The organism is Agrobacterium sp. 22-3639C2 (assembly GCF_053522105.1).
This window is the reverse complement of record NZ_JBNWDB010000008.1, coordinates 1-57,671: the sequence shown is the minus strand read 5'-3', so window position 1 is coordinate 57,671 and position 57,671 is coordinate 1. Positions and strand designations below refer to the sequence as shown.

The window sequence follows — 57,671 nt, the reverse complement described above, 5'->3', positions numbered from 1 at the left end:
TCGAAAAGTCGTCGTCGTTGACGAACAGGGCAGTGCCATCAAGCACGTGCAGCATGATGCCCGTAAAGATGGAACTGGACGCAAGAGTTGCAATGAACGACGGCAGCCGCAGGACTGTCGAAAGAACGGAATTGAGCAGGCCGGCAGCGATGCCGAAACCGAGCACGGCGAGGAGGGCCGTTGTGTAACCCGTGCCAAATTTCTGCAGGAGAACGGCGCTGATCGCGGAGGCGAGCGCTGCGACAGCAGCAACGGAGAGGTCGATGCTGCCCATTAGCACGATGAAGGTCGCGCCGAGCGAGATCAAGAGCAGTGGCCCGGCCTGGGCTCCCATGACCGTCAGGTTGAGCGGCGACAAGAATGCGGGCTGCTGGAAAGCGAAGTAGCCAATAAGAATGAGAAGCGCCGATGCTGGCAGCCAGGTCGCCCGGTGTTCGCGCGAAACGATGGCCGTTGCAACACGCGCCTTCCAGGTTTCTATTTTGCCGGTTGCCTGCGGAACTTCAATTTCACTAATCTGCTTCGGGATCATAGGAATCTCTTCAAGGCGCAACAATCGGCGTCTTCTCGTTCGAGGCGGGACCAATCATATCGGCGACAAGGGCGTGCTCGGTCGTGAGCGTTTGGCGGTTGTCGATATCGCTGACGATCCGACCATCTCGCATGATCAGTATCCGGTCGCTGAGCGAGATCAGCTCCGGGAGATCATCTGTAACGTAAAGGATCGAGGTGCCATGAGCGGTAAGATCTCGCAAAAGCGCGTAGATTTCACGCTTGGCTCCCACATCCACGCCAGCGGTTGGATTCTCTATCAGAAGCAGCACCGGCTCGCGATGGATCCAGCGCGCCAATGATACCTTCTGCTGATTGCCACCGCTCAGTGTACGCAGGGGTTGACCTGAAACGGCCTTGATCCGCAGGGACACGATCATCTGTCTGGCGACATTTTGCTCACGAGCAGAACGCCAGATGCCGAATGCGTTGGAAAAACCGCGAGCGCCGGCATGACCGCTCGGCAGAGAAATGTTCGATGCGACATCCGCGGTCACGACTACCGCTTCGTTCGACCGATCACCGGGAATGAATGCGATGCCCCTTTGTTTCCGCTGGGCGATAGATCCTGCAAGCGGCATGCCCCCAAGCTCGACCGTGCCGTCCCGATGGGAGGTTACGCCCGCCAGAACGCGCAGAAGTTGCCCCTTGCCCGATCCCAGAAGACCGCCGATACCGACGATCTCGCCCTTTCCGACGTTGAAGGAAATGTCGGTGAGGTGCGTTAAGCGTTGCCCTGCCGACGGTCGGCTGGAACGTGAAAGCCCCTTGACGACAAGAAAGGGCTCTTCATTGAGCGTCGACCTCTTGCCCGGCGTCGTGCTTTCGAAAGCCCGGCCGACCATCAACCGGTGCAATCCGGCCTCATCGAACTGAGAAATCGGCCCTTCTCCGACGATCGCACCATCCTTCAGGACGATCAGCCGATCGCAGACGTCGAAAACTTCCTGCAGGCGATGCGAAACGAAGGCCACGCCCGCGCCTTGCCTGCGAAGCCTGCCCATGCTTTCCAGAAGCCGGACCACCTCGGCACGGCTAAGCCCGGTTGTCGGCTCGTCGAAGAGTACGAAACCGGAGGGCAACCCCAGCACTTTCGGTAACAGAATTGCCCGACAGACCTCCAGCGATTGCCGGGTGGCGAAGTCGTAGTTCAGCATCAGGTGCTTGACGTCGACCGCGATACCCATGGAACGCACGAGGTCGCGGGCAATATCAATCATCTTCGCCTTATTCAGCACCCCAAAGCGCGTGAAACGCTTTTCATGGCCGAGGAAAAGGCTCTCATAGACAGGCAGGGCCCCGATCAGCGCGGGATCCTGAAAGATCCGCCAGATCCCGCGCTGATTGGCCTCGTAATAATTTTCCAGGGCGACCGGCGTGCCGCCGATCGCTACGGTTCCTCTGGATGGTTTCAATGTACCGGAAAGCACGTTAAGAAGCGTCGACTTGCCAGCTCCATTTTCCCCAACGATACCGACAACCTCTCCCGACCGGATCGCGAGGTTTATATCGCGAAGGGCGGGCGAAGGACCAAAGGAATGGGTGAGGCTCTCGACGCTCAGAATGGACATTCTCAGGCCTTGATGCCCTTGAAGCTGAAGTCGTCCAGCTTGAGTTTGTAGGCGCTCTCGTAGCGCTTCGTGACAGCGTCGAACTCGCCCGTTTCGATAGACTTGGCATAGTCTGCCTGAGGTCGGTAATCTGCAGGCTTCTCGATGCCGGTGGCAGTGAAGTAGTCGTCGTACCTGATCGGGGCGAGCGGCGCCTGAGGGTCCCATTTGTCGCCGCTGATGACATGCGACAGCAGCTTCGGATCGAAGGGCAGGTTCGGATTGTCCACGTAGCGCGCCAGAACACCATCAACATTGTCTTTGGTGACGAGAAGCCCATTGAACCCCACGAACCTTTCCGGGGCGGACGCCTCATAGCCGTTCAGAGCATCGAAGAGCCGGGCGACAGCCTGGACACCGTAATAGGCCGGAGACTGGAACGCGGTGGCCGCGACTTTTCCGGCCTTGATTGCCCTGAAGATATCGGTTGCGCCATCCGCTCCAACCGTGAGCACTTCCTCACCGGCCTCGATCTTGAGACCGCGCAGCGCTGCCAGAACCCCGGTCAGCGATCCATCATTCTGGGCGATAATGCCGTTGGGCACGCCGTGGCGGGCGATGAGGTCCTCGGTCGCTTTCTGCCCTTCCTCGGCGCTCCAATTGCCTGGCAGACTTCCGGCGATCGTTACACCGGGAAATTCGGCAAGCGCACGCTTCACGGCCGCCGTGCGCAGATTGTCGTAGGATGAACCCTTCGAACCGGTGATATGCAGGAATTTGGCGTCCGGCCCGAACTTCTTCACCGCCAGGCCAATGGTGTATTTGACGGCTTCATACATATTACCGCCGCGATTTCCGTCCTCACGCGCAACGATTGCCTGCGCAAAGCCGGTTCCGGCGTCAATCGGAGATGTCCAGGGAATGTTGTTGCCGACATTGACCACATAGCCGCCGCCCTCTTGCGCTGTCCGGGCAATCCGCTTCAGACTGCTCCCGTCGGCGCTGACGATGAGGAAGAGTTTTGCACCTGCCGCAGCGGCGGACTGCGCCTGCGTAACGGCCGTGCCATCGTTGAGGTTGAACGTCGTCGAACTATAGGGAAGGCCGAGAACAGCTGCGGCCCGCTTTGCCGCATCGTTGATGATGGTGTTCCATTCATTGCTCAGCAGCAAAAGCTGATGCAGCGGAGCGGATTTAAAACTCTGAGCGCGTGCTTCCCAGCTGGGCAGAAATCCACTTCCCGCCACGGCAAGACCCGCCCCTGCCTGGAGCAGACGGCGGCGAGAAAGCGAGCTTGATAAGGGTGAAGAAGTTACTTTAGATGAAGTCATTTGAAGGATCCTTTCATAGGGTGAATTGGCTTATGCGGTTTGAGGTAGAGGCAATTGGGCAGTTCTACTGGGGTAGTTGCCTTGGCGTTTTCACAGCCGCGGCCGCCGCCAGTTGAAGTCCTGGCGAGCTCCTTATTCATAAAATCCGTCCGTGGATTTGATCAGGCTCGCAAACTGCTCCCGGTCGTGACCGAAGAGGACTTTGAGAGAACGGGATTCGGCGTATTTCCTGATATAGCTGACCGTCCGATCGTAACCGATCGTATCGTGGAGAACGCCGGCTCGGCGGGCCGGAGGACCATAATTTGTGGCGGTGTAACAAGCGTCTGAAACGAGCAGAAACCCGGGCCGCTTCTCAAGCTCCACGGCAATACCCAACATCCCGGCAGCATGGCCGCTTCCGAAGTTGAGCAGGGTCACTCCAGGCGCGAGTTCTCTTTCTCTCTCATCGCGACTGACAAGATCCCAGTTTCGTGGGGCCGCAAACCACGCCTCGATATCCTTGACGATGTAAGGCGACGAATGATCCCCCGTCGCGAAATACCGGACTGCGGTTGCGAATTCATCTTCATGTGCAATCAGCCTCGACTTTCCGAAATACTCGACGCAACCGGCGTGATCATTGTGAAGATGCGACAGGACCACCGTCGAAATATCGTCCGGTGAAAGGCCGAGCTGCCTCAGCCGTTCCGGCAGATTGCATTCCGACGCCCCGATATAGGGCGCGTTCAGTTGCGATTGCGCGGGCCACCGGCCATTCGTTCCCATGCATTCCGGGTGACATCCTGTGTCGTAGAGGACCGTGGCATCGGTGCATTGGATGAGGTAGGCGGAGACCGGAATGTCGATCAGACGACTACTCACCGTCGGCTTCTGCGGCGTGACAAAAGTGGAGTTGGCGATGATGAAGTTTTCGTCGACACGAATTTCACCCAGGTCGAGAACGAACAGCTTATTTCCCATAAGATCTCCTAATTAAGTCACGCGATCTGGTTCAGCGCCGGCTGAGGTGAGGTTGACCAGCCTCGACGCGAAACATCCGCTAGGCCTTTCCAATGCCGGTGGTCCAAAGATCCGGCGGCAGGCTGCGGTTAACCGCGAAATCACCGATCTGACGCTCCTTGTAGATGACCGGATTGTGGGAGGAGATGGCGCGGGCGTTTCGCCAATAGCGATCCAGCCCCAACTCGTTGCTGAGCGCAGACGCTCCCAGTCCGTCGAAGAGGACGGTCGTCGCATCGAGGATGAGTTGGTGGACGACGACCTGTGCCTGGTAAATCTGCACCTCGAGTTTGCCGATCTCCGTTCTTTCCCTGCAGCCTTTAGCAACAGCGCGGTGATAGGCGTCGGCGGCTGAAAGTACGATCGAGTTTGCCCCGTGCGCATTGGCAAACACCTTACCGACGAGCTGGAGCACCTGCGGATCGTCGCTCGCGGTGCTGGCAGCCGCGTGGGAATATGTCCGTTTGCGTGACCGCACATAGTCCGCAACGGCAGTGGACGCCCCCCGCCCGATTCCGACAAGCGTTGCCAGATGGGCCAATTGAGCGAAGGCCGTCAGGAACGGCCACCGCGATGCCGATGGCGCAATATCGTCATCGTGCAGAAGGACCTGATCGAATACGGCGGTCCCACTGGCGGTCAGTCTCTGTCCGAAACCGTTCCAGTCATCGACAATGGACGTTCCTGGCGCCGTCGTTTTTATAAGCGCTATGATCAGCTCGTCAGCATTGTTCAAGCCGCTGACAGTCATCCATTCCGAGAACAGAGCGCCGGTCGTATAGAATTTCTGGCCGTTGAGACGATGGCCCTCATTGGTTTTTATGATGGAAGTCGAAAATTTGCCAAGCGTGGCATTTCCAACCTCCGTCGCTGCAGCGGAGATGATCTCCCCGGATCCGATGATGTCGATGCAACGCCTCGTCCAGGCGTTGGATGGTTCGTCGAGAAGCTGTCCGAGCAATCCGAAATGGGCGCGGAAGATCTGCGCGACATTCGAGTCTGCCTCTGCAAGCTCGACGAGCAATGCAAGGAGTTCCAGCGGTGTCGCTCCCAAACCGCCTTTATCTTTGGGGAGAAGCAGCGCACCGAATTTGAGCGCTTTCAGCCTTGCGACTTCATCGCGCGGGAGTGTGCGTGTCGCATCTCTTTGGCGCGAGCCTTCGGCGATTTCGGCGAACACCGGCCGGAAAATTGCCACGAGTGTGCGGAATGCGGGTGTGTCGATTGTCGGCCAGGTATGAGGATGATGGGTCAAGGGCGTTCACTTACAATTTGGAAATAATGACGGTGTTGTCGCGCTACGTGGCAGGCGGCGCCTGTGGAGCCCGCCTGCCGGATAAAGCTCAGCTTCCCAGCCACGCAGCGGCGAAGTCGACCGAATGCCCGGACGAATCCTCGGTGTGGTTGTGCAGCGTCTTGCGATAGAGCGTCAGGTTCTGGAACTGAACGAGGTTTACCGCCGGCAGATCGCGGTGAAGGATGTGTTGGAACCTGACGAAGTATTCTTTGCGCTTCGCCGGATCGATTTCGATCGATCCTTTCTCGAAGATCTCATCGACCTCGGCATTGCTGTAGCCGGAGTGATTGGACCACGGCACGCCCTTCTTGATGTTCTTCGACCAGTAGCCGCGCTGGATGCCGTCCGTCGGATCATAACCGTTGGCAAGATGCTGGAGGTCGATATCGAAGGCCGCGTCGGTATAGACGCTCTTGATGTAGGTCGCGTAGTCGTAGCTCTGGATCGCCACGTCGACGCCGATGTCGCCGAAGGCGGATCGGAGGAATTCTGCGCCGACACGGGTTGGCCCGTAGACAGGATTGTAGGTAAGGCGCAGCGCGAACCGTTTCCCATCACCACCACGCTTGTGGCCGGCCTCATCAAGAAGCGCTTCCGCCTTGGCCTTGTCGAAGGCATAGAAGCCGATACTTGGATCGTGATATTCTGCCATCGACGGTGCAATCGCGGTCGGGGACGGCACAGCATATCCCTTCCAGACGAGACGGATGTAGTCGTCGATATTGATGGCGTGAGCGAAAGCCTGGCGAACACGCAGATCGCTGAGAATCGGATGATCCAGACGGAAAAACAACTGGTTCAGACTGCCTTCAAGCTCGTAACCGCGAGTCTCGACGCCGAAGCGCGGATCGTCGCCAAGGCGCTTGATCTCGTCGAGCGGCACGGGTGTGTGATAGCCTACATCGACGTCTCCCGCCTCGAAAGCCGCCCCGCGGGCGCTGACATCAACGATAAACCGTGTCACCACAGCATCGAGCAGGGGCAGATCCTTGATCCAGTAATCGGGATTGCGTTCGAGCAGGATATGGCTGCCGCGTTCCCACTCCTTGAACACGTAGGGGCCCGTGCCTATCGGTTTTGCGTTATAGGGGTTCGCCCGAATATCCGTCTCTTCGTAGAGGTGTTTCGGGATGATGGGCGAAGCGATGCCGGAAAGGGCCGGCAACAGGAATGGAACCGGTGTCTTGAACTGGGCGACGACCGTCAGTGGATCGGGCGTGTCGATCTTTTCGAGCGATGCAAACGTCACACGCCGGCGCGGATGGGTTTCCTTCAACGTCAGCAGCGAGAATGCAACGTCCGCGGAGGTGAACGGTTGACCGTCATGCCACTTGATGCCCGGGCGCAGGTGAAAAGTGTAGGTCTTTCCATCCGCGCTGATATCCCAGCTCTCCGCAAGATGTGGTTTGAAGGTCCGGTCGAAACTGACCTTCAACAACCCTTCGATGACACGGGAACCGACGCCGGCGTTGCCGGTGTTCTGGAACAATTCGATGAGCATGGCGGGTTCGCTGGCGGCGACGATGCGGGCGGTACCGCCACGCACCGGCGTAGTTTGAGCGAACGAAATACCGGGTATGGCGGTACCCAATGCGCCGATTCCGAGGGCGGCGTTGAACGTCCGGCGCGACAGTTTGATCATGAAATTCTCCTGGCTCGTGAAGTTTCGGGTTCTGTTGTTTTAGGGAGTCCGTTGCCGTTACGAAGCTGCTGCGATCAGCTTCCTCGTGTATTCATGGGAGGGATTGCTCCATAGATTTTGGTGGTTGCCGCGCTCGATGATGTGTCCATCCTTCATGACCATGATCCTGTCCGAGATGTATTTCACGACAGCCAGATCGTGGGAGATGAAGAGATAGGAAAGACCGGCTTCCTCCTTGAGATCGGCAAGCAAGTTGAGAATTTGCGCCTGAACGGACACGTCGAGTGCCGATACCGGTTCGTCGCAGATGACGAGCGAGGGCCGCACGATCAGGGCTCTGGCAATCGCGATCCGTTGACGCTGCCCACCGGAGAATTCATGGGGAAAGCGCTCCACCGCCGAACGTGGCAGGCGGACCTGGTCGAGAGCTTCGCTTATGCGCGATTGCCTGTCGGCGGAATTGCGATACTTGTGTGCATGCAGCACGCTATCGAGAATATCTCCAACGGTCCGGCGCGGGTTTAGGGAAGAATAAGGATCCTGGAAGATCATCTGCACGCGCCCGCGGAAGGCGCGCAGGTCGGCTCCACCTGCGTGGGTGATGTCCTGACCTTCGAACAGGATCTGTCCGCCGGCAACGGGTATCAGACGGCTGAGCGCCTTTGAAAGCGAAGACTTGCCGCTACCGGATTCTCCGACCAGCCCGAGCGTTTCGCCGCGCAGGAGTTCGAAGGTCACACGATCGACGGCAGGCGGTGTCTTGCTAGCGGGGTCATAGCGAACCGTGAGATCCTCGACTTCCAGAAGCGCATCTGCCGTTGCATTGGTGCGCGGTTCCGCTGCAACCGGCGGGCTACGGATCTCGAAGCTGGTTGTGCCGTTGCTGTTCCTGTGGGTCCGGATCTCGTTCAGCCGCTCCGATGAAGCGTGGCGCCCATCGCCGAGACGGATCGATGCGCCGATCAGCCCTTTCGTGTAGGGATGCTGGCTCTCCTGAAACAGATGCTCTGCCTTGAGCTCTTCCATCCTTTTGCCGTTGTGCATGACGACCACGCGGTCGGTCCAGCGCGACACCAGTGTCAGATCGTGGGAGATGAGAAGCAGGCCCATGGACAGATCGCGCCGAAGACGATCGATCAATTCGAGGATCTGGCTCTGGATCGTCGAGTCGAGAGCCGTGGTCGGTTCGTCTGCGATCAGCAGGAGCGGCGTGAGCGCGATCGCCTGGGCGATCATGGCACGCTGTCTCTGGCCCCCGGACAGTTCGTGTGGATAGGACGCGATACGACGGTGTGGTTCCGGCATTGACACCAGATCGAGTAATTCCAGAACCCGCGAACGTGCAGCCTTCCGGGACAGCCGTTCATGGGCGTGCAGTACCTCGGCGATCTGGTCTCCGACCGTATAGACCGGATTGAGAGCGCTCATCGGCTCCTGGAAGATCATGCCGATCCGGGGTCCGAGAATGGGCCGCCATGCCTTGGGTGGGAGGCGGAAGAGATCCAGGCCATCGAAGGTCACCTCGCCGCTGCTGGACGCTTCGTCCGGCAGGAGGTTGGACAGCGCAAGGGCAGTCGTGCTTTTCCCGCAACCGGATTCGCCGACCAGAGCGACAGCCTCGCCGGCGGCGATGTCGAAGGAAAGGTTCTCGACGGCAACCGCTTCACCGCTCCGGCTGTGATATCGGACTGAGAGGTCGCGGACACCAAGCAAAGGTATCGCCATCATTCCACTGCTTTCCGCGAGCGGACTTTGCGCCTGATCCGCGGGTTGAGCGCGTCGTTGAGGCCATCCCCGATGAGGTTGAGCGCCAGCACGGTGAGGACGATGCACCCACCGGGCATGAGCGTGAGGTACCAGTGGCTGCGGATCACCTCGCGGCTGGCGCCGATCATTGATCCCCAGGTGACGGTATTCGGATCGCTAAGCCCCATGAAGGACAGCGCAGATTCCATCAGGATCGCCGAGGCAACCATGATCGATGAGACCACGATGAGCGAGGGCAGGGCGTTGGGCAGGATTTCCTGCAGAATGATCCGTGGCGCCGAAATGCCAGACGCCCTGGCAGCCATGACGAAATCCTTCTCCCGGATCGAGCGGAACTCGGCGCGGGTGAGACGCGCGATCATCGCCCAGGACACAAGTGCGATGCCGACGATGACCGTACCGATTGTCGGTGTCGCGAAGGCGACGAGAACGACCAGCAGGACGAAGCTAGGAATGGTCTGGAATATCTCGATGAACCGGACGATGAGATCGTCGATCCAGCCGCCGCAATAGCCGGCGATGGCTCCAATAAGTCCACCGAACACCAGACCGAGAATTGTTGCGGAAATCCCCACCAGCAGCGAGACACGGGCGCCATGTACCAGTCCCGCCCAGACGCTTCGACCGAGTGAATCCGTGCCGAGTAGAAAGTCCGGATTTTCTCCGGGCCAAAGACGCTCAGGGCCGACAATCGACTGCGGATCGCCCGGAGCCAGCCACGGGGCCAACAGCGCCAGGAGCATTATAATGCTGAGTGTCATGAGACCGGCTGTCGCGCCCGGGTTCGAGAGAAAGTCGCGCAGGACCGAGCGCGCAATGACAGGATTGCCGATGTTGCTCCAGGGGGCTTCACCGGCTGCCATGCGTGCGGTTGAGGATTCGATATCGAAGCCGCTCATCAGCGCACCTCGATTCTGGGATCGAGGGCAGCCTGGATGATGTCGACGATAGCGTTGACGCAAATCACCAGGACAGACGAGACCAGCATGATGCCGAGCAACAGCGTATATTCACGCGCCATGACGGCATCAAAGGCAAGCCGACCCATGCCTGGCCAACTGAAGACCGTTTCGATGACGATGGCGCCGCCAAGAATGCCGGCCACGTGGATACCGGCCACCGTGGTGATCGGGATGAGCGCGTTGCGCAGCACGTGGCGAAGGACAACCTGTCGTGGCGCCAGACCCTTCGCCTTTGCGGTGCGGACATGATCCTGCCCGATGACCTCAAGGATAGAAGATCGGGTGAGACGTGCGTAGATCGCCATGTAATAGAGCGCCAGTGACGTCGCGGGGAGCAATGCATAAGAGGCGCGGTCGATAAGCCAGCCAAAGCCCCCCGAGGAAGCGCCGATGGTTTTCATGCCGCCAGCCGGTAGCCAGCCGAGCTTCACCGAGAAGACGATGATGAAGATCAATCCGATCCAGAATGTCGGGACTGAGTAGAACAGCAGCGATGCCACCGAAAGAATGCGATCGGCCGCGCGCGTTGCGTTCAGTGCCATGATCGTGCCAGCTGCGATCCCCACCAGCAGGGCGATGACGATCGCAAGAACCATGAGCGTCAGGGTACCCGGCAGACGCTCCATGATGAGATCGGCGACGGGGACACCGTAGCGGGGAGATATGCCGAGACTGAAATGCGCCAGACTTGTATAGTAGTTCGCAAGCTGATCGAGCAGCGGCAGATCGAGCCCGAAAGCCCGGCGAATGTCGGCCACCGTTTCCTGCGTGGCGGCACCGGATTCGGCCGCCATGTAATCGGCGGCATCCCCAGGCGCGAGCTGCAGCACGAAGAAACCGAGCGTGACGATGACGAACATCGTCGGGACCGCCTGAATGAGGTTGCGTAGCAGACTGCGGCCAACCCGCGTAAGCCTCTTCATGGAGCTGCCTCCCAAGGTCCGGAGACGGGTGAGGGAGCGACGCGGTCGACCGCGATGGACGGCCCGAGGCTCGCAAGCCGCTCGTAGTCCGCGCGAGCATGGATAAAGAGTGAGCGAGCGACTGCCGCGATCAGGCGGGGCAGTGCGATCGCGGCGCTGCCGATATCGCCAGCATGGATGCCGTGACTGATGATCGCCGCGAAGGTATAGACATGGATACGCTTAAGCCATGGCGCCGAACCAGGCTCTATCTCCTGCAATTCAAAACCTTTCCCAAGATAGGGATGCGAAGACCAGCCGCTTTCCCTCTCCGCCGCCGCAACGCGGTCTTGCCAGAGGAGAATGTGGGGAGCCGCGGCGGTCAGTTCCGGCCGGGCATAAACGTTTTGCCTATAGCCGGTCGCGGCAATGACCGTGTCCAGCATTATATCGCCCGTCGTCGTTCTCGCTACGATATCGTCGCCAAGAGCTACAATCTGTTCTGCCGCAACGTTGAAATGGAGATAGTGGTTCGGATGCTGGCAGGCCCGGGCGATGGCCGCATCCGGCGCGGAGCTGCGTCGCCGGCGCTCCAAAATCAAACGCCATCGCATTGCATCATCGAATTCCGGAAAGAACAGCTTGTCAGCCGAGGGTCTGGCGGCAGCCTGATCGTTGGCCTCTACGAGATCGCCGTGTCGGACGAATTGATGCACACTCGCTGCACCATGTTCCAGCGCGACAGCCGCTGCGTCGAACGCGGATGCGGCCGCTCCGACCACACCCACGCTCAAGCCGCGAAGGCTAGCGAAATTAATGAGGTCGTTCGTGTGGACAAGGCGGTCGGGAGGAAGAGTGTGGGAAAGAACCGACGGTATATAGGGTTCGCCCAAGCCGTCCAGGCCAGTTGCCAGTACGATCGTCTGTGTTGACAGATCTATCACGCCCTTGTCCTGCAGTTCAAAGCGCAGATTGAGCGGTGCGTTTTCGGCGTCCGAACGCGGATCGATCGAAATCAGGCGATGCTGCCATCGCACGTCGATCCCCGCCGTTTCGCGATACCAGTTGAGATAGTCGAGCCAGACGGTGCGGGGTATTTCCGCCATTGCGGCAAATGCGGCGTCACCATGAAGCGCAACGTACCAGTGCTCGAATGTCAGTTCAGGGATGCCCTGTTCGAGACCGGTAAATCCCTTGCCCGCGCGAAGCGTGTGCATCCTGGCTATGGTATTCCAGACGCCCGCTGTTTCCGGCGTGGCGGCATCGAAAACCTGCACCCGTCGGATGCCGGCACGGCGCAGTCCAAACGCAATGGCAACACCACTCTGACCACCGCCGATGACGGCAACGTCCATATCTGTGGCGACCGGAGCAACCCAATCCAGAGTGACCGGTTCGAGCTGCGCGATTGCGCGACGCGTCTGTTCACTGAGCTGGTTGAGACGCTCTTGCGACACCGTTCTCCCGCTTGATCGGCCCGACGCGATTTTTTGTTGAACTGTCATCTCATCACCCCTAGAGCCGCAAACCGGCTGCCCGCATCAGCGGGAGAACGGTTCGTCCGAAATGGGTGAGGTCGGGCAGGTAGTCGAAGAAGGAGATGTGGAAACCGTCCACTCCTTCGGCATGCAAAGCGGCAAGCTGTTCGACGATCCGTTGAGGCGAGCCGACGAGCCGGACATTCCCCCCGACAGCGATCGCATCGACCGAGTTTACATCGTTGCTCTTCGCCCACGCCTGCGCGTCGCTGACCAGCCGTTTGTCGAAATCCTTCGTGTCAGCAATGTTATGCAGCCCGCCGACATTCCTCTGCTCGACGGCGGCAACAATCGCGCCATAGTATTCCTGAGCTTCCTGATCCGTGTCGCGACAGACGATGATTGGATTGAGGATGACGCGGATTGTGCGCCCGTTTCGAGCCGCAGCTGCCTTGACGGTGGCGGTATGGGCGCCGAGCGACGCCCGCGCTGCCTCGAAACTGCCCCCGCCGGGGCTAGTGACAAAGACGATATCCGATTGCCGCGCAGCGAAGTCTATGCCGGCGGGCGAGCCTGTCGCGCTGATCAGAAGGGGTCGGCCGAAACGCGGCTTCGGCGTGATGAAGCCCTCTTTGATCCGCCATGGCGATTTACCGGAAAAGGTGACGGGCTCGTCCGAGCGCCACAATGCCTTCAGCGCATTGACGAATTCGTCGGCGAGCCTGTACCGCTGATCGTGCTCGATCTGCGAGCCGCCGAACATCTCGTGTTCAATCCGGCGATGACCGGTCACGACATTGAGGCCCCAGCGGCCATTTGTGATGTGATCGAGGGTGGCGCCGGCGCGCGCCAGATGAAGCGGGTGCCAAGGTCCATACAGGATATGCACGGTCGATGCGAGCAGGATATTCTTCGTCTCTGTCGCCAGCGCAGCCATGGTGACGAAGGGGTCGAGAGAGGTGCCGTTCAGTACTTCGCCGAACCCGCCTTTCGGAAGCCATTGCGACAGTCCAAAGACGATGTCGAAGCCGAGTTCGTCAGCGATTCGTACGAGGTTGCGGTTGTAGCCGAAATCCCATGACGTCGTGCGTGGCAGATGCGACGCACTCCAGCCACCGGCATTGAGTGGCAGAAAGAGGCCGAGCATCGTCGGCTGCCGGAAGATGCGCGCGACTGGGCTTTCGTCAAAATCAGCGGGTGACGGGACCGGATCGTTCTGCGTTAGTTCCGTGGATGTGAGCGTGTGGTGAGGGTCGCGCGTCATTCACCGAGCCCCAGGTTTCCGCGCAATGTGCTGTGCCGATATTCCGACCGGAAGATGCCACGTCGCTGCAGGATGGGGATGACGCTTTCCGTAAACGAACTGAAGCCATCGGGAAAATGCGTGGCGCTGACATTGAAGCCGTCAGCCGCACCGCTGCGGAACCACAACTCAATCTCATCGGCGACCTTCTCTGGCGTCCCGGCAATAAAGCGGTTGCGTCCCTGCGAACTGAGCAGGATTTCCCGCAGCGTCGCGCCGGGCCGCCGCTCGATCATCTGCCAGGTGGATTCCGAAATCCCGGTTGAAACCGCAGGTGTGAAGTCAGCCTGAGCGCGGGTCGGAGCCGGTTTGTCGAGGTCCTCGCCACCAAGAGGGACACCAAGACGAATCCCGAACCAGCGCGCATCGGCGGCGAGGTCGCGAAGCGCGTCGAGTCGTTCAACTTTTCTGAGCGCCTCTTCTTCGGTTGAGCCAACGACCGGATAGATTCCAGGCATGAACAGCGTCCGGTCGGGATCGCGCCCCGCCTTGCGCACCGCATCCTTCGTCCTTCTGTAACCCGCCTGGGCCGCCTCGAGGTTGGTCTGGAGGCTATAGATCAGGTCGGCGTGCCTTGCGCCGAAGCTAAGGCCGACCTCGGAGGATCCGGCTTGTACCAGGATGGGCTTTCCTTGCGGGCTGGTCGGCACCTGCAAGGGCCCACGGACTTTAAAATGCATTCCAACATGGTTGAGATGGCTGACCTTCTTCCAGTCGACGAACGTGCCGCCAGCCTGGTCGAGTAATAGCGCACCGTCTCCCCAGCTTGCCCAGAGAGCCTTTGCAACGCTCACGAACTCCTCCGCACGGTCGTAACGCTCGTCATGCGTCGGCAGGTCCATGCCGAAATTCCAGCCTGCTTCCGGAAGATAGCTTGTCACAATATTCCAGGCAGCACGGCCACCGCTGATATGATCGAGCGAAGAGAGCTTGCGGGCGAGTTCGTAGGGCTCGGAAAATGTCGTGGAAACAGTGGCGATCAGTCCCACGGATTCAGTTCTCGCCGCTATCGCCGAAAGTGCCAGCAATGGATCGAGTGCGTGCCACGGTTCGACTGGCGGCTCCATCGGAAGGCTTTGGAAGTCCGATAGAAAAACAGCGTCGAAACCTGCCTTCTCCGCGATCTGCGCGACCTCGATGTGAGCGTTCACATCGAGAAACTGCGCGGGGTTGTCGATGAGGCGCCATCGCGCTGGGTGCAAGCCGAGGCCAAGATTGTAATTTGCGGTGAAATGAAGTTCTCGTTGCATATCGTTCTTTGCTTCAGGAATAAGGAGGTGCCGCGCCCATGACAGACGGTTTCAAATTGCGGGCGGCGGGCCTATTTAGGAAGCAAAAGTCTACTAATTCTATAGACGTTGGTGCATATTCCTGTCGATTATATGTTTGTTTTCGATTTCACTATTCGAGAGGTTCGAAGAATGCGGGGCACCGACTTTGGCAATCTGCGTGCTTTTATGATGATCGTGGATTCCGGCAGTTTCGTTCGGGCCGCAGCAGCCCTGAAAATCGCGCCTTCCACTCTCAGCTACACAATCCAGGTTCTGGAAGGGCGGCTTGGGACGAAACTGCTGCAGCGTACGACGAGAACGGTCAGATTGACCGAAGCTGGAAGTCGATTGGCCCGGCGCCTCGGGCCAATGATGTCCGAATTCGACACCTTGATGGAGGACCTGACGGAGCCTCGGGAAAAGCCCTCCGGGACGCTGAAGCTTTGCGTCCCGCGTATGCCGATGCGGCTTTATATGGAACCGCTTCTTAATGGCTTCGAAGCCGCTTACACGGACATTACCATCGATCTCACGATTGGAGATGTGCTCGTCGACATCGCGGTGTCCGGGTTTGATGCTGCGGTCATCCCTAACCGGAGCATCCAGGACGATCTGGTCTCTATTCGGTTAGGACCGGAATTAAAGCGCATTGTCTACGCCTCACCAAGATATCTCGCCCGTTTCGGGGCGCCCTCTGAACCGGGAGACCTCGTTCATCATAATTGCATCAACTTTCGAGGCCCCCACACCGGAGCAATCTACCCCTGGGAGTTTCAGCGCGGTCAAGAACGCTTCGAGGTTGCTGTCAGCGGTTCGCTCATCGTGTCGGATTCGACCTACACACTTTCAGCCGCTCTCAGCGGCAAGGGCATAGGCTATGGCATAGAGCCAATTTCGAAGCCTTTTCTGGACGACGGCAGTCTGATTTCACTCCTGGAAGGCTGGGTCGCCCCCCATCCGGGGTTCATGCTGTGTTATCCAAAGAACCGGAATATCTCCGCCGCACTCAAGGCATTGCTTTCGTATGTAAGAAAGCAGAGCCGTGCCGGCAGTAGACTGAACGACGACCGTGTGAATGGTCGCCTTGGATCTACTCATATTGTTCGAACATGAAGCGCGCTCTTGAATGTCAGAAAAATATAGCCTAATTTCTGACGCATGAAACCCCTCGCGACATCAGTTCCAGACCTAATTATGAAGCGTGCCCGTGCCGGCGGGCGCGGCAGTGTCTTCACGCCCAGTGATTTCCTGGACGTGGCCGCGCGCGCGGCCGTCGACCAAGCGCTTTCTCGGTTGGCCAGGAATGGAAAGCTTCGGCGCCTGACGCGAGGCCTGTACGACTTCCCAAAGGTTCATCCGCAACTTGGGGCCCTTTCGCCTAGGCCTGACGATGTGGCGAAAGCGTTGGCGCGGGAGACCGGATCTCAGGTGCAGATCGCCGGTGCGCGCGCGGCGAATGCCCTTGGCCTGTCAACACAGGTCCCCGCACATAGCATCTATCTGACTGATGGCCCGTCGCGCCGTGTTGTGCTCGATAAGCGCGTCGTTGATCTGCGCCACGCTTCGCCCAAGCACCTTATTGCTCCGGACAGTGCTGCCGGCACAGTTGTTCAGGCCCTTCGTCACGTCGGGGCGGTGCGTGCCGCCGACGTTGCGCAGATCGCCTCGCGTCGACTGTCGGCCAGCGACAAGAAGACGCTAGCATCCAATGCGGTCCGGGCTCCCGCTTGGATGCGTTCGACGCTGGTCTCGATCGCTAACGCAATGCCGAGTGAGATAGATGGATAACCATGCGAATGTATCCATCAAGCTGATAGGAAAGAATTTGCTCTCGTTGCAGTCTCAAATGTTGGGAACTGTTGCTCCGTTCAAATTGCTTTTCGCTATGGCGATCATTAAACTGGATTTTAACCAGTTCTTTGGGAGAGGCGTCTATCTCTCGAAAGTGCCAAAAAGTCACCGCGAGAGGGACACGATGACGCAAATGTGGACCATTCAATCAGAAGGAGCTCGATCTATGAACCGAGCTCAGTCGTCATGACCACGGCGCAGCAGTTGATCTCGCTGCTGAAGAGCCACGTCGAAGGCGACGACGAGCAGTTCCTGACGATTGCATTGCAGGCTGCAGCAAGTGAGGCCCGCAGGGGTCATGGAAAGGTGGCTGTGCAACTCCGCGAGCTTGTCGATGCAGCGCGCGCCAACAAGGATCGTACCTCCGGGCGCAAGAAAGCCCCTGTTCCTATTGCGCAGCCACGCGGTGATCTCGCGAACCTGGTTGCGGTGCGCTACACTGACGTTCGGTTGTCGAGCATGATCCTTCCTGCGGAGCTCGAAGCTCGTTTGAAACGAGTCATTCTCGAGCAGCGACAACAGCATAAGCTTCGCAGCCATGGGCTGGCCCCACGGCGCAAACTGTTGCTCATCGGTCCCCCCGGATCCGGAAAGACAATGACCGCGGCTGCGCTCGCCGGTGAACTCCATACGCCGTTGTTCACCGTGCAGCTCGATGGCTTGATGACGAAGTTCATGGGGGAGACCGCCTCAAAGTTGCGGCTGGTGTTCTCGGCGATGGCTGAAACCAAAGGCGTCTACTTCTTCGACGAGTTCGATGCGATCGGCGCGAAGCGCGCGGAACGCAATGACGTGGGCGAGATCCGGCGTGTCCTCAATTCGTTCCTTCAATTCCTCGAGGAGGATGAGAGTGACGGTCTGGTGGTGGCGGCGACTAATCACCCGGAATTGCTCGATCCAGCGCTCTTTCGGCGGTTCGATGACGTCATCGAGTATGCATTGCCGAGCGTTGAAGTCGCGACCGGCATTTTGCAAGCGCGCCTTTCCAGCTTCGACACCCGGGATATCAACTGGACAAAAGCGGTTACAGATGCTGCCGGTTTGAGCCAGGCCGAGATTGCTCGCGCTGCGGCCGACGCCGCGAAACTCGTCGTCCTGTCCGACCGGGACCGCATCACCCAGAACGATCTGTCCCTCGCGATAGCCGAACGCAAAGGAGCGGCGTCGCAATAATCGATGGCAGAAGAACCACCGCGTCCACTCCCACACGTTTATTTGCCCGGTCACGGGAACATCCAGGACTACACCGCCAGAGGCGGAGGTGGCGGCACAACCGTGCCGGTGCGCGATAGGGCTCAGCATGCTGTAAAGCTGACAGAAGCCCTTACCCGGGCAGTGGCAGACGCGGAAGCGCAATTGAGAGCCCGCGAGCCCGACCTTGCGGGTGGAACGCCAGGTTTCTATCTTGAGTTCGAACTCCCTTCATCCCAGAGCGAGATCGTCGATAAGCTCGAAAACCGCCAGGGCAGGTTTCCGATCGAACTTGTTAGCGTTCGCCCGATAGGGGAGGGAGGGAACGCGATTGCCGCCACCGTCTTCGTCCCCGAGCGCCAGCGCGACTATTACCTCAAGAAGGTGGCCGAATATCGCGACCAGGACCGGATCCAACGGGTCGAGGTGGACGGTGAGATCGTCGAAAGAAACAACGGACCCAAGAATGAAGTGCTCGTGGCCTCACTTGAGACCGCGCGTCTTGCGGTGGCCAGATCCCTCTATACGGATGACGAGGCGTTCTTTCCGGTGCCCGGTACGGCCATCTGGTGGGAGGTCTGGCTGCGTCTCGGGACCAGAGATACCTTTGCGACGGCGGCTGAGCGACTGGAGCTTCCGGTGCGTGAACATGCCCTTCAGTTTCCGGAGCGCGAGGTGTTGATCGTCCACGCGAGCGCCGAAACCCTCGGGCGGATCATTGCGCACACCGACACGATCGCAGAGCTACGAACCGCCCGCGATACACCGGCCTTCTTTATGGAGATGGACGGCGCCGAGCAACGCGCCTGGGCTGCGGAGACGGCGGGCCGCATTGTGGCCCCCGATGGTGACCGTCCCGCCGTCTGCCTTCTCGATTCAGGCTCTACCCGACGTCACCCTTTGATCCTCCCGGCGCTCGCAGCAGTGGATCAGCAGGCATTCGATCCCGGCTGGAACGTCGAAGACACCAGTAATCAGGGGCACGGCGGACATGGCACCCAGCTTTCCGGCGTCGCCCTATACGGTGACCTGACCGATGTTCTCGCCGGAGCCGGGCAGATCATCCTGACGCACCGACTGGAGTCGGTAAAGATTCTGCCCGACCATGGCGCGAATGACCCCGATCTCTTCGGCGCCATCACCGCCCAATCAATCGCCCGTGCCGAGATCGTTGCGCCGAACCGGCCTCGCGCGATCTGCCTTGCCCTGACCAGTGACGGCGATCACTGGCGCGGCCGTCCGTCGTCATGGTCTGCGGCTCTCGACGCACTTGCCTATGGCGCCGACAATGCGCCGCGCCTGATTGCGGTTTCCGCCGGCAATATTCGTGAGGATATCCATCAGAACGATTATCTCGTCCGCAACGATATCATGCCGATCGAAAGCCCTGCTCAGGCGTGGAATGTGCTGACGGTCGGAGCATTTACCGAGAAGACGACAATCACCGACCCTGTCTTCAACGGGTGGGGTGTCATGGCCCAGGTCGGCGATCTTATGCCACGTAGCCGCACCTCCGTCACTTGGAACTACGATTGGCCCCTCAAACCCGATGTCGTCTTCGAGGGTGGCAATCTGGGCGTAGATCCGGCGACGCTCATTGGTGATCACCTTGACGATCTCGCGCTGCTGACGACCTATCGGACGCCTGAGAACCGGGCGTTCACGACGACCGGCGAGACCAGTGCAGCAACTGCGCTCGCGGCAAGGATGGGCGCGCAGATCCTGGGGCAGCGTCCTGATCTGTGGTCCGAGACGGTCAGGGCGCTGATCGTCCATTCGGCGGAATGGACACCGACGATGAAAGCCCATCTTGGCGGGATCAACAAGAATGCCTTGATGCGGCGTTACGGTTTCGGGGTTCCATCACTGGTGCGCGCCCTTGGAAGTCTCGATAACGATGTCACCATGGTCATTGAGAACGAGATGCAACCATTCAAGACCGTGGGCAGCAGGATCGAGACCAAGGACATGGTCCTGCACGCGCTTCCCTGGCCGACGGAGGAGCTCGAGGCTCTTGGAGAAACCCAGGTCCAGTTGCGGATCACGCTCAGCTATTTCATTGAGCCCAATCCTGGGGAGCGTGGCCAAACACGCCGTCACAGCTACGCTTCGCATGGATTGCGGTTTGCGTTGAAACCGGGCGACGAGCGCCCCGATGTCTTCTTGCGTCGCATCAATGCCGCGGCCGGGGCAAGGCCGCCGGCAAGGGCGGCGGGAGACACAGGCTGGACGCTTGGTCCCGTTCTTCGCAATCGAGGATCGCTGCATGGGGATATCTGGGAGGGAAACGCCGTCGAGCTCTCCCAGCGTGACGCTATCGCCATCTATCCGACTGGCGGATGGTGGCGGGAGAATACGGGTCAGAGAAGGGGTGATACAGCAGTTCGTTATGCACTTGTCGCAACGTTGCGAACTGCGGCTGATGTCGATCTCTACACCCCGATCAGCACCCCCATCCTTCCAGAGGTGGCGCCCGAAATTCTGATTGAGACTTAAACCCTCCCGCGTGGGGCATTGGACCGTGTACGTGCCAGACGAGGGGGCCTCCCAGTCAGTCATCCGACTCGGCAGCTCATATTGGCGGGTTCCCGCCCCACCGCCTTGAAGGAGGGATGTGTGGCTTTCCCCAACAGATCAGGACACGCGTGCGACAATTTCGACGTCATCGTGGTAGGCAGCTATTCGCGAAAACTGTTGCCTACGAGGAAACTGTTTCCGCAAACCTCAGACAATTAGACCCCTGAGGCTTTCTTTCGATACCAAGCATTATTCCATTATTTCTATATTGACGGTAGATTTTATATAAATAGTCTTTCTGAGAATGATTATCTCAGGAAGGCGTACGGATGCATCTCGCTCTTTATCTCGAGGCCGGCACACATCTCGGCGGTTGGCGGCTCCCGGAGTCGGCCACCTCAGGCGGCGTCGACTGGGCGCTCTACAAGACCGTCGCCCGCCGCGCAGAAGCCGCGAAGCTGGACATGCTTTTCGTCGCCGACAAGCTTTCGATCGACGACAACTATGGCCAGCACTTTGCCGACACTGTGAAGTATCGTCTCGTCACCAGGCCCGAGCCGTTGACCACACTGGCGGCGCTCGGAGCCGTCACCGATCATATCGGCATAGGCGGCACGATCTCATCATCATATGCCTCGCCTTATGCCGCCGCCCGTATGTTGGCGAACATCGACCATATCAGCGGCGGTCGCGCCGCCTGGAACCTCGTCACCTCCGTCAGCGATGGCGAGGCGCGCAATTTCGGCCGGGAGCAACATTTCGGACACGAGGAGCGCTACCTCCGCGCCATCGAATTTGCGGACGTCATGGGCAAGCTATGGGATAGCTGGGAAGCCGATGCGCTCGTCCTCGACAAGAAGTCCGGCGTCTTCGCGGATCCCACCAAATTCCATTACATTGACCATGAAGGCGACTTCTTCAAAATCCGCGGCCCTATCAACGTACCCCGCCCACCGCAGGGTCGTCCGGTCCTCATTCAGGCTGGCGTTTCGGACCGGTTCCAGGGGATCGCGGCGCAGAATGCCGAGGTGATCTTCGTCGTCCATGCTGAACTGGAGCGCGCACGAAGCTTCTACAAGAACTTCAAGGAAAAGGTAGTCGAAGGCGGCCGCTCGGAGAACGCCGTAAAGGTCCTCCCCGGCATCGTCCCCGTGGTCGGCCGCACCCGTAAGGAAGCACTGGACAAGGAACGAGAGCTCAAGGAACTCATTCTGCCCGAGGCAGGCCTCAGCTTCATGTCGGCGAGCATGAACTTCGACCTCGCCCAGTTCCCCCAGAATGCACCCTTCCCCGATATCACCGACAAGATCACCGGCAGCGTCGGCCGCTTCCAGTACGTCATCAAGCGCGCCATTGAACAGAAAATGACAGTTGCCGAGGTCGGAAAATGGTATGCGGAAAGCCTGTCATTCTTCGCGCCCGTCGGTACGCCGGAGGAAGTCGCCAGTCAGTTGGCCCATTGGTACTCCCAGCGTGCGTGTGACGGCTTCGTCATCCTGCCTCCCTACATCCGTCGCGACGAGGACCTCTTCCTCGAAGGCGTCGTCCCGGTTCTCCAGGAGCGCGGACTTTTCCGTCGGGAGTATCCGGGAACCACCCTGCGCGAGACCCTGGGTCTCGAACGGCCAGCCAATCAATTCGAAACACGCGAGACAACCGAGAAGCGGCGCGCTGCGCTCTGACCTCGCATCAAGGAGTATTGTGATGAAGACCAAGTCAATCATTCGCCTCGCACTGTCAGTGGCGATCTCCGTCGCCGCGACTGTCGCCTCCGCCCAGGAGGTTCTTCGCGTTGGCGACCAGCGCGGCAACGCGCGCGCTGTCATGGACGCTTCCGGCGTGCTTAAGGACGTCCCCTATCAAGTCGAGTGGAGCGAATTCGCCAACGCCGCCCCTCTGCTCGAAGCTCTCGCTGCCGGAGCTCTTGACGCTGGTTCGGTCGGCGACGCGCCACTGACCTTTGCCGCTGCGCGTGGTGTCAAGGCAAAGGCCATCTTCGCCACAAAGTACGAAGGAAACGCCATCATCGTAAAGAACGACGCACCTTATCAGGGCATCAAGGATCTCGTCGGCAAGAAGGTCGCTTTCGTGAAGGGTTCGGCGGGCCACGCCCTTATCCTTCAGTCGCTCAAAGAGGCTGGTCTCAAGGAAGACGCCATCACGCCGGTCTTCCTGCCGCCTGCGGAGGCGACGCTCGCCTTGACGAACGGATCGGTCGATGCCGTCTCGCTCTGGGAACCCTACATCTCCTTCACGACGCTCAAGTCCGGGGCTCGCATCATCGTCGATGGCAAGAACTACCCCAGCCTTTCCTATTTCATCGCCTCCGAGGCTGCTATCGAAGGCAAGCGCGATATCCTCAAGGACTTCGTCGCCCGCAGCGCCAAGGCTCGCGCCTGGGGGCTCGAGCATCCGCGGGAATACTCGAAGATTATCGCCCAGCTCGTCAAAATTCCCGATGACGTGGCGCTCGGCAAGCAGACCCGCGAAAGGCACGCTCCCCAGCTGATCAACGCAGACGTCGAGAAGCTCCAGCAAAGCACGATCGATCTCTATTATGGAGCCGGGATCATCGACAAGAAGCTGAACGCCAGCGACCTGTTGGACGACTCCTTCTCTCCCAAGCAGACGGACTGACGAACGCAGAGGCTGACGATGATGACGACCAGCGCGAAGACTCCAATCACAGCAGGACGGTATCTGGCCCAGGCATTTGCTCCGTGGGCGTTTCCTGTAATCGTCGTCATTCTCTGGCAGATCGCCTCATCGGGAGGACTGCTCTCCCAAGGCATTCTACCCTCGCCGCTCGCCGTCCTGGAGGCCGCCTGGTCTCTGGCGGCAAGCGGCGAGCTTGTGCAGCATATGGCAGCCAGTTTTTGGCGAGCGGCCGTCGGCTTCGGTATAGGTGCGGCTCTGGGGCTGTTCTTCGGTTTTGTGAACGGCCTTTGGCGAACCGGGGAAACGCTCTTCGACAGCTCGCTTCAGATGCTCCGCAACATTCCATCGCTCGCCATGGTGCCGCTCGTCATCATGTGGTTCGGAATCGGCGAGGAAGCCAAGATTTTCCTCGTAGCGTTCGCCACCATGTTTCCGATCTACCTCAACACCTTCCACGGCATCAAATCAGTCGATCAGGGTCTGATCGAGATGGGGCGGAACTACGGACTGACACGAACCGGTCTTCTACGTGACATCATACTGCCTGGAGCCATGTCGTCTATTCTCGTTGGTGTGCGGTACGCGCTCGGGGTGGCCTGGATCGTGCTGATCGTCGCCGAGACGATCGCAGCGAGTTCGGGTATCGGCCTTCTCGCTACGAACGCGCGCGAATTCCTTCAGGCCGATGTCGTGGTGCTCTCGATCATCCTGTACGCGCTTCTCGGCAAGCTGACAGACTGGCTGGCGCGGCTCGCGGAGAACCGTTGGCTACGCTGGCATCCATCCTATCAGAAGTAAGAGAGGTCTCTGGTGACTTTAGTCTCCTTGAAATCGACGCGGCCGAACGTGGCAAAAGAGGTTTCGTTAAGCAACACCTCCGCGGGCGGAGCCGCGCTGGACATCCTCGGCCTGTGGAAGGGCTTTGACGGGACGGAGGTTCTCAAGGGCCTTTCGCTCAACGTACCCGCCGGTCAGTTTCTTTCGATTGTCGGCCGCTCGGGCTGTGGGAAGTCCACTCTACTGCGGCTGATCGCGGACCTCGAAACTATCGATGGCGGGACAATCCAGATCGACGGAAATCCCCTGTCCGAAATCTCCGGTGAGGTGCGGATGATGTTCCAGGACGCGCGCCTCTTGCCCTGGAGAACCGTTCTCCAAAACATCGGGATCGGCCTGCCCAATCCATGGCAGAACCGCGCACGCAAGGCGCTTGCCGAGGTTGGTCTTTCCGAACACGCTGACAAATGGCCGTCCCAATTATCAGGTGGACAGAGGCAGCGCGTTGCCCTTGCCCGTGCCCTTATACACCGGCCGCGTCTCCTGCTGCTTGACGAACCGCTCGGCGCACTGGATGCACTGACGAGACTTGAAATGCAGAACCTCATCGAAAGCATCCGTGCGCGCCACGGATTCACTGTCCTTCTCGTCACACACGACGTCGAGGAGGCCATTGCTCTTGGCGATCGCGTCATCTTGATGGAGAAAGGCGAGATCGTTCTCGAGCTGGATATCGAGCTTGCGCATCCTCGTGTGCGCAGTTCGCAGGCGTTCACGTCAATTGAGGAGAAGGTTCTTTCCAGGGTACTGAACTCCAGAAATGCACCAAGCGGAGACGATTGCAAATGAACCTCGACGACATCGAAGCTTTCATCGCCGTGGTCGGAGCCAGGTCGCTCAGCCAAGCGGCGGCTATTCTTTCGTTGACCCAGTCGGCGATCTCGAAGCGCATCCAGAACCTCGAGAAGGACCTCGGTGTTACCCTGCTCGACAGAAGCGTCAAGCCACCCGTTCCAACCACCGTAGGTCTCGGCGTCCACGAGCAGTGCCTCAATATCCTCAAGGAAGTCGACAAGCTCCGCTTGACGTTGAGTGCCCGCTCGAACCTGACGGGTGGTGCGCGCTTGGGACTGACCCAGGCGGTCTGCGATGTGATTCTTGCCGACATAGTCCATCTGCAACGGGAGCGATGGCCGGAACTGTCTATACGTGCCACCACAGGCTGGGCGAACCAGATTGTTGAAAAGCTCGTCGACGGCCAGATCGATGCTGCGATCGTATTGATGCCCACACGGAAAATCTTTCCGCACAAAGTGACCGCCGTTTCGCTGGCGCAGGTCGAGATGGCGATCGTGGGGCCGCTCGGATCGGGCGGAGACCGTGCCCAACGCCTTGGCACCCTTCACAAATCCGGGTGGATTCTGAACCCCGACGGATGCGGTTTCCGGGCGGAACTGCAGCGGGCGCATGCGGCGCTCAATCTTCCGTTCAAAGTCAATCTCGACACCTTTGCTCGAGAGACGCAGTTGGAGATGGTTGCCGCAGGTCTCGGACTTGGACTCGTTCCCGTGCCCCTTCTGGAGATGAGCCCCCACCGTACCAAACTGGAGATCATCACGGTCAGCGACTTTTCGTTGCGCGCAGAACTCTGGCTCTGTCACGCGCCGACTCTCGGTGCTCTCGAACCACCCATCAGCGCTTTTGGAGCGAGAGCCGCAACGCTGTTTCAGGGGGCGGCAGCTCCGAGCAGGCTGGTCGACTTTGAAGCTGCCAACCAGACCATCACCTCGTGAATAGCTCACGAGATCGATAGCAGGAGAAAATATGTCAGCCCCGACAACGAAGCACAGCCTCAGGTACGACGAAGTGCGGCAGCATCTTCTGGCCCGCTCGGAAATCCTTCTCGCCGACGTCCGCGAAGAAGATCCTTTCGCGCAAGGGCATCCCCTCTGGGCAGCCAACTTTCCCATTGCCCGGCTTGAACTGGATGCATGGCGCAGGATCCCACAACGCGATACGCTGATCGTTCTGTATGGTCACGATGGCATACGAGACCTCGCTCCCATCGCCGTCGAGAAACTGAAATCGCTCGGCTACACGAATGTCCATATCCTCGAAGGGGGATTGGAAGCGTGGAAGGCCGACGGCGGCGAACTGTTCATTGACGTCAACGTGCCGAGCAAGTCATTCGGTGAACTGGTCGAAGCGAAAAGGCACACGCCGCTCTGGGACGCGACCAAGGTAAAGGCGCTTCTAGATGAAGGAGCCAACGCGGTCGTTTTCGATGCACGCCGTTTTGACGAATATCAAACGATGAGCATTCCAAAGGGTATCAACGTTCCCGGTGGTGAACTCGTCCTGCGCGCACGGGACCTTGCTCCCGATCCCGAGACCCTTGTGATCGTCAACTGTGCTGGCCGCACACGCAGCATCATCGGAACGCAGTCTCTCATCAATGCCGGGATACCGAACAAGGTCGTCGGTCTTCGCAACGGAACAATTGGATGGACTTTGGCAGGTCAGACACTGGAACATGGAGCGAGCAGGAGCTTCGCTGACGTCGAAGCCAGGGACCGCTCGGAGGCGCAAAAATCCGCTGCAGCCGTCGCCGCGCGCGCGGGTGTTCGGAGCATTGCTCTGTCGGACATCGGCAGCCTTCAAACCCCGGACCGAACGACTTATCTGATCGACGTCCGCACCGAACCAGAATACCTCGAAGGCCACCTGCCGGGCTTCATGCACGTGCCAGGCGGACAGCTTGTACAGGAGACTGATCACTACGCGCCTGTCCGTGGTGCGCGTATCGTACTAAGCGACGACGAGACAACGCGTGCCAATATGGCAGCGTCGTGGCTCGCGCAGATGGGTTGGGAAGTCTATGTCGTAGAACAGGCTCCGAGTGATGCCATCAGCGAACAAGGATCCTTCAAGAGCATATCGCCCGAAGTCGAGCCGACCCCGACGATCTGCGTCCGCGATCTTTCTTCCGCGATCTCCAATCCGAATTCCGATATCGTCGTGCTCGATTTCACGACCAGCGCGAACTACCTAAAGGGGCACATCCCGGGTGCGTGGTTCGCGCTACGCTCCCAGCTCCCGGAAGCGATCAAGCGCGCGCCTCCCGCAAAAACCTACGTCGTCACATGCGGCACAAGCGCGCTCGCCATTTATGCCGCCGTCGACCTTAAGAAACTGGTCGATGTTCCAGTCCTCGTTTTTGAGGGCGGCAACGCTGCCTGGAAGGCTGCCGGTCGAATCCTGGAAACCGATGAGTCCCACCTCGCATCACCCCGCATCGATCGCTATCGTCGGCCCTACGAAGGCACGGACGCCCCCGTGGAGGCTATGCAGGCCTATCTCGACTGGGAATACGGACTGGTCGCGCAGCTCGATCGCGACGGCACGCACTTCTTCAACGTCATCTGAGCAGGACCGCACCATGAGCGACGACCATCACCACGACCACCATCACTCGGACCATTGGAAGCACAACGGGATCCGTGTCATCAAGGGCGACCAGCTCGATTCCAACACGGCCCAGACGCCTGGCATGTTCCGGCAGGCAGCCGTCAATCATGCCCGCGTCGGCGCACAGAAAATCTGGGCAGGCACCGTCGCAATCGAGCCGAACGCCAAGACCGGGGTCCACCACCACGGTGCGCTCGAAAGCGTTATTTTCGTGATCCGTGGCAAGGCCCGTATGCGCTGGGGGGATCATTTGGAATATGTCGCGGAGGCGGGACCAGGCGACTTCATCTTCGTGCCGCCTTACGTACCGCACCAGGAAATCAATGCCGATCCTGACAACGTGCTCGAGTGCGTCCTGGTGCGATCGGACAACGAGGCAGTCGTCGTCAACATCACGGATGTCGATCCTGTAGAGAAGCCGGAAGAGGTTTATTGGGTTGATCCAATACACCGCCATCCGGATTGACAGAGAGAAACCGGCCCACCATGGGCTGCTCGCATGCCGGACCTCGTCCAGCGACGCTTCGGTGTTGACGGCCGTGAACAAGTCGACAGGGAAGGTTTCCTTGGCCGTAAACCGGCCGGCGATGATCAAAAGCGGACCGCCGATTGCTCCATCGGGCAGTCCGCCCCCATGTTGGACTGCGGCGCGTTGACTCTCCGTTCAATTTTTCCAGATGCGTCGCGATCATTCTAACTCTACGAGACTCCGGCTGCGGGCGACGGTTGGTGTCAGAAATTCGTTTGATTTTGTTGGATACCGTCCATCCGGCAAACCGACTCGGCGAACTGCTGCCGTGGAACTAGGGGCTCAATTATCGCGCCGCGGCCGACGTCCGGCGGGCGGAGCGAAGCATTGCCGTCGTCGCCTCGACGCCTTGATATAACGCAACCCGATCTTCAGCCAGACCTGATACAAGCCAGGAAGAACATAGCCATAGAGGGCATAGTTATGATTGACCATATGGGCATCAGCCCCCCGGACATCGAAAGCGCACGGCAATTTTACGATGCTGCACTCAAGCCGCTCGGCATTACGACCGTGATGGAAGTGAAGCCCGGACAGACCGGCGGCTATCACGGCATAGGCTATGGAACTGGTCGAAAGCCTTTCTTCTGGCTGTCCAGCGACAGCCGCCATGCCGTCCCGGATGGTCCGCGCGGGACGGGCATCCACATCGCGTTCGAAGCCGAAAGTAGAGCAACGGTCGATGCCTTTTACGCGGCGGTGATGGCGCAAGGCGGCCGTGACAATGGTGCGCCCGGCATCAGGCCCCACTATCATCCAGCCTATTATGCGGCGTTCGTGATCGATCCGGACGGGGTCAACGTCGAGGCCGTGTGTCAGAAGTCGGAGTGAGGTCACGACCGGATCGAAGTCGGTACCGATCCGGTCATGCTGGTCATCCACCAGGCCAATCCAATCGGCGGAATACAGAAGATATTGGCGCTCAGTCACAACGCTACGTCCGACGTGTGAGAACCGGACGGATACGTACTGCCAGACAGCCTTTCGCGGGTGCGTTTGAGAGTCGTGGCGGCGGGTGTAAAATTTCGCTTCAGCCGCTCTTGTGCTTGCGAGGGCACCCCGTCTGCTTCAGCGATGGGTCGGCCCAGCTAAAGCAGCAGTTTGTGCTCTAGTGGGTCGCCCGATTTCGAGACGATCGAAGATCCGTATGGTTCGCGCGACGAAATGATCAACGCATCATCTGGCAAAGGCCGTGCCAGATCTTTGGCTTCGTCCCATGGCGCCTGCATCCACACCTCGGTCTCCTCTTCGGTCAGGAGAAGAACAGGCATCGCCTTCTCATGGATAGGCTTCACGAGATTGTTGGGATCAGTGGTCAAAAACCCATAGAGGTCGTCGGTCGTCGGCCCATCCTTCACCTTGCGGACGCTCTGCCATTGCGGGACATGGATGCCGGCGAAGAACATCAGCGACTTTTCCTCGTCCCGTGCAAACCAGGCGTTCGGCACGTTCCCCCCGGATTGCTGGCTGGCGGGATCGGGTTCGGCGAAGCTGGTGACCGGGACGAGGCATCGGTGCTCAACACCAAACCATCGTTTCCAGTGTGGGAAGGTGAGCTTGCGGACGTTGGTCGTGCCGCGGTCCGCCTCCATGCGGATGAGCTCTTCAAGATCGGCGGGCTTCCCTTTGGCTTTCAGTTTTTCGGCCTTGGCTTTGGCGGCCTTTTCCAAGGTGAACCGCGGCGAGGGAAGACCCCATCGCGCATGTGCCAATTGTTTCCTCCCATCAGCGGTGTTGCGGACAATCGGTCCCATCTGATCGGGGTTCATTTGATAGGCTGGCATGAGGTTGATGAGGCTCTCGGCGTCCTGAGCCCATTTTGAAACCCAGTCCTTGTCCTCCATCCGATAGAGATTACACATGCGACCCCCTCCGCTCGACCAAATACGGCTACTCTAGCGCATGTCGCTTGTTTCGCTAGTCGAGCTGGTAAACGTCGGCATTGTCTTGCCGTTCCCGCAGGCCCTTGTACGACGGATGACGGAGTTTCCCGTCCGATGTCCAGGCGCGAAACTCGATCTCGGCGATCAGGGTAGGCTGGACCCAGACAATGTCGGCAGTTCCGGAATGGGGCAGGGGCGGCTGCTTTCGCTTCCATCGCAGCGTGTCCAGTATCTTCCGCAACCGGATGATCTCGGCTCCCTTGAAGCCCGTGCCGACGCTTCCGACGTGGACGAGATCGCCATCGCGGTAGGCGGCGAGCGCTAACGAGCCGAAGCCGGCTGGGTACGATGCGGACCTCTCATAGCCGACGATGAAGAAAGCCTCGCTCTGGATGCATTTGACTTTTACCCAATCCCCGGTCCGGCCCGAACGATAGGGCTGATCGAGGCGCTTGCCGACGATGCCTTCCAGGCCGAGGCGGCAGACATGCTCAAGCAGGACAGCTGGCTCGGCATCGAATGTTTCTGATATCCGAATGGCGCTGGCTTCATTCGTTGGGCCGTTTATCGTGTCCTCGAGAAGGTGTCGGCGCGAACGGTATTCAACACCGCGCAGATCGTGCCCATCCAGATAAACAAGATCGAAAGCGTAAAGAACGGCGTGGGAGGCGCGCCTGCCAGCTTGTTTGCCGAATGCACCCAGCGATTGCTGCAGCAGCCCGAAATCCGGCCGCCCCTCATCGTCGAGCACGACGGCTTCCCCATCGATAATCATCGTCGCCGGCCCCAGCGCTCGGGCGGCCTGCTCTATGGCCGGAAACCGATGTGTCCAGTCGTGGCCGCCGCGAGTAAGGATCCGGATCCGCTGGGGCTCGATATGGACCGCAAGGCGATAGCCATCCCATTTCAGCTCCCAACTCCATTCGTTTCCGGTGGGAGGCTTAGCCTTCAATAGGGCCAGCGCCGGCTCGACGCGATCAGGTATGGGATCGAAGAGGAGCTGTGGTTGAGCTGGATTACGCTTCCTGCGCGGCTTTGAGCGGATCGGCGGCTCGGTGTCGCGAAGGAGGGGTTTTGATCTCGGAGGCCTCGTCATCCGGCCAGTTCATCAGAAAAACCTTAATAATACTGTGACTATCCCTATATTGTCCCCGCTATTCACCGATCAGGAGATAAGACTGCAGAAGCCAGCGAAATTTCTTGGTCGCAGCTATTCACCTGATTCTCATGAAGAATCTCGAACTTCTAATGTTCGGAACAATACTCGTACGTTTTTGCCGCCTTGACTCCTTTCTCATATGGGAACAAAAACAGAACATTGACATTTGCACGACATGAAGTCGCCCTGCCAACACGACCTTGAAGGGAGCCGTGAACAATGACTGCTGCCCGCGAAAGGGTAATCTGCGATCTGCGGGAGCGTATTGCATTGCTCGAAACCAGCACGGCGAAAAAAGCCGGTTGGTTGCCATTTGGCGTGCCGGAGATGGATGGGGTTCTGCCTGGCGGCGGCCTTGCTCATGGCGCGCTTCACGAATTTGCCGGTGGTGGATCGGGCACCGTCGATGGTGCGGCCGCTGCTCTTTTTGCAGCCGGCATAGCGGCACGGACGAAGGGGCCGATCGTGTGGTGTCTGACGCGACCAGATCTGTTTTTCCCCGCGCTTGCGCAGGTCGGACTGCATCACGACCGGATAATCTTCGTCGAGTCCGACAAGGAGGAAGACGTGCTCGCCAATATGGAGGAGGGGCTGTCCTTTGGTGGGCTCGGCGCCGTCGTCGGTGAACTCGTTCGCCTGCCGATGGTCAGCTCGCGCCGCCTGCAGCTGGCGGCCGAGCGCACGGGGACAATGGCATTGGCTGTGCGTCGTTGGAGGCGGCAGACAGAGGCCAATGATTTCGGGCAGCCGACGGCGTCGACCACGCGGTGGCGGGTGAGCGTGATGCCATCGGAGGATTTGCCAGTGCCGGGTGTGGGGAGGGCCCAATGGTTGCTGGAATTGATGCGCGTGAAAGCGGGTGAATGTGCTGAGTTTCTCGTGAGGGCGTGCGATGACAAGGGTTGTCTCGATCTATCTTCCGGATCTGCCGACGGATCGCATTCGTCGCGCCGATCCATCCATTCCGCCTGAACAGGCGATCGCGGTGATCGCCAGGAGCGGCTCGAAACGCTGGGTATCGGCGGCCGACGCAGCCGCCAGACAAGCCGGCGTTCATGTCGGCATGCCGGCTGCGAAAGCACAGGCGCTGTTTCGCGGCCTGATGCTGGTCGATGCGGATCCTGCTATGGATGCCGCAGCGCTCGAACGCATCACCCTCTGGGCGCTGACGCTTTATTCCCCGATCGTCGCGGTCGATGGGATCGATGGGATCGTCATGGACACAGAGGGTGCCGATCACTTGCAGGGCGGAGAGCTGCCGATGGTGACGAAGATCGCCAATCAGTTCCTAGCAAGGAAACTCACTCCCCGGGTCGCGATCGCCGACACCTGGGGTGCAGCACACGCCTGCGCCCGTGCCATCAGCCGCGAAACGGTCATAGTGCCTTCAGGTGAGACCGTCCGCGCCGTCGAGAAGCTGCCGATATCGTTGCTGCGCCTTCCCGGGAAAGTCATCAGCGATCTGCGCACGCTTGGCTTCCAGACCGTCGGCGAATTGGCCAACACGCCGCGCGCGCCGCTGACCCTTCGTTTCGGCCCCGAGATTGGCCGGCGGCTGGACCAGATGTTTGGCCGCGCCTGCGAACCGATCGATCCGATCCGCACCGCCGAGCTGATCGAGGTGAGCCGCGCCTTCGCCGAACCGATCGGTGCTGCCGAAACCATCAACAAATATGTCGGCCGGCTGGTCGTGCAACTGATCGAGGAGCTGCAAAGGCGCGGCCTTGGTGTCCGGCGCGCCGACCTGATCGTCGACAAGGTCGATGGCACACGGCAGGCGATCCGCGCTGGCACCGTGAAGCCGGTGCGCGACGTCGCCTGGCTGACGAAGCTGTTTCGCGACCGGACGGAGAAGATCGAGCCGGGCTTCGGGATCGAAAAGCTCACTCTGGTCGCGGTGATGGCTGAGCCCCTGGAGGAGCGCCAGAAATCCTCCTCGCTGGTCGAGGAGGAAGTGAAGGACGTGACGCCGCTGATCGATATCTACGGCAACCGCGGGCAGCGCGTCTATCGGGTGGCACCGGTTGCCTCCGACGTTCCAGAGCGCTCCGTCCAGCGCATCAGTCCTGCTGCCGATCCGGTCGAGGTTACCTGGGTCAGCCATTGGCGCCGGCCGGTCCGGCTGCTGGCCCGTCCGGAGCTGATCGAGGCAATCGCCTTGCTACCGGACCGCCCGCCGGTTTCGATCACCTGGCGCGGCAAGCGGCGGAAGGTCAAGCGGGCCGACGGGCCCGAGCGGATCTTTGGCGAGTGGTGGCAGCGCGACGCGGAGATGGAGGCGGTGCGGGACTATTTCGTCATCGAAGACGAGGCCGGCGAGCGCCTCTGGGTGTTTCGCTCCGGTGATGGCATCGATCCTGAAACCGGAAGTCACCGCTGGTTCGTGCACGGGATCTTCGCATGAGCTATGCCGAGCTGCAGGTCACGACCCATTTTTCGTTCTTGCGCGGTGCAAGCTCGGCGCAGGAACTGTTCGAGACCGCGAAGGCTCTCGGCATCGAAGTCCTCGGCGTTGTCGATCGCAATTCGCTTGCCGGAATCGTCCGGGCGCTTGAAGCATCGCGCGCCACCGGCTTACGCCTCGTTGTCGGTTGCCGGCTTGATCTGGCCGACGGCATGTCGGTGCTGGTCTACCCGACCGACCGGGCTGCCTATTCCCGGCTGACCCGCCTCATCACGCTCGGCAAGTCGCGCGGCGGCAAGAACAACTGTATCCTGCACTGGGACGACGTCGTCGCATACAATGACGGCATGATCGGCATTCTTGTGCCGGACCTACCGGATGACACCTGCGGGATCCAGCTGCGCAAGATGGCCGAGGTGTTTGGTGATCGCGCCTATGTGTCGCTTTGTCTGCGCCGTCGGCAGAACGACCAGTTGCGCCTGCATGAGATTTCCAATCTTGCGGCGCGGTTCAAGGTGCGGCCGGTCGTCACCAATGATGTCCTCTTCCATGAGCCGGGCCGCCGGCAGTTGCAGGACATTGTCACCTGCATCCGAACCCGCACGACGATCGACGAAGTCGGCTTCGAACGCGAGCGCCACGCCGATCGCTACCTGAAGCCGCCCGAAGAAATGCAGCGGTTGTTTCCGCGATACCGGCAAGCCCTCGCGCGAACCATGGAGATCGTCCGTCGCTGCACGTTCTCGCTCGAGGAACTCACCTACCAATATCCGGAGGAGGCGATCGTGCCGGGCAAGGATGCTCAGGCCTCACTGGAACATTATGTCTGGCAATGCGTGCCCGACCGCTATCCGGAGGGACTACCGCCCGACGTGTTGAAGGTCGTGCGGCACGAGCTCGATCTCATCCGTACCATGAAATACGCCCCGTATTTTCTGACCGTCTTTTCGATCGTGCGTTATGCTCGGTCTCAAGGCATTCTCTGCCAGGGGAGGGGCTCCGCCGCCAACAGTGCCGTCTGCTACATCCTCGGCATTACCAGCATCGATCCCTCGACCAACGACCTTCTGTTCGAGCGTTTTGTATCCCAGGAGCGCGACGAGCCGCCGGACATCGATGTCGATTTCGAGCACGAGCGGCGCGAGGAGGTGATCCAGTGGATCTATCGAACCTATACCAGAGAAAAGGCAGCGCTCTGCGCCACCGTGACGCGCTACCGGGCGCGCGGCGCGATCCGCGATGTCGGCAAGGCGCTCGGCCTGCCGGAGGACGTGATCAAGGCGCTGTCATCCGGCATGTGGTCCTGGTCGGAAGAGGTCTGCGATCGCAATGTCCGCGAGCTCAATCTCAATCCAGACGACCGGCGTCTTGTGCTGACTTTGAAGCTCGCACAGCAACTGATGGGCGCCCCGCGCCATCTCGGCCAACACCCCGGCGGTTTTGTCCTCACTCATGATCGGCTCGACGATCTCGTGCCGATCGAACCGGCGACGATGAAGGACCGCCAGATCATCGAGTGGGACAAGGACGACGTCGAAGCCCTCAAATTCATGAAGGTGGACATCCTGGCGCTTGGAATGCTGACCTGCATGGCCAAGGCCTTCGATCTGATCCGCGAGCACAAGGACCGCGATCTTAATCTCTCGAAAATCGAGCAGGAGGATTCTGCGACCTATGCGATGATCCGCAAGGCCGATACGCTCGGCACGTTCCAGATAGAAAGCCGCGCGCAGATGGCGATGCTGCCGCGGTTGAAACCCCGGACCTTCTACGACCTTGTGGTACAAGTCGCAATTGTCCGGCCCGGTCCGATCCAGGGGGACATGGTGCATCCCTATCTGCGCCGGCGAGAAGGCAAGGAGGCAGTCGAATATCCGACGCCGGAGCTGGAAGCGGTGCTCGGCAAGACGCTCGGCGTGCCGCTGTTTCAGGAGTCGGCGATGCGCGTCGCGATGGTCTGCGCCGGCTTTACCGGTGGCGAAGCCGACCAGCTGCGCAAGTCGATGGCGACTTTCAAGTTCACCGGCGGCGTCTCGCAGTTCAAGGACAAACTCGTCTCCGGCATGGTGAGGAACGGCTACGCGCCGGAATTCGCCGAAAAGACCTTCTCCCAGCTCGAAGGCTTTGGCTCCTATGGTTTTCCGGAGAGCCACGCGGCTTCGTTCGCGCTGATCGCCTATGCCTCGAGCTACATCAAATGCCATTATCCGGAAGCCTTTTGCGCGGCGCTCATCAATTCGCAGCCGATGGGTTTTTACGCGCCGGCGCAGATTGTCGGCGACGCGAGAGCCCACGGCGTCGAGGTGCGGCCGGTTTGCATCAACCGGTCGCGGTGGGACTGTACGCTGGAGCGGATCGGCAATTCCGATCGGCATGCTGTCCGGCTCGGTTTCCGGCAGGTGAAAGGACTGGCGGTCGCTGATGCGGCGCGCGTCGTCGCGGCACGCATGAACAATGCCTTTGTCTCGGTCGACGACATGTGGCGTCGAACCGGCGTGCCATCGGAGGCGCTTGTCCAGCTTGCCAAGGCCGATGCCTTTCTGCCGTCCCTGAAGCTTGCGCGCCGCGACGCGCTGTGGGCGATCAAGGCGCTGCGCGACCAACCCTTGCCACTATTTGCGGCCGCCGCCGAGCGGGAGATGGCTGCGATCGCCGAGCAGCAGGAGCCGGAGGTGGCACTTCGGCAGATGACGGACGGGCATAACGTCATCGAGGATTACAGCCATACCGGACTGACATTGCGGCAGCATCCAATCGCCTTCCTGCGCAAGGATTTATCAGTGCGCAACATCATCACCTGTGCCGAGGCGATGAATTCGCGGGACGGGCGTTGGGTTTATACCGCCGGACTTGTCCTGGTGCGGCAAAAGCCCGGATCGGCCAATGGCGTGATGTTCATCACCATTGAGGACGAGACCGGGCCGGCCAATCTCGTTGTCTGGCCGACGCTGTTTGAAAAACGCCGGCGGGTCGTGCTCGGATCCTCGATGATGGCCATCAATGGTCGGATCCAGCGGGAAGGGGAGGTCGTGCATCTTGTCGCCCAGCAGCTGTTCGACCTGTCAGGCGATCTGACCGGTCTGGCTGATCGCGATGAAGAGTTCAAGCTGCCGGCCGGCAGGGGTGATGAGTTCGCCCACGGATCGCCGGGAAGTTCGGATACGCGGGACAAGTCGAAGCCTGTTGTAGCCCCGCGCGACATTTTCACGCCCGATCTTCACATTGATACGCTGAAAATCAAAAGCCGGAACTTCCATTGATTTTCCCCATCCTGAGGCGCGGTGGCGCCCAGGGAGTTGTCAGTCCGCTCGCAGCAATTTTAAAGCAAAATAAAGCTTGAGCGCAATTTCCAGAACAAAATCGCTGTCTGCGCCCGAGGTTAAGTTTAGAGCATCAGATTATTATACAGGAGAGGCCAGTGGAAGCTTGGTATCGACAAGAAGACCCAGATTTCGGGACCGAGAATTCACGCAGAGCATAAAACAGAGAACCTCATGATACGCGCTTTCAAATCGTCGTCGAACTCAACCGAAATTATCAACCTCGACAGGGATGCCATCCGAGAAAACCATCGGAATGGTCGACAAACCAATATTATGTTCGACACCAATATCCTGATTGCAATCGAAAGCGCCTATAAGACTGGCCAGCGACACCAGGAACTTAAGAATGCTGGTGTTCTGGAACTGGCGAGACTCATCGAGAAAACCTCCAGGTATGGCGTATTCATCTCGCCTGCAGCGGCTTACCAAGAACTGCCCCCAGCGCGTCGAGGCGACGTTGAAGCAGCGTTCGACAGGTTTCTTGCAGACTATCTGCCAAATTTCCGTGAGGACCCAAACTCGATAAAGGTTCCGTATGCTGGTGCAAAGATGGACCCTGAGCATTTTAGCGCGCTGTCGCTGGAGCGTCAGAAGGCAATCTCGTGCTCATATGCTTCGCTGCTCGCTATGAACGTCATACATCGATTAGAGGCGTTGAATGGCCTGGAAAAATTCGCCCTCTACATCGATTATTGCGCCGAGGTACTGGATCTCATCAGTCTCAAGGAACTGACGATCGCTCGATATGTCTTCGCCCCCGAAAATGGCTTAACTGACCAACTCAGGACGCGGAAAGTAGCTATCACAAACAACTTCGTGAAACTGAAAAAGGGTGGCGGCAAAGGCTTGACACCCGTCAAAGTACTGGAGCGCATCGCTTTGAATGGAGCCAACGACCTGAAGCTGATTGCTGCTGCAGATATCGTGAACAATTCGCGCGAGCAGTTCAACTTCGGGATCATCGAGCATGATGTCTGGATCGCAACGAGCGACGATAAGCTCTACGAGTTTTGCTGCGCCTGCCCGGGCTACATGGGTCGGGAACGTGGCGGTCCCTTGGCTAGATATGTCGAGACACATACTGACGTAAAGGGAACCCGCTACTGGCGGGATTCCATCGAAATACAGCAGCGCAGACTTGAGGAGCGCTATTTCACAGTAGATCGCGAAAAGGAAATGGACTCAATTGTGCAGTCAGCCTTTGATATCGAGGCTGACCTGCTGAACGGTAAAGCTGACGATTATTTCAGACTAAGGTCATGGCGATCTGCGCGAGTGATGCATGACTAATACGGGTCCTCGCCCCGGGCCTCTAGACGCAAGCGTTCGAACCCATGCTTTCGCTCCTGCCCCTTTAGCTGTTGAGGCAGTACGGCAATGTCCTCGCTTTTCATCACGCGTTCCAATTTCTTCCTCTGTCCTGGGACCAAGAACACCAGTGCGTGCGATGGCCCTGTTACCAACACCCCAACGCGCGCACGCTGTTCTCACCAGCTCAATCTTACCGCGCCTCTGAATTGATACCAAAACCGGCCTCTGAGGAGAGCAGATCTCGGCGAGATCCGCATTCGCTATAAGGTTTGCTCCCGCATGATCATTGTCGGTTGAACGAGGTCCATAGGAGACGTCCCACCGCTCTTGATGGATGGCTTCCTGGTCCGGCCCCGGATCTCCGACGATCAACCCGCTGCGGGGTCGGCTAGCAAGCTGCCGCCGCTCGGCTACGCCCTCGCGGTGATCGCGACCGGTTCCGGACACTGACGGGAGCCATCGAGCGGGAATGGCCCGCTCCAAAGATGGAGCCTTCAGATGAACACCGATCTTTCCCTTGCGCAGAACCATGCCTTCCAGCTTTCCCGCACCCTGATGGTTCCGGTCACGCTCTTTAGGTCCGGTAACGAGTTCGGCGTTCTGCCGAGCGACGAACTCGACGACGAAGACGATCTGGAGATCGTGCATGAATACGTTCCGGGCGGGTCTCATTGAGACCCTTCTCGCCTTTTTGGTGCCGCTTGCGAGCCGCAGGCGGCAAGGGAAGCTGCGCCGCTGCTGGCACCCCGGCGGCGGCGCAAGGTGCAGATTGTCATCTTGCCAGCCGCGCCCTTGCCTCCTTTGCTCTTCGCGGCGTCCGGAGCAGGCCCCGCAAGGTGTGGGGAAAAGAAACAGAAGGAAAGGCGGGCGCAAGGGTGCGTCGGGAAGAAAAATGGAAAAGAACGAACTGGAAAAACTGCGGGACCGCGTGCAATGCGCCGCGGTGCTGGAGCAGGCAGGGTTTGCCATCGACCTGAAGGAGAGCACCCGCAGGGCGGTCAAATTCCGCGGCGGCGGGGCCATAATCATCGTGATTCACGAGGGCAGGGGCTGGTTCGATCCGCTGTCCGATGCCAAGGGTGACGTGTTCGGTCTTGTCGAGCATCTCGACCGAGTGCCCTTTGTCGAAGCCCTCGACCATGTCGCATCGCTGGTCGACTTCGTCCCGAAGGAGCCGGTCTGGACCCACGCTGCGCGCGAGATCGATCTGCCGGCCGGAGTTTCAGAACGATGGACGAAGCGCCGCAAGCCGTGGCCGGGTTCGATGACCTGGCGCTATCTCTGCGAAGAACGCTGCGTTCCTGAAGCAACCATCCGCGCAGCGATCCGGCATGATCTCGTGCGCGAAGGTCCGCGCGGCAGTATGTGGGCCGCGCACCGTGACAGCGAGGGCGCCGTCACCGGCTGGGAGGAACGCGGGCCGGAATGGCGCGGCTTTTCGACCGGAGGCGCGAAAGTGTTGTTCAGGTTCGGCGCGATCCTTGCGCCGCGCGTTTGCGTGACGGAAGCTGCGATCGACGCCATGAGCCTTGCCGCGCTGGAGAGTAATCGTCGCGATAGCCTCTATGTCAGTACCGGCGGCGGCTGGGCTCCCGCCACCGATGCGGCGATCCGTTTGTTGGCGGCGCGGACGGGTATGTCGGTGGTCGCCGCCACTGACAATAACGCGCAGGGCGATATCTACGCTGATCGGTTGGAAGCAATTACCCGGGACGCTGACTGCGGCTTTGAGCGCCTTCGTCCCCACCACGAAGACTGGAACGAGGACCTTTGCGCTCAGCTGCGCGCGAATTCGAGGAGAGGCGCGATGTCGTGATTATCCGCGGCCTGCAGTGCCGCGACGTACCGCGTGCGCAGATCTCCCACGTCGCCCAGGCTCCCGCTACCCCAGCTGAAGGGCTCGGCGCCCAGTTTTTCCACGAGCAGATCGGCGGCCAGCCGCGCGTGACGTCCGTTGCCGTTCGGAAACGGATGGATGGCGACCAGGCGATGGTGGAAACGTATTGCGATCTCGTCCGGCGCGAATGTCTCATGCTCGACCCAATACCGAACGTCATCGAGCAGCGCCGTGAGTTCGACCGGAATTCGGTAGGCCTGGATGCCGATATTGCGCTCCGTCGTTCGGAAGCTGCCTGCCCATTGCCAGACCTCGCCGAACATGCGTCGGTGCAATGTACGCATGAAGTCTTCGGTCAGCATCCTGCCGACCGGCATGCGCCGTCGTCCGCGAGCCCAGGCTGCGCCCTCGACGATGTTTTCCTGTTCTGCCTCGTTGAGATCCTGCCTGTGGGTGATCCAGCTTTGAAGCAGGCCCTCGCGCTCCTGCGGCTCGAGAGGTGTTGCGTCCTCTGGTTCCTGGAAAAGGTCAGTCATTTTTCTGACCAGAGATCGCGCTCGGAAAGCTGGTCGCGAATATAGGTCTGGACGCGGGCCTCGAGATCGCCATCGTCCGTTCCCTGTGCCTCCAGACGCATCGTATGCGCGACCCGCTGGAGTTCGCGCATTGCGATCTTGCGCGCTCGCTCATCGACGGTGGCCTCGAGCGACGTATTCGGGACCAATGCGTAGACCAGCGTGCAGTCGAGCGCCTCTGCCGCACGCCGCAAGGTGTTGAGCTGGATCGTTCCGGATGCCTCCGACTTCTCGATCGCTTCGACGGTCTGGGGCCGGATTCCCATCCGCGAGCCGAGCTGCGACCCCGTCATGCCAAGCGCGTCGCGCAACGCCCGGACCCATCCTTTCGGAGGTGCCCTGAAGCCTTCCGCCGGCTGCAGTCCGCAAAGACGCTCGTCAAGCCTCTTGCGTGCTCGTTTCCTTGCATCGTCCTTCATCGTTTATCTTTCCTCCGCCGCTCGTCATCAGACAACAGGCTGATTGCTGCGCTCAATCTATCAGGTTACAACCTGATAATCAATTCCGTTTGATCAGCCCAAAGTATGATAGGACAAGCGATTGAACCAGCCTGTAAGCTGATTTCATCTGAATGAAATAGCAAGGAGGGGAAGGAAGGAGGGGAAGGGGAAGGGGAAGGGGAAGGGGAACGCCGGTTGCCGCATGCCCGCCAGCCGCGTCAAGGGTAAAGCTTCGCCCGCTGCGCGGCCCTTGACCCGTCCGGACGGAGAGGCGGCGCCAAGGAGGGGTCAGGAAGGGCTGAAGAGGATGGCGACATCGCGAGGATGAGCCGCGTGTCTTTCCCGACGAGGCTGAAAGGAGCCCGCCCATGACTGTCTCTCCGATCCGAAAAGTCCTTGAAGGCATTGCCGATCGCCGGCAGATGTTCCGCATGTTCGACCGCCACGCGCAACGCCCGAACCGTTGGGAGGGTGACGACAGCGCACTTTATCGAGGCGAATGGTTCGAAGTTGCCCAGGCGCAACACGATTACATGTTCGAGATCCTGCCACCGCTGTTCATGCGGGGCGACATGTTCGCCATGCGCGAGTTCCTTACCGACAGCATCACCAGCATCTTTTTCACGCTGAAGATCGACGACCGGATGCGGTATTTCCATGCCTATTGCGACCTCGCTGGCAAGGGTTCGCCCGAACGGATGCGCGATGCGATCATCGAGCGCGAAACCCGGCCCGTTCGGGCAATGACGCGCGAGGAACGCCTGGACCACATCTGGTCGAGCACCCATGATGACTATCGCGGCTATGCCGGCGAGCGCTGGCCGGAACACGACCACGGCAAGCGGACCGTGCTGTTCTACGGCGGACGCCAGGGCACCGTCCTGAAGCTGCTCGACGACCTCACGGATGCGCAGATCGCATCGAAGCTGCCGGTGCACCTGCGCTACCTCCCTGACGCGATCGCGGCGTAACGGGAGGCGGCGATGTTCACCTTTTCCGTGACGGACATCCACGTCGTCATGATGCGCGGACGCCTAGACGCGCACCTCAATGGCGGCTTCCGCAATCCCCACTACGGCATGTTTCCGGGCCGCGATGAGAAGCCCGGTCTTTGGCTGGTCGGCGACGAGAGCGTGTACCTCATGTCCAACGGCAAGCTCGCAGAGGGGCAACGTCCGTTTGTCGTCTATGCCGAAGAGTGCGATCCGAAGTCGAACCCCGACTACTGGCACTACAAGCGCCAGCATTTCGGCGGCGATGACGGGATCGAGTTTCTCGACGGTGCCATGCTCGTGAAGCTAATCGCTGCCAGCCCCGCCTGCACGCATCTGAGGATCGCCTTCCACGGGGATTCGATGCAACTCACCGTGATCGCGCGAGACTAGCGATCCGCAGACGCTCGCCGTCCCGCGGCCGTCCAGCCCACCCAGTTCTCTTCATCCCCGCACGTCGTCAGCCGACTGGAACCTTCCAGGGGGGTGGCGACGCGCGCCTTCACCCAAGGAGATTCCAGCATGTCACATGACGATCCCTTCACCATCGATCTTTTCGGCAACACCGGGCTTTCGTCGGGCCTTGGCCTTGGCGTGACGGCCTTCGCCAGCAACTTCGAGCCCGACGATGATCCCGATCCTACAACTCCAGCGCCGGCCTTGCCGATCGCCGCGGTCGTGCGGCCGTCGTCCCCGGCGGGCCGTGCCCGTGGTCTGAACTTCCATCTCGCCGATGACCGTGGTCTCGCCCGCAGCTGGAAGGACCGTGCGCGCGACAATATTGCCGCGATCCGGCTCGCGGCCGAGATCGAGGCGGACGAACGTCCTGCGACGCGCGAGGAACAGGAGATGCTGATCCGCTTCACCGGCTTCGGCGCGTCCGATCTTGCCAACGGCGTCTTCCGCCGTCCCGGCGAGCTCGAATTCCGCAAGGGCTGGGACGACATCGGTTCCGATCTCGAGGATGCGGTCGGCGAGACCGACTATGCCTCGCTTGCCCGCTGCACCCAGTATGCCCATTTCACCCCGGAGTTCATCGTCCGGGCGATCTGGTCTGGCCTTCAGCGTCTCGGATGGCGCGGCGGCCGGGTGCTGGAGCCGGGGATCGGCACGGGCCTGTTTCCGGCGCTGATGCCGGAAGCGCTTCGTGATCTGTCGCACGTCACCGGCGTCGAGCTCGATCCCGTAACGGCACGCATCGTACGGCTTTTGCAGCCGCGAGCGCGGATCCTCACCGGAGATTTTGCGCGCACGGAGTTGCCGGCGAGCTTTGACCTTGCCATCGGCAATCCGCCTTTCTCGGACCGGACCGTCCGTTCCGACCGCGCCTATCGCTCGCTCGGGCTGCGATTGCACGACTATTTCATTGCCCGGTCGATCGACCTGTTGAAGCCCGGGGCTTTCGCAGCCTTTGTTACCAGCTCCGGCACGATGGACAAGGCGGATTCCTCGGCGCGCGAGCATATTGCCAAGACGGCGGACCTGATTGCCGCCATCCGCCTGCCGGAAGGCAGCTTCCGGGCCGACGCGGGAACCGACGTCGTCGTGGACATCCTCTTCTTCCGTAAACGCAAGGTCGCCGAGCCCGAGGGCGATCTTTCTTGGCTCGACACGGACGAAATCCGGCCCGCCACGGAGGATGAGGGCGCCATACGTGTCAACAGGTGGTTCGCCCAGCATCCGGAATTCGTGCTCGGTACCCACGCGTTGACCGCCGGTCCTTTCGGCGAGACCTATACATGCCTTCCGCGTGACAGCGAGGATCTCGCCGCGGCGCTGTCGGCCGCCGTCCATCTTCTTCCGGAAGGCCGCTATGACGGCGAGCCCACCGCGATCGATCTCGATCTTGAGGGCGCGACCGAAGATATTCCTGCCGATCTTCCGTCCGGCCAGCATGTCCGCGAAGGCAGCTTCTTCTTCCACAACGCCCGAGGCCTCATGCAGGTGATCGATGGCCAGCCGGTCACTATTACGGTCCGAAAGGGCCGCAGCGCGGACGGTATCCCGGAGAAGCACGTCCGGATCATCAGGAAGCTGATCCCGGTCCGTGACGCGGTACGTCAGGTGCTGAAGGCCCAGGAGCTGGACCAACCCTGGAAGGATCTGCAGGTCAAGCTGCGCATTGCCTGGTCGAGCTTCGTGCGCGACTTCGGCCCGATCAACCACACCACGGTCTCGATCAACGAGGATCCGGAGACAGGCGAGACGCGCGAGAGCCATCGCCGGCCTAATCTCCAGCCGTTCGCAGACGATCCCGATTGCTGGCTGGTCGCCTCGATCGAGGACTATGACCTCGAAAACGATACGGCAAGGCCCGGGCCGATCTTCACCGACCGTGTCATCTCGCCGCCCGCGCCGCCGGTGATCACCAGTGCGGCGGATGCGCTCGCCGTGGTGCTCAACGAACGTGGGCACGTCGATCTCGACCATATCGCGGAACTTCTGCACCGTAATCCCGAAGACGTCGTCACTGAGCTTGGCAGCGCGATCTTCCGCGACCCCGCCGACGGGTCCTGGCAGATGGCCGACGCCTATCTGTCCGGTCATGTCCGCGAGAAGCTCAAGGTCGCGGAAGCTGCGGCCGCGCTCGAGCCCGCCTATGAGCGCAACGTCTCGGCGCTCACTGCCGTCCAGCCGGTCGATCTGCGCCCGTCGGACATCACCGCGCGCCTCGGCGCTCCGTGGATACCGGCTGGAGATGTCGTCGCCTTCGTCAAGGAGACGATGGGAACCGATATCCGGATCCATCACATGCCCGAACTGGCGTCATGGACCGTCGAGGCCCGCCAGCTTTCCTACCTCGCCGCCGGAACATCCGAATGGGGAACGGACCGCCGCCATGCCGGCGAACTGCTGTCCGATGCCCTGAACAGCCGGGTGCCGCAGATCTTCGATACGATCAGGGACGGCGACAGCGAAAAGCGGGTTCTCAACGTCGTCGATACCGAAGCGGCCAAGGAAAAGCTTCACAAGATCAAGCAGGCCTTCCAGCGCTGGATATGGTCCGATCCCGATCGCACCGACCGGCTGGCACGCGTCTATAACGACCGCTTCAACAACATCGCGCCGCGAAAGTTCAACGGCGATCATCTCAAACTTCCAGGCGCCTCAGGCGCCTTTGTTCTCTACGGGCATCAGAAACGCGGGATCTGGAGGATCATCTCGGCCGGCTCGACCTATCTCGCCCATGCCGTCGGCGCCGGCAAGACCATGACGATGGCAGCAAGCATCATGGAGCAGCGGCGTCTCGGCCTGGTCGCCAAGGCGATGCAGGTCGTGCCGGGGCATTGCCTTGCGCAGGCCGCGCGCGAGTTCCTGGCGCTCTATCCCACGGCTCGCATCCTCGTTGCGGACGAGACAAATTTTTCGAAGGACAAGCGCGCCCGGTTCCTGTCGCGCGCGGCGACGGCAACCTGGGATGCGATCATCATCACGCATTCCGCCTTCAGGTTCATCGGTGTGCCGGCGGTGTTTGAACAACAGATGATCCACGACGAACTGGAGCTCTACGAAACCCTACTCCTAAAGGTCGAGGATGAGGACCGCGTCTCTCGCAAGCGCCTCGAGCGCCTGAAGGAAGGGCTGCAGGAGCGGCTCGAAGCGCTTTCCACCCGCAAGGACGATCTCCTCACCATCGCCGAGATCGGCGTCGACCAGATCATCGTCGACGAGGCGCAGGAGTTCAGAAAGCTCAGCTTCGCAACCAATATGTCGACGTTGAAGGGCGTCGATCCGAACGGCTCGCAGCGGGCCTGGGATCTCTATGTGAAATCCCGTTTCATCGAGACGATCAATCCCGGCCGGGCGCTTGTCCTCGCTTCGGGCACGCCGATCACAAATACGCTCGGCGAAATGTTCTCTGTCCAGCGGTTGATGGGCCACCCGGCGCTGATGGAGCGCGGCCTGCACGAGTTCGACGCCTGGGCGTCAACCTTCGGCGACACCACCACCGAGCTGGAGCTTCAGCCTTCCGGCAAGTACAAGCCGGTCTCCCGCTTCGCGAGCTTCGTCAACGTGCCAGAACTGATCGCGATGTTCCGCAGCTTCGCGGATGTCGTGATGCCGGCGGACTTGCGCGAGTATGTAAAGGTGCCGGCGGTCTCGACCGGCAGGCGCCAGATCGTCACGTCGAAGCCAACACAGGCGTTCAAGCACTACCAGATGGTGCTGGCCGAGCGCATCAAGGCGATCGAGGAGCGCGACCGGCCGCCCGAACCCGGCGACGACATCCTGCTTTCCGTCATCACCGATGGCCGGCATGCGGCGATCGACCTGCGCCTCGTGGATGCCGACAATGACAATGAGGCGGACAACAAGCTCAACAGTCTCATCTCGAATGCCTTCAATATCTGGAAGGCGACCGAGGGCAGCACCTATCTCCGCCATGATGGCAAGCCGTTCGAACTGCCAGGTGCTGCGCAGATGATCTTTTCCGATCTGGGCACCATCAGCGTCGAGAAGACCAGAGGCTTTTCCGCCTATCGCTGGATTCGTGACGAACTGATCCGCTTAGGCGTGCCGGCATCGGAGATCGCCTTCATGCAGGACTTCAAGAAATCGGAGGCGAAGCAGCGGCTGTTTGGCGACGTCCGGGCAGGCAGGGTCCGGTTCCTGATCGGCTCGTCGGAGACGATGGGGACCGGCGTCAATGCGCAACTGCGGCTAAAGGCACTCCATCATCTCGACGTGCCCTGGCTCCCTTCCCAGATCGAGCAGCGCGAGGGCCGCATCGTGCGCCAGGGTAACCAGCATGACGAGGTCGATATCTTCGCCTACGCCACCGAAGGCAGCCTCGATGCCACGATGTGGCAGAATAATGAGCGCAAGGCCCGGTTCATCGCGGCGGCCCTTTCCGGTGATACCTCCATCCGGCGTCTCGAAGATCTCGGCGAGGGGCAGGCGAACCAGTTCGCCATGGCCAAGGCGATCGCCTCGGGCGACCAGCGCCTGATGCAGAAGGCGGGGTTGGAGGCCGACATCGCGCGGCTGGAACGCCTGCGCGCGGCACACATTGACGACCAGCACGCCGTTCGCCGCCAGCTTCGCGACGCCGAACGCGATATCGAGTATGCCACGCGGCGGATCGCAGAGGTTGGCCAGGATATCGAGCGTCTGCTTTCGACCGCTGGCGCCGCCTTCTCGATGACGGTCATGGGCAAGGTCTATGCCGAGCGCAAGGAGGCCGGTCGTGCCTTGATGAAGGAGATCCTGACCCAGGTACAACTCCAGCAGGACGACGAGACGGTGATCGCGTCGATCGGCGGCTTCGATTTGGAATATCGCGGCGAACGCTTCGGCCATGACAATTATCGCTACACCACCATGCTGATGCGCACCGGCGCGGATTTCGAGATCGATCTGCCCGTGACGGTCACGCCGCTCGGTGCCGTCTCCCGCCTCGAGCACGCGCTTGATGATTTCGAGGGTGAACGCGAGCGCAATCGCCAGCGCCTTGCTGACGCCCGCCGCAGGCTCGCGTCATACCAGACGCGCGACGATGGCGGCGACTTTGCCTTCGCCGGCGAGCTGGCCGAGAAACGCTTGCAGCTTGCGGAGGTGGAGGCTTCACTGGCCGCGGATGTTGAGGGCGCGGCACCGCCAATGGCGGCGTAAAATTTTAACAGTGAGACAAAATCGCCGGCGTTGAATTTTCATGGGAGTTTCTATCGCGCAAGTGAAAGTCTCGCGACAGTCCGACCTTGATCGCCCTATGCGTTTTCCTCGTTTCTTTGAAGTCGCTCTCCCCAATCCCGCATCGCTATCAGGACGGGAGCAAGGGAAATGCCCGACGCGGTGAGTTCATATTCCACCTTCGGCGGCACCTCCGGGTAAACAATCCGGTTGATGACCCCATCCGCTTCCAGCTCGCGCAATTGTAAGGTCATCATGCGGGGGGTAGCGGCCGGTACGAGGCGACAAAGCGCATTGAAGCGCAGCTTTCCTTCCAGGAGGTGAAACAGGATAACCGGCTTCCAGATGCCGCCGATGACCGACAGGGTTGCCTCGACCGCGCACCCCGTCTTGTCGGCGCGGCGGCGTGTGCGCTTAATGGGGATACTATCATTCATGATACTACATGCGTAATTTGTGTGTACTTCATAGATATGACTTGTATCCCTATGGTGGATCTCTCAAAAGGAGATATCTCACATGCACCGATACATTCTGACCGGAAACGAAACCCGCCGTCTCAAGCTCACGCAAGGCGACGTGCGCCAGCCCGAAAAAGGCGAGGTTGCCGTAGACGTGCGATCTGCTTCGCTGAACTACCGGGACCTGGTTATTGCCAGGAACTTCAAGGACGTTGTTCCGCTCTCGGACGGCGCGGGCGTCGTAGCAGCTGTTGGCGAAGGCGTGGAAGACTGGAAGGTCGGCGATCGCGTCGTAATCGGCTTCATGCCCGGATGGGTGGAAGGCCCGATCACCCCCGCGAAGAAGGCCACAAGTCTCGGCGGCCAGACGATGGACGGCGTGCTGACGGAACGTATCGTTGTTCCATCGAACAGTATCGTGCGCATTCCCGATGCCATGACGTTCGAGGAGGCCGCGACCTTACCATGCGCCGGGGTGACCGCATTTTCGGCCCTGTTCGAGCGTCGGCCCTTGCAGCCAGGTGAAACGGTCCTCCTGCTCGGAACTGGTGGCGTTTCGATCTTCGCCCTTCAACTCGCAAAACTGGCGGGCGCCCGTGTCATCATCACCTCCAGTTCCGACGAAAAGCTTGAGCGTGCCCGCGCGCTCGGGGCGGATGAAATGATCAACTATCGCCGCACAACGGCCTGGGAGGACGAAGTGCTGCGTCTGACGGACGGTGTCGGTGCTGACCTGGCGGTGGATGTGGCAGGCCCCGCGACGCTCAGTCAAACGCTCAAGGCCACCCGGTTCGATGGGCGTATTTCACTCATGGGCGTGCTGACCGGCTTTGACGGTCATATCGATACAGGGGCGATTCTGGAAAAGAGGATCACGCTGCAAGGGATCTATGTCGGTCCGGTCGCGACACTCGCCGCCTTGGTGAGAACCGGCATCAAGCCGCAAGTCGATCAGGTCTTCCCGTTCGCCGAAGCCGAAGCTGCCTATAATGCACTTCGTGATGCAGGACACTTCGGCAAACTGGTCGTGAACATCGCGTAAAAACACCAGCACCCGCAGAAGGCTCAAAGCGCCTACCGCATATCTCAGGTCGATTTTCTGTATCCGGTCTTCGCAAATCGCGACCGATTATTTTGAATTTATATAATCGCTCTCCTGAAATGAGAAAATAGGGAAAGGGGGAAGCTTGCTCGCAGATCGGGCAGGCCGCTGACGCTTGCGCTCAACCGCGCCACTCGCGATCCCGGCCCGTCGCCCTGCGCAGGGCTGTCAGCCCTGCTTGACCAGCCGGGCAGGGATGCTCAGCCGCAGTTGCACCGGCCCGTCCGCTCCGCGGTCTGGGAAGTGTCTTCGGAAAGAACTGAAGACGAAAAAGGGGCTGGCAAGGCGCCGGCTCAGCAATCCCCGAAGGAGCCAATCTCATGCAAATCCTTAAACTCGACCCCCGCGGGCTGAAGGACAATCCCGACGATGCGCGCCGCTCGAAATCGTCCCCACAAGCCGATGCACTGCTGCTGGCTACGGTGAAGGCTGTCGGCATTATCCAACCTCCAGTGGTCTCACCCGAAACCGATGGCGGCAACGGCTATATCATCCAAGCAGGCCATCGCCGTGTCCGGCAGGCCATCGCCGCTGGCCTTGAGGAAATCGAGGTGATCGTCCGCGAGGCTGCCAACGACAATGGCGCCATGCGCTCAATGGTCGAAAATATCGCGAGAGAGCCTCTTGGCGCCGTCGACCAATGGCGTGGCATCGAACGTCTCGTCGCTCTCGGCTGGACCGAGGAAGCGATCGGTATCGCGCTCGCCCTGCCGGTCCGGCAAATCAGGAAGCTTCGGCTTCTGGCCAACGTGCTGCCGGCCATGCTCGACCATATGGCGCTCGGCGATATCCCCAACGAGCAGCAGCTGCGCACCATCGCGGCCGCTTCGCTCGACGAGCAGAGGGAGGTGTGGAAGGCGAACAAGGCCAAGAAGACCGAGCGGGCGGACTGGTACAACATCTCCCGGTCTCTTTCAAAGACGCGCATGTTTGCCAAGGATGCGAGCTTCGGCGACGATCTTGCCAGCGCCTACGGAATCGAATGGGTCGAGGATCTGTTTGCACCAGCTGACCAGGACAGCCGATACACCACTAACGTGGAAGCGTTTCTCGGCGCCCAGCAGGAATGGATGACGACGACGCTTCCGAAGCAGGGGTCGATCGTCGAGGTCAACAACTGGGGCCAGCCGGAGCTGCCCAAAAAGGCGGAACGCGTCTACGGCAAGCCTTCGAAATCCGACCACGTCGCCATGTATCTCGACCGTGACGGCAAGGTGCAGTCGGTCGCCTTCCGCATGCCCGAGGACAAGAAGAAGGGCAAAGGCGGCGCGGCGACCGCGGGCGGTCTAGCCGAAGCCGATGATGCAATCGTCGACACGCCAAAGCCGCGCCCGGATGTGACCCAGAAGGGGCAGGACATGATCGGCGACTTCCGCACCGACGCCCTGCATGAGGCGCTTGGACGCGCCCCGATCGAGGACGACATGCTGATGGCCCTGCTCGTGCTTGCATTCGCCGGCCTGAACGTCCGCGTGGATTCCGGCGCGACCGATACCGTGTTCGGGTCGAAGCGCTTCAAGCGCCACGCCGCCCGGCTGATCGGCGAAGACGGCAGGCTCGCCTTCGACGTGGAGACACTGCGCGTGGCCGCGCGTTCGATGCTGATCGATGTGCTGTCGTGCCGGCGGGGTATGTCCAACAGCGGGGTGATCTCCAGGATCGCAGGTCACGCGATCGGCGCCGACAACTTCCTGCCGAACATGGGCGCGGAGGACTTTCTGCTGTGCCTGTCTCGCCAGGCGATGGAAGCAGCGGCGAAGGAGGCGAACGTGCTTGCGCGCCAGAAGGTGCGGGAGACTCGTGCGGCTCTCGTTGATCATTTCAGGCAAGAGCGCTTCGTTCACACGACCGCACTCTTCGCGCCCGATCCGCAGGACATCGTGGATCTCATCAAGAGTGGCGAGGTTCTCGATGCCGACGACAGCGCGGAAGAAGCAGACGTCGATGAGTCCGACCTTGATAGAGAAGAGGGCCTCGCCACCCCCGAAGACGAGGCCGACCTTCCAGACAGCGCCGACGATGCTCCCGAAGCCGTCGATCCTGACGAAGAGCAGGATGCTTACGGGATCGCCGCGGAGTAGCCGCGTCCCTCCTTCTCCTTCCGAATGATTGTGCGCCGCCGGTGATTTCCACTGGCGGCGGCTTCGTTTCCAACTCTAAAGATCAAGGAGATCAACATGTCCGCACATCTCGCATTCCTGGCGCCGATCGGCACCGTTCTGGCGTGGTCCAACGGCCAGCCGCGCCCGCCGGAGCGCCATCGCAAAAAGCTCTCCGCGTGGAAGACCAACAACAGCAGAGGCCGGCTGATACGCAAGCAGGACGAGCGCGGCGCCGGCAACATCAGCCTGCCGCCCAGCTTCACGCTCCACGAAGGCGACTATGGCAGCGGCGGTGTTATTGCGATCCGCGTCCACCGCACATTTTCGCTGGAAACCAGCCTGATGTTCACCATCGTCGAACGTCCGGCGGTCGGCAGTTACCGTGTCTTCGACCGCCCTGGCGACAGCGCCGAGCTCGTCCATCTCGCGGCGAGCCGGCAGGCTGCCGAGGAATGGCTGACCACCCATGGCTATCCGTTCGCCGTTCTCGAGGACGTCACGGCGGATGAGATCGCCGCCGATGTTGTGGAAGGGAGGGCTGCCGCATGATCGATCTTCCCAACACGAACATGCCCGACTGCACCCCCGGATTTCCGGGGGTTTTCTTTGGTCTGTCCTGCGAAGGGTTCCCCGTCGCCCGCGTCGGCGATCACGCCTTTGCCATGCTGCCAGGTCAGGCCGGGCGGCATTATCTGGCCACCGGCTGGAAGATTGGACGTCCGCTTCCCGAGTGGCGACGGGGAGACTTCTACGGTCATTGCGGCGAACTCGCCGATGAGGCGGCTTTTAGTGCACACGTCCTCGAACAGGCCGAACATCAGCGCGAAATACAGGCGCTCGGACGTCGGAATACCGCCCCCCATGTGCATACGCCATGGGGTTCGGCCCAGCACTCGACAACCTATGCCGAGGGGATCGAATTCCACTCCACTGCAAGCCACGGCGGCTTCAGGCTCTCGGCCGACCGAAACCGCGCGGTCCATCCGCTGCTCCGGGCGGACGACGGGTTCTACGAGGAGGATTGCGCTTGGGCTGCCGTGGCGCACACCTTCCCTGAACTGTTCACCAGCTTCGAGAAGCGTTGCGCCAGCGAGACGCTAAAGGATTGGGAGCCCGATGCGTGGGAGGCGATTTTTGCGACTGTGCTTGCTCACGGCGAATCTCATGTGAAGGATCGCCGCGCGTTCGAGCTCGAGCACGCCAGCGACTGGATCGTGATCTCGGCACTTCGATCGGATCATCATCCAGGCATGACCGAGGTAATCGCCACGCGCGCAGGCAGGCGCGATCATGGCGGCGAGGAACGGCGATTTCTCGTGCCGTCACCCGAATACGAAGCGGGCCGTTTCGGCTTCATCATCGATGAAGCGCGCCACGCAGCCTACGACGGTCCATCAAGCTTTGCCTCATGGACGAGGAGGACGGCGGCATGAACCGGTCCATCGATCGACAGGCGGAATTGCGGCGCATGGAAGAAGCGTGCCGGCAGACGCGGCATCAGCTCGACATGATCGACCGCCAGATCATTCGCAGGATGACCGCGCTGATCCCATCGCTTGGACGGCGCAAATACGGATATCGCCGCGTCAGGCCTCCTGAACCCGAAGCCTTCCTCACCCGCTACCGCTCCAATCTTGCGGCGATCACCGCGCAGCGCCAGCCAGAGATCGATGCTCTGGCGCGCAAGCTTATGCGGCAGCAGTCCGCGATTGCGGCATTGCAGGAGACGATACCATGAAGCGCCATGAACCGCTTCCGTCCCTCACGGATCAGGAGGTAAAGGCGCTTCAGCATTACGCAGCGAGGCACGGCCGATCATGGAAGCGCATCCTCAACACCGTCTGGATGGGCGAAGCGCGCTGCGATGACGGCCAGATCCTTCGCAAGCTGCGCAACACGCACGGCCCGACCTGGCTGGACCGCTATCGGCTGCCGAAACCTTGAGCAATCGGCACAGCCCTGATCAACGCTTGCGCACGAACTCGGTGCGCAGGACCAGGCCTTTGATTGCATCATGCCGGCAGTCAATCTCTTCCGGATCGTCTGTCAGCCGGATCGAGCGGATGACCGTGCCCTGCTTCAAGGTCTGGCCGGCGCCTTTGACCTTCAGGTCCTTGAGCAGCACGACGGAGTCGCCATCGGCCAGCACGTTGCCGGAGGCGTCGCGCACTTCTGCGGCTTTTGCTTTTTCGGCGGAAATCTCGGATGCCGGACGCCATTCTCCGGTTGCTTCGTCATAGACATAATCGTCGCCGCTATGATCGCTCATCTGCGGTGTTCCTTTCGCGAATACTGTTGGTCGGTCGTAACGCCAGATGCGCGTCTATCGGGGAAAGGCGGGGCAAGCAAATCAGAGTGATCTGACAGGCACATCGGGCATATCGGCGATCCATTCTGGCGACGTGGAGCACCAGTGACGTCAGCATGGAAAGACCAGCTTGCAGGTGCGGGCCTGGCGCGCATTTTGCATGACCTCCTTTCCGGCTTCGGCATCCGGGATCAGCCCCTTGGCCGTTCTGTCCTTCGGTTTCGTGGCGGTCTGAACCAGCGCCCGTCCGGTTCAAGGCCGCTGTCGCGCCGCGGGACGGCCGGTCATGCCGCTCTCGACAAAACAGGAACGCGGGCTTCGCAGAACCGTGGGTTCCGCTTGCCCGCCCACCTGCTTCGCTCGATCAGGCCTGCCCGGACCCTGAACCGCCCGGCTTGCGCCGGTTCTTTTCGACCGCACCGAAGGACAGAACGGCCAAGGGGCCGATCGCTTCGGGCAAACCGAAAAGGAAACCATCATGGCAAAGCCCGCAACCTCTTCACGTCAAGCTTCTCGCCCTGCCGCCCGTGTCGTGCAGCTCCGCAAGGGCGCCACGATCGAAATGGTCCGCCTAACATGCCCCGATGAAGCGCAGGCGCTCCGGATCGCCGAAAGCTTCGGAACGGCCATCCTCGACAGCGACGGCATCCGCGACATGCACGAGCGCCTTATCGTCGAAACCGCGACTGGCCTCTCCGAGGGCCTCGGCGAACGGGCGATGCAGATCCATCTCCAGCGCATCGTCGGCGCCTATGTCGGATCGGCCCATGGCGCTGGCCAGTTCTACAGCAAGGCCGTCACCGAAGCACGCGATGCGACCGCCAAGGGTGCGTCGGACGCTCGCGACGAGGATATCGATGGCCCGGTCGGTTACGACAGCGCCGCCCAGCGCAAGCGCGAGTTCGCAGCCGACATGGGTATTCAGGCCCACGCGCTCCGCCTGGCAGCTGAAGGCGCCGTCGCAGCCTACGAACAGATTGTCGGCGAAGCGTGGAAGCCTTTCGATCGGCCGGTCGACAATCCCGGCCAGACGCTCGACCGCAAGGCGGCCGCAGCGCAGATGGACGCTCTTGGCTGAGACGTCTCCGGCGGAGCATCCAGCTCCGCCTTCGTCGGGACGAGGCCGTCTCACTCCGAGGCGGCCATTTTTTGTGTCGCCGTTGGAGTAAAGCTCAATGGGGAAACAGAGGAAAGACGAAGAGACGCGGGGCGACATCGCTGCCCCGTCCCGTTCGTCGGTCCTGCAGGATCCGGCGGCAAGCCGCAACGGCTGCGCCGTCCTCCACTGGCGTTCCGGCCGTTCCGGTGCGCCTTCCCCCTGATCGCTCCTGCTTTCGGCCCTCCGCGACGGGGCCGCGATGGGCGCGGCCTCCTGAAACGGAGGTTTGGAAATGAGCAGGAAAACAGCAAACACGCGGACCGATATCTATGCACGCATCACCGACAGGATCGTCGCCGATCTGGAAAAGGGCGTGCGCCCATGGGTGCAGCCGTGGAGTGCGGCCAATCTATCGGGCCGGGTGAGCCGGCCGCTTCGTCACAACGGACAAGCTTACACCGGCCTCAATGTTCTGCTTCTGTGGTCGGAGAGCGTCGCCAGTGGTTTCATGTCGTCAACATGGATGACGCTGCGCCAGGCAAACGAACTCGGCGCTCACGTGCGCAAGGGCGAGAGCGGCGCGACCGTCGTCTATGCCAGCCGCTTCACCAAAACCGAGACGGACGCGGGCGGCGGAGAGGTCGAGCGCAATATTCCCTTCCTGAAGGCCTATACAGTTTTCAATTGCGATCAAATCGATGGCCTTGCAGATCATTATTACAGTCGCCCCGAACCGATCGCGAAACCGCTCGAGCGTATCGAGCATGCCGATCGCTTCTTCGATAACACGGGCGCTGTCGTCCGTTACGGCGGCGACAAGGCCTATTATTCTCCTGCCTCCGACCACATCCAGCTGCCGCGGCCCGAACAGTTCCGGGACATGGCCTCTTTCGTTGCGACGAGAGCGCACGAAACCTTGCATTGGGCGGGCGGTCCCGCCCGACTGAACAGGGACCTGAGCCGCTACCACAAGGATCGCCGTGAGAGGGCGTTCGAAGAGATGCTGGTGGAGCTTGGGGCAGCGATGATCTGCGCCGATCTGGGTATCGTGCCAGAGTTGGAGCCTCGGCCGGATCATGCCGCCTATATCCAGAGTTGGGCCGAAATCCTCGGATCCGACAAGCGGGCGATCTTCAATGCGGCGGCGCATGCGCAGCGCGCTGTCGCCTATCTGCACGACCTTCAGCCGCAGGCAGCTTCCGGAAAGGAGGCGGCCTGATGCTCCAGGTGTCGAACTTTACCGGGGATGGCGCGTCCTCCCCGATCCGGCTGCGGGCGCTTTCGCTCGGCGCCGGCGTCCAGTCCACCACCATGGCGTTGATGGCAGCGCATGGTGAGATCGGGCCGATGCCCGATTGCGCGATCTTCGCCGATACTGGTTGGGAGCCAAAAGCCGTCTACGATCATCTTGAATGGTTGATGTCGCCGAATGTCGTTCCGTTCCCGATCCATGTCGTCTCGGCCGGCAATATTCGCGACAATCTCATGGACGCCGCTGCCGGCAAACGGTGGGCTTCGATTCCGGCTTTTGCAAAAACCGTGACGCCAGCCGGGAGCGCACGACCGGTTCTCGATGAGGACGACGACGGCGAACTCGTCCAGATCGGTTCCCGCGCGACATCGCGCGAGACCGTATCGATCGGCATGATGCGCAGGGCCTGCACTGCGGATTACAAGATCGTGCCGATCCGGAGGAAGGTCCGGGAATTGTTGGGCCTCACGCGCAAGCGATCACCTGATCATCCCGTCGCGGAGCAGTGGATTGGCATTTCGACAGACGAGGCCAGCCGGATCAAACCCTCGTTCGAGGACTGGCAGATCAATCGTTGGCCGTTGATCGAACAACGCATGAGCAGGCGCGATTGCCTGGCCTGGTTGCGCCGTCATGATTATCCGACGCCCCCGAAATCGGCCTGCATCGGATGCCCGTTTCACGATAACGGACGCTGGCGCCACATGCGTGATCATGATCCGGAAGCCTGGGCAGACGCGGTGAAAGTCGATCGAGCGCTGCGGACCGGCATTCGACGCATCCGTGGCGAAGTTTATCTTCATCGCTCATGTGTTCCTCTTGACGAAGCCGACCTGTCGACGGCCGCCGATCATGGCCAACTCGATCTCTGGCCCATCGAATGCGAAGGCATGTGTGGCGTCTAGGGCAGCCTTCCGGCGCTGCGGTAACGGCTGACCGCTCCATTTGGAGCGGAAGAGGCACCGCCATATGGTGGAACTCTGCCGTGAAAGACGCCGGCCCAGTCAGTTTCTGAAGTGGGGGACACGTTCCATGCCGACCAGCCGTTGCGGTGTGGGGCGCTGAGGGCAAGGGGGATCGCAGCATAGCGGAGGCCCTTGCCGGTTGGGAGGAGACACCATCCAGTCGAAGATGGCTCTGATGTCGAACGGTCGGTAATGCAGACGCACCCATCGGCGATGGCGTCGAAGGGAACGGCAGGTCCGCAGCCGTGACGTGGTGTGAGCATGGTCCCGAAAACGATTGTGCCAGCGGCGTGCTGGTGGTGAGTTCAACGATTGGTCTCGCGGCATGTCGTGGTCGATCCGGTTCGGACAGGCCACACCCACGCAGACCTCGATGAATCTGTTGTGACCGAAGGACGCCTTCGTCTCGATCGCCTTGGCCGCAACGGCCATACGCAACTTTCTTCCCCTGCGAACAGGTTCGCATTCCTCGCGGGCCAAGAAAGCCGCTCCCGGCCGTCCTCCACTTCGTTCCGGCCGCCAGCGGTGCGGCGTCGATCGCCGTCGGTCTTAACACCGTCATCGAGGACGCGATGGGCGCGGCCCGAGCAAACCGGAAAAGGAACACGACAATGGCAGTCATCGGCGAATTCACCACCAACGGCAACAACTCCATCATCGGCAACGTGCGCACGCTCACCGTCAGCATGAAGGCCCGCCTGAACCCCATCGAGCGCGTCTCGCGCGACGCTCCGGACTTCCGCATCACCGCCGGCAACGGCGTCGAGGTCGGCGCGGGT

General features: G+C 60.5%; 50 protein-coding genes (1 of these 50 running past the window's edge). 32 read left to right on the top strand and 18 right to left on the bottom strand.

Translation table 11 applies throughout. From position 1 onward, the window contains the following. The 12 genes from ACQZ6D_RS26460 to ACQZ6D_RS26405 form a co-directional block, all read right to left on the bottom strand. Positions 1-532 carry the 5' portion of an ABC transporter permease gene (locus ACQZ6D_RS26460; RefSeq protein ID WP_010974859.1) on the bottom strand. It extends 503 nt beyond the left edge of the window, so 532 of the gene's 1,035 nt are visible here — the first part of the coding sequence; it begins with the start codon at positions 530-532; the stop codon falls past the left edge of the window. Positions 533-542: 10 nt separating this feature from the next. Then, a complete protein-coding gene (locus ACQZ6D_RS26455; RefSeq protein WP_233278969.1) occupies positions 543-2,123 on the bottom strand; it encodes a sugar ABC transporter ATP-binding protein in 1,581 nt (526 codons plus the stop codon). 2 nt (positions 2,124-2,125) lie between these two features. Then, a complete protein-coding gene (locus ACQZ6D_RS26450) occupies positions 2,126-3,433 on the bottom strand; it encodes a sugar ABC transporter substrate-binding protein (RefSeq protein WP_045023428.1) in 1,308 nt (435 codons plus the stop codon). Positions 3,434-3,565: 132 nt separating this feature from the next. Further along, a complete protein-coding gene (gene aiiB / locus ACQZ6D_RS26445; RefSeq protein ID WP_045023430.1) occupies positions 3,566-4,396 on the bottom strand; it encodes a quorum-quenching N-acyl homoserine lactonase AiiB in 831 nt (276 codons plus the stop codon). Positions 4,397-4,475: 79 nt separating this feature from the next. Beyond that, positions 4,476-5,690 (bottom strand): acyl-CoA dehydrogenase family protein, encoded by a 1,215-nt coding sequence (locus ACQZ6D_RS26440; RefSeq protein WP_010974863.1) that lies wholly within the window; start codon positions 5,688-5,690, stop codon positions 4,476-4,478. 88 nt (positions 5,691-5,778) lie between these two features. Further along, positions 5,779-7,374 (bottom strand): ABC transporter substrate-binding protein, encoded by a 1,596-nt coding sequence (locus tag ACQZ6D_RS26435; protein WP_010974864.1) that lies wholly within the window; start codon positions 7,372-7,374, stop codon positions 5,779-5,781. Positions 7,375-7,431: 57 nt separating this feature from the next. Then, the gene (locus tag ACQZ6D_RS26430) at positions 7,432-9,102 is read right to left on the bottom strand and encodes a dipeptide ABC transporter ATP-binding protein (protein WP_045023436.1); all 1,671 of its coding nucleotides are present in this window, start codon (positions 9,100-9,102) and stop codon (positions 7,432-7,434) included. Further along, complete coding sequence (locus ACQZ6D_RS26425) at positions 9,099-10,004, bottom strand: ABC transporter permease (RefSeq protein WP_233278971.1); 906 nt, start codon at positions 10,002-10,004, stop codon at positions 9,099-9,101. Before ACQZ6D_RS26425 ends, ACQZ6D_RS26430 begins: the two co-directional genes overlap by 4 nt. A 35-nt stretch (positions 10,005-10,039) precedes the next feature. Continuing rightward, positions 10,040-11,026 carry an ABC transporter permease gene (locus tag ACQZ6D_RS26420; protein WP_045023439.1) on the bottom strand — a complete coding sequence of 329 codons (987 nt, stop codon included), beginning with the start codon at positions 11,024-11,026 and terminating at the stop codon, positions 10,040-10,042. After that, positions 11,023-12,510 carry a SidA/IucD/PvdA family monooxygenase gene (locus tag ACQZ6D_RS26415; protein ID WP_012655011.1) on the bottom strand — a complete coding sequence of 496 codons (1,488 nt, stop codon included), beginning with the start codon at positions 12,508-12,510 and terminating at the stop codon, positions 11,023-11,025. Before ACQZ6D_RS26415 ends, ACQZ6D_RS26420 begins: the two co-directional genes overlap by 4 nt. Before the next feature lie 10 nt (positions 12,511-12,520). Further along, entirely contained in the window at positions 12,521-13,747 is a 1,227-nt protein-coding gene (locus tag ACQZ6D_RS26410) for an LLM class flavin-dependent oxidoreductase (RefSeq protein WP_010974865.1), read from the bottom strand. Beyond that, positions 13,744-15,036 (bottom strand): NtaA/DmoA family FMN-dependent monooxygenase, encoded by a 1,293-nt coding sequence (locus tag ACQZ6D_RS26405; protein WP_010974866.1) that lies wholly within the window; start codon positions 15,034-15,036, stop codon positions 13,744-13,746. The genes ACQZ6D_RS26410 and ACQZ6D_RS26405 overlap by 4 nt, the downstream gene beginning before the upstream one ends. A 171-nt stretch (positions 15,037-15,207) precedes the next feature. On the opposite strand from ACQZ6D_RS26405, the gene ACQZ6D_RS26400 reads away from it, so the two are divergent. The 12 genes from ACQZ6D_RS26400 (at position 15,208) to ACQZ6D_RS26345 (ending at position 28,879) form a co-directional block, all read left to right on the top strand. Further along, positions 15,208-16,170: a LysR family transcriptional regulator gene (locus ACQZ6D_RS26400; RefSeq protein ID WP_010974803.1), complete on the top strand. Its 963-nt coding sequence runs from the start codon at positions 15,208-15,210 to the stop codon at positions 16,168-16,170. An 81-nt stretch (positions 16,171-16,251) separates the two neighbouring features. Continuing rightward, entirely contained in the window at positions 16,252-16,845 is a 594-nt protein-coding gene (locus ACQZ6D_RS26395) for a DUF6088 family protein (RefSeq protein WP_045231754.1), read from the top strand. 249 nt (positions 16,846-17,094) lie between these two features. Then, a complete protein-coding gene (locus tag ACQZ6D_RS26390; protein ID WP_045231753.1) occupies positions 17,095-18,081 on the top strand; it encodes an AAA family ATPase in 987 nt (328 codons plus the stop codon). Positions 18,082-18,084: 3 nt separating this feature from the next. After that, positions 18,085-20,595: a S8 family peptidase gene (locus ACQZ6D_RS26385; RefSeq protein WP_045231752.1), complete on the top strand. Its 2,511-nt coding sequence runs from the start codon at positions 18,085-18,087 to the stop codon at positions 20,593-20,595. Positions 20,596-20,945: 350 nt separating this feature from the next. Then, positions 20,946-22,298, top strand: a complete 1,353-nt coding sequence (locus tag ACQZ6D_RS26380) for an LLM class flavin-dependent oxidoreductase (protein ID WP_045231751.1) — start codon at positions 20,946-20,948, stop codon at positions 22,296-22,298. 22 nt (positions 22,299-22,320) lie between these two features. Next, positions 22,321-23,253 carry an aliphatic sulfonate ABC transporter substrate-binding protein gene (locus ACQZ6D_RS26375; protein WP_045231750.1) on the top strand — a complete coding sequence of 311 codons (933 nt, stop codon included), beginning with the start codon at positions 22,321-22,323 and terminating at the stop codon, positions 23,251-23,253. Positions 23,254-23,271: 18 nt separating this feature from the next. Beyond that, positions 23,272-24,072, top strand: a complete 801-nt coding sequence (gene ssuC / locus ACQZ6D_RS26370; RefSeq protein ID WP_045231749.1) for an aliphatic sulfonate ABC transporter permease SsuC — start codon at positions 23,272-23,274, stop codon at positions 24,070-24,072. Between the two features lie 48 nt (positions 24,073-24,120). Continuing rightward, positions 24,121-24,900, top strand: coding sequence for an ABC transporter ATP-binding protein (locus ACQZ6D_RS26365; protein ID WP_045231765.1), 780 nt, complete (start codon positions 24,121-24,123; stop codon positions 24,898-24,900). Continuing rightward, complete coding sequence (locus ACQZ6D_RS26360) at positions 24,897-25,844, top strand: LysR family transcriptional regulator (protein WP_045231748.1); 948 nt, start codon at positions 24,897-24,899, stop codon at positions 25,842-25,844. The genes ACQZ6D_RS26365 and ACQZ6D_RS26360 overlap by 4 nt, the downstream gene beginning before the upstream one ends. Before the next feature lie 31 nt (positions 25,845-25,875). Further along, complete coding sequence (locus ACQZ6D_RS26355) at positions 25,876-27,477, top strand: rhodanese-related sulfurtransferase (RefSeq protein WP_045231747.1); 1,602 nt, start codon at positions 25,876-25,878, stop codon at positions 27,475-27,477. A gap of 13 nt (positions 27,478-27,490) precedes the next feature. Further along, the gene (locus ACQZ6D_RS26350; protein ID WP_012654853.1) at positions 27,491-27,985 is read left to right on the top strand and encodes a cupin domain-containing protein; all 495 of its coding nucleotides are present in this window, start codon (positions 27,491-27,493) and stop codon (positions 27,983-27,985) included. A 486-nt stretch (positions 27,986-28,471) separates the two neighbouring features. Continuing rightward, the gene (locus ACQZ6D_RS26345) at positions 28,472-28,879 is read left to right on the top strand and encodes a VOC family protein (protein ID WP_045231745.1); all 408 of its coding nucleotides are present in this window, start codon (positions 28,472-28,474) and stop codon (positions 28,877-28,879) included. A 257-nt stretch (positions 28,880-29,136) separates the two neighbouring features. Here ACQZ6D_RS26345 and ACQZ6D_RS26340 read toward each other — a convergent pair whose 3' ends face one another. Beyond that, complete coding sequence (locus ACQZ6D_RS26340; RefSeq protein ID WP_045231744.1) at positions 29,137-29,910, bottom strand: SOS response-associated peptidase family protein; 774 nt, start codon at positions 29,908-29,910, stop codon at positions 29,137-29,139. A gap of 55 nt (positions 29,911-29,965) precedes the next feature. After that, the gene (ligD, locus tag ACQZ6D_RS26335) at positions 29,966-31,027 is read right to left on the bottom strand and encodes a non-homologous end-joining DNA ligase (protein WP_045231743.1); all 1,062 of its coding nucleotides are present in this window, start codon (positions 31,025-31,027) and stop codon (positions 29,966-29,968) included. A 282-nt stretch (positions 31,028-31,309) separates the two neighbouring features. Here ligD and ACQZ6D_RS26330 point away from each other — a divergent pair, with 282 nt between their 5' ends. The 6 genes from ACQZ6D_RS26330 (at position 31,310) to ACQZ6D_RS26305 (ending at position 39,944) form a co-directional block, all read left to right on the top strand. Further along, positions 31,310-32,062 (top strand): ImuA family protein, encoded by a 753-nt coding sequence (locus ACQZ6D_RS26330; RefSeq protein WP_045231742.1) that lies wholly within the window; start codon positions 31,310-31,312, stop codon positions 32,060-32,062. After that, positions 31,983-33,494, top strand: a complete 1,512-nt coding sequence (locus tag ACQZ6D_RS26325; RefSeq protein ID WP_045231741.1) for a Y-family DNA polymerase — start codon at positions 31,983-31,985, stop codon at positions 33,492-33,494. The genes ACQZ6D_RS26330 and ACQZ6D_RS26325 overlap by 80 nt, the downstream gene beginning before the upstream one ends. Continuing rightward, positions 33,491-36,754, top strand: coding sequence for an error-prone DNA polymerase (locus ACQZ6D_RS26320; RefSeq protein WP_012654873.1), 3,264 nt, complete (start codon positions 33,491-33,493; stop codon positions 36,752-36,754). Before ACQZ6D_RS26325 ends, ACQZ6D_RS26320 begins: the two co-directional genes overlap by 4 nt. Positions 36,755-36,988: 234 nt before the next feature. Continuing rightward, positions 36,989-38,107 carry a hypothetical protein gene (locus ACQZ6D_RS26315; RefSeq protein ID WP_045231740.1) on the top strand — a complete coding sequence of 373 codons (1,119 nt, stop codon included), beginning with the start codon at positions 36,989-36,991 and terminating at the stop codon, positions 38,105-38,107. Between the two features lie 519 nt (positions 38,108-38,626). Continuing rightward, positions 38,627-38,803: a hypothetical protein gene (locus ACQZ6D_RS26310; RefSeq protein WP_045024681.1), complete on the top strand. Its 177-nt coding sequence runs from the start codon at positions 38,627-38,629 to the stop codon at positions 38,801-38,803. A gap of 217 nt (positions 38,804-39,020) precedes the next feature. Then, positions 39,021-39,944: a DUF3991 and toprim domain-containing protein gene (locus ACQZ6D_RS26305; protein WP_045231739.1), complete on the top strand. Its 924-nt coding sequence runs from the start codon at positions 39,021-39,023 to the stop codon at positions 39,942-39,944. Here ACQZ6D_RS26305 and ACQZ6D_RS26300 read toward each other — a convergent pair. Together ACQZ6D_RS26300 and ACQZ6D_RS26295 are read right to left on the bottom strand one after the other, a co-directional pair. Further along, positions 39,905-40,501 carry a mobile mystery protein B gene (locus ACQZ6D_RS26300; RefSeq protein ID WP_045231738.1) on the bottom strand — a complete coding sequence of 199 codons (597 nt, stop codon included), beginning with the start codon at positions 40,499-40,501 and terminating at the stop codon, positions 39,905-39,907. The genes ACQZ6D_RS26305 and ACQZ6D_RS26300 overlap by 40 nt on opposite strands. Further along, positions 40,498-40,959 (bottom strand): mobile mystery protein A, encoded by a 462-nt coding sequence (locus tag ACQZ6D_RS26295; RefSeq protein WP_045231737.1) that lies wholly within the window; start codon positions 40,957-40,959, stop codon positions 40,498-40,500. The genes ACQZ6D_RS26300 and ACQZ6D_RS26295 overlap by 4 nt, the downstream gene beginning before the upstream one ends. 389 nt (positions 40,960-41,348) lie before the next feature. On the opposite strand from ACQZ6D_RS26295, the gene ACQZ6D_RS26290 reads away from it, so the two are divergent. The 3 genes from ACQZ6D_RS26290 to ACQZ6D_RS26280 all read left to right on the top strand — a co-directional run bounded on the left by ACQZ6D_RS26290 (position 41,349) and on the right by ACQZ6D_RS26280 (position 47,585). Next, complete coding sequence (locus tag ACQZ6D_RS26290; protein WP_045231736.1) at positions 41,349-41,951, top strand: DUF1419 domain-containing protein; 603 nt, start codon at positions 41,349-41,351, stop codon at positions 41,949-41,951. Positions 41,952-41,963: 12 nt separating this feature from the next. Continuing rightward, positions 41,964-42,365, top strand: a complete 402-nt coding sequence (locus tag ACQZ6D_RS26285; RefSeq protein WP_045024671.1) for a DUF3085 domain-containing protein — start codon at positions 41,964-41,966, stop codon at positions 42,363-42,365. 129 nt (positions 42,366-42,494) lie between these two features. Beyond that, positions 42,495-47,585, top strand: coding sequence for an Eco57I restriction-modification methylase domain-containing protein (locus ACQZ6D_RS26280; RefSeq protein WP_045231735.1), 5,091 nt, complete (start codon positions 42,495-42,497; stop codon positions 47,583-47,585). A 95-nt stretch (positions 47,586-47,680) separates the two neighbouring features. Here ACQZ6D_RS26280 and ACQZ6D_RS26275 read toward each other — a convergent pair whose 3' ends face one another. After that, complete coding sequence (locus tag ACQZ6D_RS26275) at positions 47,681-48,040, bottom strand: winged helix-turn-helix transcriptional regulator (RefSeq protein WP_045231734.1); 360 nt, start codon at positions 48,038-48,040, stop codon at positions 47,681-47,683. Between the two features lie 82 nt (positions 48,041-48,122). Between ACQZ6D_RS26275 and ACQZ6D_RS26270 the strand changes: the two genes are divergently transcribed. The 6 genes from ACQZ6D_RS26270 to ACQZ6D_RS26245 all read left to right on the top strand — a co-directional run bounded on the left by ACQZ6D_RS26270 (position 48,123) and on the right by ACQZ6D_RS26245 (position 53,212). Further along, on the top strand, positions 48,123-49,106 hold the full coding sequence (locus ACQZ6D_RS26270; RefSeq protein ID WP_045231733.1) for a zinc-dependent alcohol dehydrogenase family protein: 984 nt from the start codon (positions 48,123-48,125) through the stop codon (positions 49,104-49,106). Positions 49,107-49,486: 380 nt separating this feature from the next. Then, positions 49,487-51,247 (top strand): ParB N-terminal domain-containing protein, encoded by a 1,761-nt coding sequence (locus tag ACQZ6D_RS26265; RefSeq protein WP_045231732.1) that lies wholly within the window; start codon positions 49,487-49,489, stop codon positions 51,245-51,247. A 96-nt stretch (positions 51,248-51,343) separates the two neighbouring features. Continuing rightward, entirely contained in the window at positions 51,344-51,817 is a 474-nt protein-coding gene (locus ACQZ6D_RS26260) for a hypothetical protein (RefSeq protein ID WP_045231731.1), read from the top strand. After that, positions 51,814-52,701 (top strand): DUF7007 domain-containing protein, encoded by an 888-nt coding sequence (locus ACQZ6D_RS26255; protein ID WP_045231730.1) that lies wholly within the window; start codon positions 51,814-51,816, stop codon positions 52,699-52,701. Before ACQZ6D_RS26260 ends, ACQZ6D_RS26255 begins: the two co-directional genes overlap by 4 nt. Continuing rightward, the gene (locus ACQZ6D_RS26250) at positions 52,698-53,006 is read left to right on the top strand and encodes a hypothetical protein (RefSeq protein WP_045231764.1); all 309 of its coding nucleotides are present in this window, start codon (positions 52,698-52,700) and stop codon (positions 53,004-53,006) included. The genes ACQZ6D_RS26255 and ACQZ6D_RS26250 overlap by 4 nt, the downstream gene beginning before the upstream one ends. Next, positions 53,003-53,212, top strand: coding sequence for a hypothetical protein (locus ACQZ6D_RS26245; RefSeq protein WP_045231729.1), 210 nt, complete (start codon positions 53,003-53,005; stop codon positions 53,210-53,212). Before ACQZ6D_RS26250 ends, ACQZ6D_RS26245 begins: the two co-directional genes overlap by 4 nt. Before the next feature lie 19 nt (positions 53,213-53,231). Here the strand turns inward: ACQZ6D_RS26245 and ACQZ6D_RS26240 are convergent, their stop codons facing one another. Then, the gene (locus tag ACQZ6D_RS26240; protein ID WP_045024867.1) at positions 53,232-53,537 is read right to left on the bottom strand and encodes an alkylphosphonate utilization protein; all 306 of its coding nucleotides are present in this window, start codon (positions 53,535-53,537) and stop codon (positions 53,232-53,234) included. Positions 53,538-54,054: 517 nt separating this feature from the next. On the opposite strand from ACQZ6D_RS26240, the gene ACQZ6D_RS26235 reads away from it, so the two are divergent. The 5 genes from ACQZ6D_RS26235 to ACQZ6D_RS26215 form a co-directional block, all read left to right on the top strand. Further along, positions 54,055-54,654 carry a hypothetical protein gene (locus tag ACQZ6D_RS26235; RefSeq protein ID WP_045231728.1) on the top strand — a complete coding sequence of 200 codons (600 nt, stop codon included), beginning with the start codon at positions 54,055-54,057 and terminating at the stop codon, positions 54,652-54,654. 97 nt (positions 54,655-54,751) lie between these two features. After that, entirely contained in the window at positions 54,752-54,898 is a 147-nt protein-coding gene (locus ACQZ6D_RS26230; protein WP_158006698.1) for a hypothetical protein, read from the top strand. A gap of 69 nt (positions 54,899-54,967) precedes the next feature. Further along, the gene (locus tag ACQZ6D_RS26225; RefSeq protein ID WP_045231727.1) at positions 54,968-55,894 is read left to right on the top strand and encodes an ArdC family protein; all 927 of its coding nucleotides are present in this window, start codon (positions 54,968-54,970) and stop codon (positions 55,892-55,894) included. After that, positions 55,894-56,832, top strand: a complete 939-nt coding sequence (locus ACQZ6D_RS26220; protein ID WP_045231726.1) for a hypothetical protein — start codon at positions 55,894-55,896, stop codon at positions 56,830-56,832. The genes ACQZ6D_RS26225 and ACQZ6D_RS26220 overlap by 1 nt, the downstream gene beginning before the upstream one ends. A 671-nt stretch (positions 56,833-57,503) precedes the next feature. Then, positions 57,504-57,671, top strand: a 168-nt coding sequence (locus tag ACQZ6D_RS26215) for a DUF736 family protein (RefSeq protein ID WP_174046813.1), incomplete at its 3' end; no start/stop codon positions are given.

Excerpts from the sequence above, each read along its gene's own strand:
- ACQZ6D_RS26455 (WP_233278969.1), bottom strand. The coding sequence starts at position 2,123 with ATGTCCATTCTGAGCGTCGAGAGCCTCACCCATTCCTTTGGTCCTTCG.
- ACQZ6D_RS26450 (WP_045023428.1), bottom strand. The coding sequence starts at position 3,433 with ATGACTTCATCTAAAGTAACTTCTTCACCCTTATCAAGCTCGCTTTCT.
- aiiB (WP_045023430.1), bottom strand. The coding sequence starts at position 4,396 with ATGGGAAATAAGCTGTTCGTTCTCGACCTGGGTGAAATTCGTGTCGAC.
- ACQZ6D_RS26435 (WP_010974864.1), bottom strand. The coding sequence starts at position 7,374 with ATGATCAAACTGTCGCGCCGGACGTTCAACGCCGCCCTCGGAATCGGC.
- ACQZ6D_RS26430 (WP_045023436.1), bottom strand. The coding sequence starts at position 9,102 with ATGATGGCGATACCTTTGCTTGGTGTCCGCGACCTCTCAGTCCGATAT.
- ACQZ6D_RS26425 (WP_233278971.1), bottom strand. The coding sequence starts at position 10,004 with ATGGCAGCCGGTGAAGCCCCCTGGAGCAACATCGGCAATCCTGTCATT.
- ACQZ6D_RS26420 (WP_045023439.1), bottom strand. The coding sequence starts at position 11,026 with ATGAAGAGGCTTACGCGGGTTGGCCGCAGTCTGCTACGCAACCTCATT.
- ACQZ6D_RS26415 (WP_012655011.1), bottom strand. The coding sequence starts at position 12,510 with ATGACAGTTCAACAAAAAATCGCGTCGGGCCGATCAAGCGGGAGAACG.
- ACQZ6D_RS26410 (WP_010974865.1), bottom strand. The coding sequence starts at position 13,747 with ATGACGCGCGACCCTCACCACACGCTCACATCCACGGAACTAACGCAG.
- ACQZ6D_RS26405 (WP_010974866.1), bottom strand. The coding sequence starts at position 15,036 with ATGCAACGAGAACTTCATTTCACCGCAAATTACAATCTTGGCCTCGGC.
- ACQZ6D_RS26400 (WP_010974803.1), top strand. The coding sequence starts at position 15,208 with ATGCGGGGCACCGACTTTGGCAATCTGCGTGCTTTTATGATGATCGTG.
- ACQZ6D_RS26395 (WP_045231754.1), top strand. The coding sequence starts at position 16,252 with ATGAAGCGTGCCCGTGCCGGCGGGCGCGGCAGTGTCTTCACGCCCAGT.
- ACQZ6D_RS26390 (WP_045231753.1), top strand. The coding sequence starts at position 17,095 with ATGACCACGGCGCAGCAGTTGATCTCGCTGCTGAAGAGCCACGTCGAA.
- ACQZ6D_RS26385 (WP_045231752.1), top strand. The coding sequence starts at position 18,085 with ATGGCAGAAGAACCACCGCGTCCACTCCCACACGTTTATTTGCCCGGT.
- ACQZ6D_RS26380 (WP_045231751.1), top strand. The coding sequence starts at position 20,946 with ATGCATCTCGCTCTTTATCTCGAGGCCGGCACACATCTCGGCGGTTGG.
- ACQZ6D_RS26375 (WP_045231750.1), top strand. The coding sequence starts at position 22,321 with ATGAAGACCAAGTCAATCATTCGCCTCGCACTGTCAGTGGCGATCTCC.
- ssuC (WP_045231749.1), top strand. The coding sequence starts at position 23,272 with ATGATGACGACCAGCGCGAAGACTCCAATCACAGCAGGACGGTATCTG.
- ACQZ6D_RS26360 (WP_045231748.1), top strand. The coding sequence starts at position 24,897 with ATGAACCTCGACGACATCGAAGCTTTCATCGCCGTGGTCGGAGCCAGG.
- ACQZ6D_RS26355 (WP_045231747.1), top strand. The coding sequence starts at position 25,876 with ATGTCAGCCCCGACAACGAAGCACAGCCTCAGGTACGACGAAGTGCGG.
- ACQZ6D_RS26350 (WP_012654853.1), top strand. The coding sequence starts at position 27,491 with ATGAGCGACGACCATCACCACGACCACCATCACTCGGACCATTGGAAG.
- ACQZ6D_RS26345 (WP_045231745.1), top strand. The coding sequence starts at position 28,472 with ATGATTGACCATATGGGCATCAGCCCCCCGGACATCGAAAGCGCACGG.
- ACQZ6D_RS26340 (WP_045231744.1), bottom strand. The coding sequence starts at position 29,910 with ATGTGTAATCTCTATCGGATGGAGGACAAGGACTGGGTTTCAAAATGG.
- ligD (WP_045231743.1), bottom strand. The coding sequence starts at position 31,027 with ATGACGAGGCCTCCGAGATCAAAACCCCTCCTTCGCGACACCGAGCCG.
- ACQZ6D_RS26330 (WP_045231742.1), top strand. The coding sequence starts at position 31,310 with ATGACTGCTGCCCGCGAAAGGGTAATCTGCGATCTGCGGGAGCGTATT.
- ACQZ6D_RS26325 (WP_045231741.1), top strand. The coding sequence starts at position 31,983 with ATGACAAGGGTTGTCTCGATCTATCTTCCGGATCTGCCGACGGATCGC.
- ACQZ6D_RS26320 (WP_012654873.1), top strand. The coding sequence starts at position 33,491 with ATGAGCTATGCCGAGCTGCAGGTCACGACCCATTTTTCGTTCTTGCGC.
- ACQZ6D_RS26315 (WP_045231740.1), top strand. The coding sequence starts at position 36,989 with ATGATACGCGCTTTCAAATCGTCGTCGAACTCAACCGAAATTATCAAC.
- ACQZ6D_RS26310 (WP_045024681.1), top strand. The coding sequence starts at position 38,627 with ATGAACACCGATCTTTCCCTTGCGCAGAACCATGCCTTCCAGCTTTCC.
- ACQZ6D_RS26305 (WP_045231739.1), top strand. The coding sequence starts at position 39,021 with ATGGAAAAGAACGAACTGGAAAAACTGCGGGACCGCGTGCAATGCGCC.
- ACQZ6D_RS26300 (WP_045231738.1), bottom strand. The coding sequence starts at position 40,501 with ATGACTGACCTTTTCCAGGAACCAGAGGACGCAACACCTCTCGAGCCG.
- ACQZ6D_RS26295 (WP_045231737.1), bottom strand. The coding sequence starts at position 40,959 with ATGAAGGACGATGCAAGGAAACGAGCACGCAAGAGGCTTGACGAGCGT.
- ACQZ6D_RS26290 (WP_045231736.1), top strand. The coding sequence starts at position 41,349 with ATGACTGTCTCTCCGATCCGAAAAGTCCTTGAAGGCATTGCCGATCGC.
- ACQZ6D_RS26285 (WP_045024671.1), top strand. The coding sequence starts at position 41,964 with ATGTTCACCTTTTCCGTGACGGACATCCACGTCGTCATGATGCGCGGA.
- ACQZ6D_RS26280 (WP_045231735.1), top strand. The coding sequence starts at position 42,495 with ATGTCACATGACGATCCCTTCACCATCGATCTTTTCGGCAACACCGGG.
- ACQZ6D_RS26275 (WP_045231734.1), bottom strand. The coding sequence starts at position 48,040 with ATGAATGATAGTATCCCCATTAAGCGCACACGCCGCCGCGCCGACAAG.
- ACQZ6D_RS26270 (WP_045231733.1), top strand. The coding sequence starts at position 48,123 with ATGCACCGATACATTCTGACCGGAAACGAAACCCGCCGTCTCAAGCTC.
- ACQZ6D_RS26265 (WP_045231732.1), top strand. The coding sequence starts at position 49,487 with ATGCAAATCCTTAAACTCGACCCCCGCGGGCTGAAGGACAATCCCGAC.
- ACQZ6D_RS26260 (WP_045231731.1), top strand. The coding sequence starts at position 51,344 with ATGTCCGCACATCTCGCATTCCTGGCGCCGATCGGCACCGTTCTGGCG.
- ACQZ6D_RS26255 (WP_045231730.1), top strand. The coding sequence starts at position 51,814 with ATGATCGATCTTCCCAACACGAACATGCCCGACTGCACCCCCGGATTT.
- ACQZ6D_RS26250 (WP_045231764.1), top strand. The coding sequence starts at position 52,698 with ATGAACCGGTCCATCGATCGACAGGCGGAATTGCGGCGCATGGAAGAA.
- ACQZ6D_RS26245 (WP_045231729.1), top strand. The coding sequence starts at position 53,003 with ATGAAGCGCCATGAACCGCTTCCGTCCCTCACGGATCAGGAGGTAAAG.
- ACQZ6D_RS26240 (WP_045024867.1), bottom strand. The coding sequence starts at position 53,537 with ATGAGCGATCATAGCGGCGACGATTATGTCTATGACGAAGCAACCGGA.
- ACQZ6D_RS26235 (WP_045231728.1), top strand. The coding sequence starts at position 54,055 with ATGGCAAAGCCCGCAACCTCTTCACGTCAAGCTTCTCGCCCTGCCGCC.
- ACQZ6D_RS26230 (WP_158006698.1), top strand. The coding sequence starts at position 54,752 with ATGGGGAAACAGAGGAAAGACGAAGAGACGCGGGGCGACATCGCTGCC.
- ACQZ6D_RS26225 (WP_045231727.1), top strand. The coding sequence starts at position 54,968 with ATGAGCAGGAAAACAGCAAACACGCGGACCGATATCTATGCACGCATC.
- ACQZ6D_RS26220 (WP_045231726.1), top strand. The coding sequence starts at position 55,894 with ATGCTCCAGGTGTCGAACTTTACCGGGGATGGCGCGTCCTCCCCGATC.